This is a genomic window from Pseudomonas nicosulfuronedens (genome assembly GCF_005877905.1).
In the GTDB taxonomy this organism is placed as follows: domain Bacteria; phylum Pseudomonadota; class Gammaproteobacteria; order Pseudomonadales; family Pseudomonadaceae; genus Pseudomonas; species Pseudomonas nicosulfuronedens.
In genome coordinates this window covers 112,251-169,490 of sequence record NZ_SWDV01000013.1, presented here as the reverse complement: position 1 = coordinate 169,490, position 57,240 = coordinate 112,251, and the positions used below count along the sequence as shown (strand labels likewise).

General features: G+C 66.6%; 50 protein-coding genes (2 of these 50 running past the window's edge). 29 read left to right on the top strand and 21 right to left on the bottom strand.

The genetic code is table 11. The features are described 5' to 3' along the window. The 5 genes from FAS41_RS13640 to FAS41_RS13620 form a co-directional block, all read left to right on the top strand. Positions 1–397, top strand: the 3' portion of a protein-coding gene (locus FAS41_RS13640) for an ATP-binding cassette domain-containing protein (RefSeq protein ID WP_138523043.1). It extends 1,391 nt beyond the left edge of the window; the window shows 397 of its 1,788 coding nt (coding positions 1,392–1,788); the start codon falls outside the window, past its left edge; it ends in the stop codon at positions 395–397. Then, positions 394–1,524, top strand: a complete 1,131-nt coding sequence (locus tag FAS41_RS13635) for an ABC transporter permease (RefSeq protein ID WP_138523041.1) — start codon at positions 394–396, stop codon at positions 1,522–1,524. Before FAS41_RS13640 ends, FAS41_RS13635 begins: the two co-directional genes overlap by 4 nt. Positions 1,525–1,529: 5 nt before the next feature. Beyond that, positions 1,530–2,633 (top strand): ABC transporter permease, encoded by a 1,104-nt coding sequence (locus FAS41_RS13630; RefSeq protein WP_138523039.1) that lies wholly within the window; start codon positions 1,530–1,532, stop codon positions 2,631–2,633. A 66-nt stretch (positions 2,634–2,699) separates the two neighbouring features. Then, positions 2,700–3,008, top strand: a complete 309-nt coding sequence (locus tag FAS41_RS13625) for an MFS transporter (protein WP_138523037.1) — start codon at positions 2,700–2,702, stop codon at positions 3,006–3,008. Positions 3,009–3,029: 21 nt separating this feature from the next. Continuing rightward, positions 3,030–4,532, top strand: coding sequence for an efflux transporter outer membrane subunit (locus FAS41_RS13620; RefSeq protein ID WP_138523035.1), 1,503 nt, complete (start codon positions 3,030–3,032; stop codon positions 4,530–4,532). Here the strand turns inward: FAS41_RS13620 and FAS41_RS13615 are convergent. Further along, a complete protein-coding gene (locus FAS41_RS13615) occupies positions 4,513–5,133 on the bottom strand; it encodes an eCIS core domain-containing protein (RefSeq protein WP_138523034.1) in 621 nt (206 codons plus the stop codon). The two genes, FAS41_RS13620 and FAS41_RS13615, sit on opposite strands and share 20 nt — an antisense overlap. A gap of 273 nt (positions 5,134–5,406) precedes the next feature. Here FAS41_RS13615 and FAS41_RS13610 point away from each other — a divergent pair, with 273 nt between their 5' ends. From FAS41_RS13610 to FAS41_RS13575, 8 genes are all read left to right on the top strand, one after another. Beyond that, the gene (locus FAS41_RS13610; RefSeq protein WP_138523032.1) at positions 5,407–5,811 is read left to right on the top strand and encodes a YybH family protein; all 405 of its coding nucleotides are present in this window, start codon (positions 5,407–5,409) and stop codon (positions 5,809–5,811) included. Next, positions 5,808–6,299: a P-loop nucleotide/nucleoside kinase family protein gene (locus tag FAS41_RS13605; RefSeq protein WP_138523030.1), complete on the top strand. Its 492-nt coding sequence runs from the start codon at positions 5,808–5,810 to the stop codon at positions 6,297–6,299. Before FAS41_RS13610 ends, FAS41_RS13605 begins: the two co-directional genes overlap by 4 nt. A gap of 58 nt (positions 6,300–6,357) precedes the next feature. Further along, positions 6,358–7,296: a class I SAM-dependent methyltransferase gene (locus FAS41_RS13600; protein ID WP_138523028.1), complete on the top strand. Its 939-nt coding sequence runs from the start codon at positions 6,358–6,360 to the stop codon at positions 7,294–7,296. A 299-nt stretch (positions 7,297–7,595) separates the two neighbouring features. Further along, on the top strand, positions 7,596–9,245 hold the full coding sequence (locus FAS41_RS13595; protein ID WP_138523027.1) for a VRR-NUC domain-containing protein: 1,650 nt from the start codon (positions 7,596–7,598) through the stop codon (positions 9,243–9,245). Further along, positions 9,242–11,557, top strand: coding sequence for an ATP-dependent DNA helicase (locus FAS41_RS13590; protein WP_138523025.1), 2,316 nt, complete (start codon positions 9,242–9,244; stop codon positions 11,555–11,557). The genes FAS41_RS13595 and FAS41_RS13590 overlap by 4 nt, the downstream gene beginning before the upstream one ends. A 339-nt stretch (positions 11,558–11,896) precedes the next feature. After that, positions 11,897–12,511, top strand: a complete 615-nt coding sequence (imuA, locus tag FAS41_RS13585; protein ID WP_138523023.1) for a translesion DNA synthesis-associated protein ImuA — start codon at positions 11,897–11,899, stop codon at positions 12,509–12,511. Between the two features lie 7 nt (positions 12,512–12,518). Next, complete coding sequence (locus FAS41_RS13580; RefSeq protein WP_138523021.1) at positions 12,519–13,928, top strand: Y-family DNA polymerase; 1,410 nt, start codon at positions 12,519–12,521, stop codon at positions 13,926–13,928. Next, positions 13,925–17,014 carry an error-prone DNA polymerase gene (locus FAS41_RS13575; protein ID WP_138523019.1) on the top strand — a complete coding sequence of 1,030 codons (3,090 nt, stop codon included), beginning with the start codon at positions 13,925–13,927 and terminating at the stop codon, positions 17,012–17,014. The genes FAS41_RS13580 and FAS41_RS13575 overlap by 4 nt, the downstream gene beginning before the upstream one ends. 153 nt (positions 17,015–17,167) lie before the next feature. Here FAS41_RS13575 and FAS41_RS13570 read toward each other — a convergent pair whose 3' ends face one another. Next, positions 17,168–17,542, bottom strand: coding sequence for a hypothetical protein (locus tag FAS41_RS13570; protein WP_138523017.1), 375 nt, complete (start codon positions 17,540–17,542; stop codon positions 17,168–17,170). Positions 17,543–17,653: 111 nt separating this feature from the next. On the opposite strand from FAS41_RS13570, the gene FAS41_RS13565 reads away from it, so the two are divergent. Beyond that, positions 17,654–18,589: a LysR family transcriptional regulator gene (locus FAS41_RS13565; protein WP_138523015.1), complete on the top strand. Its 936-nt coding sequence runs from the start codon at positions 17,654–17,656 to the stop codon at positions 18,587–18,589. A 79-nt stretch (positions 18,590–18,668) separates the two neighbouring features. Continuing rightward, positions 18,669–19,913, top strand: coding sequence for a diaminopimelate decarboxylase (gene lysA, locus FAS41_RS13560; RefSeq protein ID WP_138523013.1), 1,245 nt, complete (start codon positions 18,669–18,671; stop codon positions 19,911–19,913). A gap of 172 nt (positions 19,914–20,085) precedes the next feature. On the opposite strand, the gene FAS41_RS13555 is transcribed toward lysA, so the two are convergent. After that, on the bottom strand, positions 20,086–20,535 hold the full coding sequence (locus tag FAS41_RS13555; protein ID WP_425467713.1) for an Lrp/AsnC family transcriptional regulator: 450 nt from the start codon (positions 20,533–20,535) through the stop codon (positions 20,086–20,088). A 215-nt stretch (positions 20,536–20,750) separates the two neighbouring features. Here FAS41_RS13555 and FAS41_RS13550 point away from each other — a divergent pair, with 215 nt between their 5' ends. Then, positions 20,751–22,433, top strand: a complete 1,683-nt coding sequence (locus FAS41_RS13550) for a flavin monoamine oxidase family protein (RefSeq protein WP_138523011.1) — start codon at positions 20,751–20,753, stop codon at positions 22,431–22,433. A gap of 87 nt (positions 22,434–22,520) precedes the next feature. Further along, a complete protein-coding gene (locus FAS41_RS13545; RefSeq protein WP_138523009.1) occupies positions 22,521–23,306 on the top strand; it encodes a carbon-nitrogen hydrolase family protein in 786 nt (261 codons plus the stop codon). A gap of 218 nt (positions 23,307–23,524) precedes the next feature. Here FAS41_RS13545 and FAS41_RS13535 read toward each other — a convergent pair whose 3' ends face one another. The 10 genes from FAS41_RS13535 to FAS41_RS13490 form a co-directional block, all read right to left on the bottom strand. After that, entirely contained in the window at positions 23,525–23,896 is a 372-nt protein-coding gene (locus tag FAS41_RS13535) for a cytochrome c3 family protein (RefSeq protein WP_171049484.1), read from the bottom strand. Next, the gene (locus tag FAS41_RS13530) at positions 23,893–24,597 is read right to left on the bottom strand and encodes a ferric reductase-like transmembrane domain-containing protein (protein ID WP_138523007.1); all 705 of its coding nucleotides are present in this window, start codon (positions 24,595–24,597) and stop codon (positions 23,893–23,895) included. The genes FAS41_RS13535 and FAS41_RS13530 overlap by 4 nt, the downstream gene beginning before the upstream one ends. Positions 24,598–24,825: 228 nt before the next feature. Continuing rightward, positions 24,826–25,776, bottom strand: coding sequence for a PDR/VanB family oxidoreductase (locus tag FAS41_RS13525; RefSeq protein ID WP_138523005.1), 951 nt, complete (start codon positions 25,774–25,776; stop codon positions 24,826–24,828). A gap of 351 nt (positions 25,777–26,127) precedes the next feature. Continuing rightward, a complete protein-coding gene (locus FAS41_RS13520; RefSeq protein ID WP_138523003.1) occupies positions 26,128–26,868 on the bottom strand; it encodes an SDR family NAD(P)-dependent oxidoreductase in 741 nt (246 codons plus the stop codon). A gap of 10 nt (positions 26,869–26,878) precedes the next feature. Further along, positions 26,879–27,376: an aromatic-ring-hydroxylating dioxygenase subunit beta gene (locus FAS41_RS13515; RefSeq protein ID WP_138523001.1), complete on the bottom strand. Its 498-nt coding sequence runs from the start codon at positions 27,374–27,376 to the stop codon at positions 26,879–26,881. Continuing rightward, on the bottom strand, positions 27,373–28,656 hold the full coding sequence (locus FAS41_RS13510; protein WP_138522999.1) for an aromatic ring-hydroxylating oxygenase subunit alpha: 1,284 nt from the start codon (positions 28,654–28,656) through the stop codon (positions 27,373–27,375). The genes FAS41_RS13515 and FAS41_RS13510 overlap by 4 nt, the downstream gene beginning before the upstream one ends. Before the next feature lie 10 nt (positions 28,657–28,666). Further along, a complete protein-coding gene (locus tag FAS41_RS13505; RefSeq protein WP_138522997.1) occupies positions 28,667–29,818 on the bottom strand; it encodes an amidase in 1,152 nt (383 codons plus the stop codon). After that, positions 29,815–30,315, bottom strand: coding sequence for a nuclear transport factor 2 family protein (locus tag FAS41_RS13500; RefSeq protein ID WP_425049020.1), 501 nt, complete (start codon positions 30,313–30,315; stop codon positions 29,815–29,817). The genes FAS41_RS13505 and FAS41_RS13500 overlap by 4 nt, the downstream gene beginning before the upstream one ends. A 3-nt stretch (positions 30,316–30,318) precedes the next feature. Beyond that, positions 30,319–30,690: a hypothetical protein gene (locus FAS41_RS13495; protein WP_017516776.1), complete on the bottom strand. Its 372-nt coding sequence runs from the start codon at positions 30,688–30,690 to the stop codon at positions 30,319–30,321. A gap of 31 nt (positions 30,691–30,721) precedes the next feature. Beyond that, a complete protein-coding gene (locus tag FAS41_RS13490) occupies positions 30,722–31,873 on the bottom strand; it encodes an acyl-CoA dehydrogenase family protein (protein WP_138522995.1) in 1,152 nt (383 codons plus the stop codon). Positions 31,874–32,085: 212 nt separating this feature from the next. On the opposite strand from FAS41_RS13490, the gene FAS41_RS13485 reads away from it, so the two are divergent. After that, entirely contained in the window at positions 32,086–33,567 is a 1,482-nt protein-coding gene (locus tag FAS41_RS13485) for an ATP-binding protein (protein ID WP_138523148.1), read from the top strand. A gap of 267 nt (positions 33,568–33,834) precedes the next feature. On the opposite strand, the gene fusA is transcribed toward FAS41_RS13485, so the two are convergent. Then, positions 33,835–35,943 carry an elongation factor G gene (gene fusA / locus FAS41_RS13480; RefSeq protein ID WP_138522993.1) on the bottom strand — a complete coding sequence of 703 codons (2,109 nt, stop codon included), beginning with the start codon at positions 35,941–35,943 and terminating at the stop codon, positions 33,835–33,837. Between the two features lie 257 nt (positions 35,944–36,200). On the opposite strand from fusA, the gene FAS41_RS13475 reads away from it, so the two are divergent. From FAS41_RS13475 to FAS41_RS13460, 4 genes are all read left to right on the top strand, one after another. Further along, positions 36,201–36,704, top strand: a complete 504-nt coding sequence (locus tag FAS41_RS13475) for a sigma-70 family RNA polymerase sigma factor (protein WP_138522991.1) — start codon at positions 36,201–36,203, stop codon at positions 36,702–36,704. Next, positions 36,704–37,639: a FecR domain-containing protein gene (locus FAS41_RS13470; RefSeq protein WP_138522989.1), complete on the top strand. Its 936-nt coding sequence runs from the start codon at positions 36,704–36,706 to the stop codon at positions 37,637–37,639. Before FAS41_RS13475 ends, FAS41_RS13470 begins: the two co-directional genes overlap by 1 nt. Before the next feature lie 250 nt (positions 37,640–37,889). Continuing rightward, a complete protein-coding gene (locus tag FAS41_RS13465) occupies positions 37,890–40,298 on the top strand; it encodes a TonB-dependent receptor (RefSeq protein ID WP_138522987.1) in 2,409 nt (802 codons plus the stop codon). 169 nt (positions 40,299–40,467) lie between these two features. Beyond that, on the top strand, positions 40,468–41,127 hold the full coding sequence (locus FAS41_RS13460) for a DsbA family oxidoreductase (RefSeq protein WP_138522985.1): 660 nt from the start codon (positions 40,468–40,470) through the stop codon (positions 41,125–41,127). Between the two features lie 279 nt (positions 41,128–41,406). Here FAS41_RS13460 and FAS41_RS13455 read toward each other — a convergent pair whose 3' ends face one another. Beyond that, positions 41,407–41,742: a ribonuclease E inhibitor RraB gene (locus FAS41_RS13455; protein ID WP_024762270.1), complete on the bottom strand. Its 336-nt coding sequence runs from the start codon at positions 41,740–41,742 to the stop codon at positions 41,407–41,409. A 206-nt stretch (positions 41,743–41,948) separates the two neighbouring features. Here FAS41_RS13455 and ptrC point away from each other — a divergent pair, with 206 nt between their 5' ends. Beyond that, positions 41,949–42,146 (top strand): type III secretion system co-regulatory protein PtrC, encoded by a 198-nt coding sequence (ptrC, locus tag FAS41_RS13450; protein WP_138522983.1) that lies wholly within the window; start codon positions 41,949–41,951, stop codon positions 42,144–42,146. 72 nt (positions 42,147–42,218) lie between these two features. Here the strand turns inward: ptrC and FAS41_RS13445 are convergent, their stop codons facing one another. The 3 genes from FAS41_RS13445 to FAS41_RS13435 form a co-directional block, all read right to left on the bottom strand. Beyond that, complete coding sequence (locus FAS41_RS13445) at positions 42,219–44,462, bottom strand: xanthine dehydrogenase family protein molybdopterin-binding subunit (RefSeq protein ID WP_138522980.1); 2,244 nt, start codon at positions 44,460–44,462, stop codon at positions 42,219–42,221. Between the two features lie 11 nt (positions 44,463–44,473). After that, positions 44,474–44,932, bottom strand: a complete 459-nt coding sequence (locus FAS41_RS13440; RefSeq protein WP_138522978.1) for a (2Fe-2S)-binding protein — start codon at positions 44,930–44,932, stop codon at positions 44,474–44,476. A gap of 442 nt (positions 44,933–45,374) precedes the next feature. Beyond that, positions 45,375–46,394: a zinc-dependent alcohol dehydrogenase family protein gene (locus tag FAS41_RS13435; RefSeq protein ID WP_138522976.1), complete on the bottom strand. Its 1,020-nt coding sequence runs from the start codon at positions 46,392–46,394 to the stop codon at positions 45,375–45,377. Positions 46,395–46,707: 313 nt separating this feature from the next. Between FAS41_RS13435 and FAS41_RS13430 the strand changes: the two genes are divergently transcribed. From FAS41_RS13430 to FAS41_RS13405, 6 genes are all read left to right on the top strand, one after another. Beyond that, positions 46,708–47,622 (top strand): LysR family transcriptional regulator, encoded by a 915-nt coding sequence (locus FAS41_RS13430; protein WP_017517481.1) that lies wholly within the window; start codon positions 46,708–46,710, stop codon positions 47,620–47,622. Between the two features lie 355 nt (positions 47,623–47,977). Continuing rightward, complete coding sequence (gene mexE / locus FAS41_RS13425; protein ID WP_138522974.1) at positions 47,978–49,213, top strand: multidrug efflux RND transporter periplasmic adaptor subunit MexE; 1,236 nt, start codon at positions 47,978–47,980, stop codon at positions 49,211–49,213. Positions 49,214–49,321: 108 nt separating this feature from the next. Further along, positions 49,322–52,525, top strand: a complete 3,204-nt coding sequence (locus FAS41_RS13420; protein WP_138522971.1) for an efflux RND transporter permease subunit — start codon at positions 49,322–49,324, stop codon at positions 52,523–52,525. Next, positions 52,522–53,943, top strand: a complete 1,422-nt coding sequence (locus FAS41_RS13415) for an efflux transporter outer membrane subunit (RefSeq protein ID WP_138522969.1) — start codon at positions 52,522–52,524, stop codon at positions 53,941–53,943. Before FAS41_RS13420 ends, FAS41_RS13415 begins: the two co-directional genes overlap by 4 nt. A gap of 237 nt (positions 53,944–54,180) precedes the next feature. Further along, entirely contained in the window at positions 54,181–54,375 is a 195-nt protein-coding gene (locus FAS41_RS13410; protein WP_138522967.1) for a hypothetical protein, read from the top strand. 117 nt (positions 54,376–54,492) lie between these two features. Continuing rightward, the gene (locus FAS41_RS13405; RefSeq protein ID WP_138522965.1) at positions 54,493–54,693 is read left to right on the top strand and encodes a hypothetical protein; all 201 of its coding nucleotides are present in this window, start codon (positions 54,493–54,495) and stop codon (positions 54,691–54,693) included. A gap of 297 nt (positions 54,694–54,990) precedes the next feature. On the opposite strand, the gene FAS41_RS13400 is transcribed toward FAS41_RS13405, so the two are convergent. The 3 genes in view from FAS41_RS13400 to FAS41_RS13390 are tightly spaced (at most 25 nt apart) and all read right to left on the bottom strand, a layout consistent with a single transcriptional unit that may run on beyond the window. Continuing rightward, the gene (locus FAS41_RS13400) at positions 54,991–56,199 is read right to left on the bottom strand and encodes a CynX/NimT family MFS transporter (protein ID WP_138523146.1); all 1,209 of its coding nucleotides are present in this window, start codon (positions 56,197–56,199) and stop codon (positions 54,991–54,993) included. A gap of 8 nt (positions 56,200–56,207) precedes the next feature. Next, positions 56,208–56,663, bottom strand: coding sequence for a nucleoside deaminase (locus FAS41_RS13395; RefSeq protein ID WP_138522963.1), 456 nt, complete (start codon positions 56,661–56,663; stop codon positions 56,208–56,210). Between the two features lie 25 nt (positions 56,664–56,688). Continuing rightward, on the bottom strand, positions 56,689–57,240 hold the 3' portion of the coding sequence (locus tag FAS41_RS13390; protein WP_138522961.1) for an ankyrin repeat domain-containing protein. The gene runs 84 nt beyond the window's last position; 552 of the gene's 636 nt are visible here — the last part of the coding sequence; its start codon lies off the right edge, out of view — the gene reads right to left on this strand; its stop codon occupies positions 56,689–56,691.

Genomic DNA, 57,240 nt, shown 5'->3' with positions numbered 1-57,240 from the left:
TGATCTGACCGGGCAGGAAGATTCGCCCAGCGGCCAACTGCCCGGCGGCTTCAAGCAGCGCCTGGCGATGGCGGTCGGCTTGCTCCACGAGCCGGAAATCCTCTTCCTCGACGAACCCACCAGCGGCGCCGATCCACTGGCCCGCCGTGGCTTCTGGCAGCGCATCACGGCGCTGGCGGCCTCCGGCACCACCATCATCATCACCACCCACTTCATGGAAGAAGCCGAGTACTGCGACCGCATCGTCATCCAGGACGCCGGCAAGCTGCTGGCGATGGGCACTCCGCAACAGGTACGCGAACAGGCCGGCGGCCAGGGCAGCACGCTGAACATGGAGCAGGCGTTCATTGAAATAGTCGAAAGCAACCGTCATCACGCCAAGGCAGGCGCCGCATGAGCGCTGGCGGCTTCTGGCGGCGCCTCGCGTCACTTACCCGCAAGGAAGTGCGGCAACTAGTGCGCGACCGCAGCAACCTGCTGATCGGCATCGGCCTGCCCATCGCGCTGATCCTGATCTTCGGCTACGGCCTGTCGCTGGACGTCAAGCGCGCCATCGTCGCCATCGTGCTAGACGACCCCTCCCCCGTGGCCCGCGACGTGGCCGCCGGGATCAGCCGCACCGAGTATCTGGAACCGCACCTCGTACGTTCCTACGCCGAAGGCGAGAAGCTGATGCGCGCTCGCGAGGTGGACGCGGTGGTGCAGTTCCCCTCCGACTTCACCCGCAACCTCAACGACGGCCACGCGCAGATCCAGGTGCTGGTGCAGGGCTCGGATGCCACCCGCGCCGCCAGCGTTTCCACCTACGTCAGCAGCGCCCTCGCCGGCTACGCCGAGAAGCAGGCCGACCGTGGCTCCGGCCCGGCAAGCCAGGCTGGCGCGGTCACCATCGTCCAGCGCATGTGGTTCAACGCCGCCAACACCAGCACCTGGTACCTGGTGCCGGGGCTGATCGTACTCATCATGACCCTGGTCGGCGCCTTCCTCACCGCCCTGGTGATGGCCCGCGAATGGGAGCGCGGCACCCTCGAAGCACTGTTCGTCACGCCAGTGCGGCCGGTGGAAATCCTCCTGGCGAAGATCATCCCCTGCTTCGCCATCGGCATGATCGGCCTGGCGCTGTGCCTGCTCGCCGCGCGCTTCCTGTTCGACGTGCCGATCTACGGCTCCTTCATCGTCCTGGTGATCGCCTCCATGCTCTACATGCTGGTGGCGCTGGGCATCGGCCTGCTGATCTCGGCGGTGACCAAGAACCAGTTCCTCGCCAGCCAGATTGCCCTGCTCGCCAGCTTCCTGCCGGCGATGATGCTCTCGGGCTTCATCTTCGACCTGCGCAACGTGCCCACCGCCATCCGCGTGATCGGCAACCTGCTGCCGGCGACCTACTTCATGGAACTGGTGAAATCCCTGTTCCTGGCCGGCGACTTCTGGCCGATGATCCTCAAGAACTGCGCCATCCTCGCCGCCTACGCCGTCGCCCTGCTGGGCCTGGCGCGGCTGGTGACGCGCAAGCGGCTGGACTGACTCCCATGGAATTTCTCTGGCGCATCCTCAACCTGTGGCGCAAGGAACTGCTGGTAATCCTCAAGGATCCGGCCAACCGGATCGTGCTGGTGGCACCGGTGCTGATGCAGAGCGTGCTGTTCGGCTACGCGGTGACCTTCGACCTCAACGATGCGCCCTACGCCGTGCTCGACCTCAGCCATAGCGAATCCTCCACGCGCCTGATCTCGCGCCTGGATGGCAGCGGCATCTTCCACCGCGTGGTGACGCTCACCCGCGTGGAGGAAATCCAGACGGTGATCGACGAGCAGAAGGCCCTGCTGGTGATCCACATTCCCTCGGACTTCCAGACACGGTTGGCCCAGGGCGACCCGGCGCCGATCCAGGTCATTCTCGACGGGCGCAACTCCAACACCGCCGGCTCCGCCGCCGCCGGCCTGGCCGTGGTGGTGGACGCATTCAACCGCGAGCAGGGTCTGGCCTCGGCGCCGATCAGCGTGGTCAGCCGCTCCTGGTACAACCCCAACCTGGAAACCCGCTGGCCGCTGATCCCGGCGCTGATCGCCACCCTGAGCATGATGCAGACATTGATGCTCACCGCGCTCTCGGTCGCCCGCGAACGCGAACAGGGCACCTTCGACCAGTTATTGGTGACGCCCTATACACCGCTGGAAATCATGCTCGGCAAGGCCATTCCGCCCCTGCTGATCGGCATGGTGCAGGCCACGCTGGTGCTGCTGATGGCGCTGTTCTGGTTCCGAATACCCATGGCCGGCTCGCTGCTCAACCTCTATGGCGGGCTGACAGTGTTCACCATCGCCTGCGTCGGGCTGGGCATGTCGATCAGCGCGGTGTCGCTGAACATGCAGCAGGCAATGCTCTACACCTTCGTGCTGATCATGCCGCTGACGCTGCTTTCCGGCCTCGCCACGCCGGTGCGCAACATGCCCGAGTTCCTGCAGATCGTGACCTATGCCAACCCGCTGCGCTTCGGCATCGACCTGATCCAGCGCGTCTACCTGGAAGGCGCGACGCTGGCCGACGTCGGCCTGAACCTGATCCCCATGCTGGTGGTGGCCGCCGTCACCCTGCCGCTCGCCTCGTGGCTGTTCCGCCACCGGCTTGCGTAGCGGATCACCCGACATGACGAGCGAATGCAATACCCTGACAGGGAACTTCCTTGGAAATGGACAGCCATGAGCGACACCAGCCAGTTCATCGTCTTCGCCCTCACCCAGCTCGCCCTGCCGTTTGGCCTCGGGTACCTGTATTGCCGGAAGAAGGGCATCCCCACCAACTCCTGGCGCGCCGGCGGCATTTACCTGATCGCCCTGTCGGCGGCGATGCTGTTCTTCATCGGCCTGCTCGGCCTGCCCACCCACGTGAAGAACGTCGGCATGGTGAGCAACCGCTCCATGGGCCTGGCCTGCGGCCTGATCGGCATCTTCGGCGGCCTGCTGATGGGCTATGTCGCACGACGCTTCGAGGGCACTTCGGATGACTAGCTTTGCAAGAGGGTGTCAGCCATGAACCTCACTTCCCGCTTCGTCTCACTGGCCCTGCTGGGTAGCAGCCTCGCCGGCTGTGCCGTGGGCCCCGACTACGAGGCGCCGAAAACGCAGACGCCGGTCAGTTGGCAGGCCGCCCACTCCGGCAGCGGGCAGTTGCACCCGGCCGAAGGCGCAACCCGGCTCAGCGAGGACTGGTGGAGCCTGTTCAACGACCCGGTGCTGAACAACCTGCAACGCCGGGCCGACAAGGCCAGCCCCGACCTCAACACCGCCGTGCTGCGCTTCGCCCAGAGCCGCATGCAGCGGCAGATGGTGGCCGCCCAGCGCGGCGTCGACGTCAACGCCTCGGCCGCGGTGAACCGCCAGCGCCTGAGCGAGAACGGCTCCAACGCGCTGATGATCCAGCGCATCGCCCCCACCGGCGACAGCGACCAGATCGCCAAGGTGCTGGCCGAGCCCTTCACGCTTTACCAGGCCGGTTTCGACGCCTCCTGGGAGCCCGACCTGTGGGGCCGCATCCGCCGCTCCATCGAGGCCGCCGACGCCAGCGTGGCGGCGCAGCAGGCGATGTTCGAGGAAACCCGCCTGGGCGTGTCGGCGGAGCTGGCGCGCAGCTACTTCGAACTGCGCGGCGTGCAGCAACAGATCGCCGTGGCCCGGCAGGACATCACCGCCACCGAGGAATCGATGCAGCTGATCCAGGTGCGCGCCGACGGCGGGCTGGTGGACGATTTCGACGTCGAACGCCAGCGCGGCCAGCTCGCCGAGCTGCGCTCCAGCCTGCCGCAACTGCAGGCCAGCGAGAGCGCGGCGATCAACCAGATCGGCGTACTGATCGGCGCCGAACCAGGCAGCCTGCGCGATGACTTGATGCCAGTGGAACAGGCCGAACCTCAGACGCCGGACCTGAGCCTGGGGCTGCCGTCGGAAGTGGCGCGCCGGCGGCCGGATATCCGCGCCGCCGAAGCCCAGCTGCACGCGGCGACCGCCAACATCGGCGTGGCAGTGGCCGACCTCTACCCGACGATCCGCCTGGGCGCGAACTTCGGCTACGAATCGGTCGAAGACAGCCAGTTCGGCGACTGGGGCAGCCGCACCTGGGCAGTCGGACCGAGCCTGTCGCTGCCGATCTTCGACAACGGCCGGCGGCGCTCGCAGATCAACCTGCGCAAGCTGGAACAGCAGGAAGCCGCTGTGTCCTACCAGCAGACCGTGCTCAAGGCCTGGCAGGAAGTGGACGACGCGCTGACCCACTACGGTGCCGAACGCCAACGCAACCAGCGTCTGCAGGAAAAACTGCGCAGCAGCGATATCGCCTATGGCATGGCCAAGGCGCGCTATGCCGGCGGCATGACCGACTTTCTGGTGGAACTGGACGCCCAGCGCGCCTACCTGCAATCGCGCCGCGATGTGGTAGACAGCAATACCCAACTGCGCCTGACGCTGATCGCCCTGTGCAAGGCGCTCGGCGGCGGTACGCCAGCGCCAGCCGCTGAGGTCAGTTTGTCTGGGCGGTGACTTTGCCGTCACGCAGGTCCTTGGCAACTCGCCGCTGCATCTCATAGGCCGGCGCTTCCACGGCGTTGAAGTCATCGGTGTAGCGCGTAGCGAACCCCTGCACGCCCCACTCCTGGTATTGCTTCACGTGCCATAGCTCGTGGGCCCAGAGGGCGACGTCCTTCTGGGCATCGTCCTCGCGGCGAAAGACGATCACATCCACCAGGGTAACGGCCTCGGTGTCGGGGTTCTGCATGATCGCCTGGCCGGCATTCAGGTCGTCCAGCGCGCCGATGGAATAGCGCGCCGCCATCAGCACGTCGTCGGGGTAGTAAGGCTGCAGCTGGGCGCGGATCTCCAGCGGGATCGGCTCGGTGCCGCCCTGCACCGCCTGATCGCGGGACTGCTGGAGCCATACTCCCAGTGCCTGCGCGGCCATCTTGCGGGTATCGGTGAGGACTGGCCCGAGCACAGCGCCCAGGTCCGGCAGGCACATGCAGGTGTCCAGGCAGACCTGGCGCTGCCCCGATGGGCAAGGCACAGCCAGGGCGTCGACGGACGCGGCCAACCCGGCGAGCAGCGCCAGGGCGCGCAGGAGGCGGGTTGCAAGGGGGGATGGCATGAAAGGACTCCGCTACAGCGTGGAGAGAGGCTAGGCAGTTGGACCATGGCGCGGCGCGATCATGCCATGGCGCCAACAAAAAAAGAGCGCTGGCGCGACGTATGAAACTTCTGATAGCTTCTGAACCATGAATGCCGCCAACCGCACCTTCCAGCCGATTATTACCACCATCGCTCCGATGGTGGGTTAGCGCATTCAAGCGAACAACCAAACCCGCCTCCCGGCGGGTTTTTTAATGCCCGCCGTCCGAGGCTCCCGATCGAGGAGACACTGATGGACCAGGCAACCCACCCAAACCAGCACCCCTTGCAGGCGCTCATTCAGGCCGCCGACGAAGCCATCGGTCGCGAGGACTTCGATGCGCTGATCGAGTTCTACAGCGACGACGCCCTGCTGGTGGTCAAGCCCGGCCTGCTGGCGCGCGGCAAGGCACAGATCCGCCAGGCCTTCGTCGCCATCGCCGAACACTTCGGGCACAACCTGCGGGTGCGCCAGGGACGACTGGAAATCCTCGAAACCGGCGACACCGCCCTGGTAGTGGCGCAGACCCTGCTCGACACCAGCCACGGCAAGCTGAGCCGTCGCGCCACCTACGTGTTCCGCCGCGAAGCCGACGGCGCCTGGCGCTGCACCGTGGACAATTCCTATGGCACCGACCTGCTGGAGGCGACTACATGAACCCGCAGACAGGCACGCTGCACCTTCTGTGTGGCAAGGCGGCTTCGGGCAAATCCTGCCTGGCGCGTGAGCTGGCCGAAGCACCGGGCACCGTGATGCTGGCCGAGGAACACTGGCTGGCCGAGCTATTTCCCTGGGGCATCAGCAACCCCGACGACTACCAGCTCTACGCCCGCCGCGTGCGCAAGGTCATGGGCCCCCACGTGGTCGGCCTGCTGCGCGCCGGCACCAGCGTGGTGCTGGACATCCCCGCCAACACCCTCGCCGACCGCCGCTGGCTGATCGACCTGGCGGAGCAGGCTGGCGCGGCGCACTGCCTGCACTTTCTCGACGTCGACCCGGCCACCTGCCGCAGTCGCCTGTTGGCGCGCCACGCCATCGCCCCGTTGGCAGCGCCGTTGGACCCGGCTGGCTACGAGGCGCTCAACCGCTACTTCGTCGCCCCGCGCCCGGAGGAAAGACTGCAGGTGCAGCGCCATGGCGCCTGAGCGCGTAGAATCGCCGCCCCGATTGACCCCGATCGCCTGAATCAGAAAGACCGGAAAGATGAACACCGAAGCCATCGCCACCCTGCGCGAGCAACTGCTCGCCGCGCTGAACCCCGCTCCCGTGGAAACCCGCCGCCTGTTCCACGGTCGCGGCCGGCGCTGGCCGGGGCTGGAGCAGGTAACCGCCGACTGGCTGGAAGGTGTGCTGCTGGTGTCGCTGTTCCGCGAGCCGGAAGGCGAGGAACTGGCCGCGCTCAGGACGATGCTGAGCGAACTGGCCGATAGCGAGACCTGGCGCGCCACGGGCGCCCGCAGCCTGATGCTGCAGCACCGCTACACCCTGGAAAGCACCATGGAAGTGCTCCATGGCGAAGCCTTCGACGGCTGGCAGATCAGCGAACACGGCCTGCGCTATCAACTGGACCTGGGCCGCAAGCAGAACAACGGCCTGTTCCTCGACATGCGCTATGGCCGCCAGTGGGTACAGGCCAACTCCGCAGGCCTGCGCGTACTCAACCTGTTCGCCTACACCTGCGCTTTCTCCGTGGCAGCGATGGCCGGCGGCGCGCAGAAGGTGGTCAACCTCGACATGGCCCGCGCCGCGCTCAGCCGTGGCCGCGACAACCACCGCCTGAACGGCCACGACCTGTCCAGGGTGAGCTTCCTCGACCACGACCTGTTCAAGTCCTGGGGCAAGGTGAAGAAATCCGGCCCGTACGACCTGATCATCATCGACCCGCCAAGCTTCCAGAAAGGCAGCTTCGTCCTCGACAAGGACTACGCCCGCGTCCTGCGCCGCCTGCCGGAACTGCTGGACGGTGCCGGCACCGTGCTGGCCTGCGTGAACGACCCGGCCGTCGGCGTCGACTTCCTGCTCCAGGGCATGGCCGCCGAGGCGCCGCAACTACGCTTCGTCGAGCGCCTGGAAAACCCGCCGGAATTTGCCGACATCGAGGAAGACAGCGGCCTGAAGGCGCTAGTGTTCCGCCTGGGTTGATTCGCTGAGTCGGTGCGATGCGGTAGAGCAAAGAGCGACCGTAGGATGGTGTGGAGCGAAGCGATACCCATCGATTCCGAGTACCCGCTGCATGGGTATCGCTTCGCTCCACCCATCCTACAGAGCTGATGCCGCTGCCCCTGTAGGAGCGGGCCATGCCCGCGATCGCGCCCATGGGGCGCTCCTACAGAAAACCCCGACATCTCCCGATGAAAGGCCGCCACAACCCTTGCGGCCGAGCCCCCATCACGCCATCCTTGCCACTGTATGTAAAACCAGTGCCTGGCCCACTCAAGAAAATGCCCGCGCCGCTCGACCCCAGCCTCTACTACCTGACCAACTTCCACCGCGCCCTCGACTGGATCGACGAGCGCTACGCCGACCTGCTCGACGCCGAGGAAGCCCGGTTCATCGCCGACTTCCGCGCGCTGCAGCTGCCGTCGCGGGCACTGCTGGTGCGGCTGGTGATGCGCAAGGGGCCACATTTTCGCGCGAGCAAGCTGAACTATGCGGAGATCGGCGATATTCCCAACGCCGCCGCACCGCTGCTGGAGCTGGGTTGGCTGGACGACGCTTGTCCGCTCGCACTAGACGAGCTACTGCCGCTGCTGCTCAAGGACGAACTGCTAGCGCGCTTCCGCGAGGACCTGCCACGCGGGCCGCTGAAGAAGGCCGATCTCTACGAGCACCTGCACGCCTACCACGGGCAGGTGCAGCCGTTCGCAGGCTGGTATCCGCAACTCGATAGCCTCTACACCCTGATGGCGACGCCGCTGTGCGACCGTCTGCGCCTGCTGTTCTTCGGCAACCTGCAGCAGGACTGGTCGGAGTTCGTCCTCGCCGACCTCGGCATCTTCCGTTACGAAAGCGTCCCGTTCACCACCGACTCCCGCGCCTTCCGCCGTCGCGACGATCTGGAGGCCTATATCCACCTGTGGAACGGCGCCGTCCGCTTCGAAGCCGGCGAACCCATCGCCGAGTTGGTTGCGGAGCTGGGCGATTTCGCCAGTGACAACGATTACCTACAGGCGCGCCACGGCCGCCTGCTGTACCGCATGGCCTACCAACTGGAGCGCGAAGGCGAGCTGGAGAACGCGCTGGCGCTGTACCAGCGCACCGTCACCGGGGGCTCGCGGCAGCGGCAGATTCGCGTACTGGAACGCCTGCAACGCTTCGAGGAGGCCCATGCACTGGTGCAGGCAGCACGGGCCGCGCCGGAAAGCGACGGCGAGCTGCAACTGGTCGAGCGCGCGCTGACGCGGCTGGTGCGTCAGCTCGGCTTGCCGAAGGAAAAGACCGCCAGGCCCGCGCCACCGCTGCGCATCGACCTGGAGCTGCCGCGTCCGGATGTCAACGTCGAATTCGCTGTGCAGGCCGTGCTCCACGAGGAACAAGCGCCCGTGCACTACGTGGAGAACGCGCTGGTCTGCAGCCTGTTCGGCCTGCTCTGCTGGGAAGTGATCTTCGCCCCGCTGCCCGGCGCGTTCTTCCACCCCTTCCAGGCCGGCCCCAGCGACCTCAACCGCGGCGACTTCGTCAGCCGTCGCTCGGAAAGCTTCGCCGCGCGCCTGGCGCTGCTGGACAGTGACGCGTACCGGGTGGCAATCCGCGAGACCTACGCCGCCAAGCACGGCATCCTCTCGCCCTTCGTGCACTGGGAGCTACTCGACGAAAACCTGCTGGACCAGGCCCTGCACTGCCTGCCGGCGGCACACCTGAAATTGTGGTTCGAACGCCTGCTGGCCGACCCGAAGGCCAACCGTGCCGGCATGCCCGACCTGATCCAGTTCTGGCCCGCCGAGGCGCGCTACCGGATGATCGAGGTGAAGGGCCCCGGCGACCGCCTGCAGGATAACCAGAAGCGCTGGCTGACCTTCTGCGCCGAGCACGGCATGCCGGTAGAAGTCTGCTATGTGCGCTGGCAGGGCGAGGCGGACGAAAGCGAATGAGCTACGCCATCGCCGTGCGCGCGCTGTGCGAATTCACCGCCAAGGAAGGTGACCTCGACCTGCGATTCACCCCAGCCCCCACCGCCCAGGAAGGCATGGCCGGGCACGCCACGGTGGTCTCCCGGCGTGGCCTGGGCTACATCGCGGAATTGCCGTTGCGCGGCGAGTATCCGGGGCTGGTGGTCAGTGGCCGCGCTGATGGCTATGACCCGGATGCCAACCTGCTGGAAGAGATCAAGACCCACCGCGGTGACGTCGCGCGCATCCCGCAGAATCACCGTCTGCTGCACTGGGCGCAGGTGAAGGTGTACGGCTGGCTGCTGTGCCAGACACTGGAAATCGACGCCATCGACCTGTCCGTCGTCTACTTCAACGTCATCACCCAGAAGGAAACCGAGTTCCGCGAGCGCTTCGCCGCCGACGACCTGCGCGCCTTCTTCGAGCTGCAATGCCAGCGCTTCGTGCAATGGGCCGAGCAGGAAAGTGCCCATCGCATCGAGCGCGACCGGGGCCTGGAGGCGCTGCGCTTCCCTTACGCCGACTTCCGCCAGGGCCAGCGCATGCTCGCCGAGTCGGTGTACCGCGCCGCCCGCGACGGCCAGACGCTGATGGCCCAGGCCACCACCGGCATCGGCAAGACCCTCGGCACCCTGTTCCCGCAGCTCAAGGCATTCCCCGGGCAGCAGCTCGACCGGCTGTTCTTCCTCACCGCCAAGACTCCCGGTCGCCGCCTGGCCCTGGATGCCCTGTCGACCCTGCGCCAGCAGGACGCCGCGCAGCCCCTGCGCGTACTCGAACACGTCGCGCGCGACAAGGCCTGCGAGCATCCGGACAAGTCCTGCCACGGCGACTCCTGCCCGCTGGCCAAGGGTTTCTACGACCGCCTGCCCGCCGCCCGCGAGGCCGCGCTCAAGCGCCGCTGGCTGACCCAGGAAAACCTGCGCGAGGTTGCGCTCGAACACCAGGTCTGCCCCTACTACCTGAGCCAGGAGCTGTGCCGCTGGGCCGACGTGGTGGTGGGCGACTACAACTACTACTTCGACATGACCGCCCTGCTCTACGGCCTGACGGTACTCAACGACTGGAAGGTGACGCTGCTGGTGGACGAGGCGCACAACCTCATCGAGCGCGGCCGCGGCATGTACAGCGCCGAGCTGGACCAGTCCGAGTTCAACGCCCTGCGCAAGGTCGCCCCGGCCGGGCTGAAAGGCGTGCTGGAGCGCGTCGGCCGGCACTGGAACCAGATGCACCGCGACCAGGAGGTCGATTACCAGATCTACCCGACGGTGCCGGACCTGTTCATCGCCGCACTGCAGAAAGCCGTCAGCGCCATCACCGATCACCTCACCGACCAGCCCACCGGCAACGAGGCCGAGTTGCTGCGCTTCTACCTCGACGCCATGCTGTTCTGCCGGCTGGCCGAGGCCTACGGGCCGCACTCGCTGTTCGACATCACCCGCCACGACGGCAGCGGCCAGCGCACGCTGTCCACCCTGTGCCTGCGCAACGTGGTGCCGGCGCCCTTCCTCGCCGAACGCTTCGAGGTGGCCCACAGCACCACGCTGTTCTCCGCCACGCTGAACCCGGCCAATTACTATGCGGACCTGCTTGGCCTGCCGGAAGACACCACCTGGCGCGAAGTGGAATCGCCGTTCCACGCCGAGCAACTGGAAGTCCACGCGCTGAGCAACCTCTCCACCCGCTACCAGCATCGCGAGGCCAGCCTCACGCCGATCAGCACCCTGATGGCCCGGCAGTTCCGCGCCCGCCCCGGCAACTATCTGGCCTTCTTCAGCAGCTACGCCTACCTGCAACAGGCACTGGAGCGCTTCGCCGCCGAACACCCGGACATCCCGCGCTGGGTGCAGTCGCGCAGCATGAACGAACTGGAGCGCCAGGCCTTCCTCGACCGCTTCACCCCGCACTCGCAGGGCATCGGCTTCGCCGTACTCGGCGGTGCATTTGGCGAGGGCATCGACCTGCCGGGCGACCGCCTGATCGGCGCCTTCATCGCCACGCTGGGATTGCCGCAGGTGAACGAGGTCAACGAGGAGATCAAGCAGCGCATGCAGGGGATGTTCGGCGACGGCTACGACTACACCTACCTGTTCCCCGGTCTGCAGAAGGTCGTCCAGGCCGCTGGGCGGGTGATCCGCACGCCCACGGACTCGGGGGTGATCTACCTGCTCGATGATCGCTTCAACCAGCCGGTGGTGCGGCGGTTGTTGCCCAGTTGGTGGAAGACCGAGCGGCTGAAGTTCGTGGCCGATCCACCGCGGTCGAAGGAGCCGCAGGGGTTTCTGCTGCTGTAACTCATCGCGTGGATTTTCCGTTTCACGATTGGCTTTGTGCCGTGCGGTTCGCGAGCAAGCTCGCTCCTACCTGTTGAACTCCGGCGCTCGTTGTAGGAGCGAGCTTGCTCGCGAACCTGCCCAACGCCGGCCTTGCCGGCGGATCGCGGGCATGGCCCGCTCCTACAGTGAGCAGCCACGTCCGTCAGACCGACCGCCATTGACGGCACCTTTCTACCGGATAAACTGTATATCCATACAGTTATTTCCGAGCAACCCCATGTTCATCCTCCCCATATCCCTTCCCTGGCCCTCCCGCCGGGCGCATGACCGTCGCCGCTCGCCGGCCGGGAGGCCGTGATGGGCAGCGTGGTCGCACTCGATACCCTGCTCCACCAGCGCCAGGTCTGGAAAGGCCAGCCCCAGGGCCTGCCGCCCAGCCAGCAGCCCACTGGCCATGCGGTGCTGGATGCCGCCCTGCCCACTGGCGGCTGGCCGGAAGCGGCGCTCAGCGAAATTCTCCTGGCCGCCGAGGGTACCGGCGAACTGCAACTGGTCTGGCCGACCCTTGCGCGACTCAGCGCGGCAGGCGAGCGCATCGTGCTGGTCGCCCCGCCCCATGTGCCCTACCCGGCCGCCTGGCAGGCCGCCGGCGTCGCACTGGAGCAACTCGCCATCGTTCAGGCCAGCGGCCGCGATGCGCTCTGGGCCGCCGAGCAGTGCCTGCGCTCGGGTAGTTGTGGCGTCGTGATGTGTTGGCCGCAGCAGGCCGATGACCGCGCCCTGCGCCGCCTGCAGGTGGCGGCTGAAACCGGGCAGACCCTGGCTATCGCCTACCGCTCGCAGCGCGAAGCGCTCAACCCGTCACCCGCCGCGCTGCGCCTGGCGCTGGACGCCAATCCGGCACAGCTGCGCGTACTCAAGTGCCGTGGCGGCCTGGCACCGGCGCGCCCCATCCCACTGCCCTGGCACTGAGGCCGGCATGCTCTGGGCCTGTATTCTCCTGCCACAGCTGGCGATGGACGGCGTGCTGCGCGGGCGTGCCGAACCGGACGCCGCCCTGGCGCTGCTCGCCGGGCCGACCCAGCGTCGCGTGCTGCAGGCGGTGAATCCGGCCGCGCGAGCGCTGGGCCTCAAGCCCGGCCAGTCGCTCACCGCCGCCCAGGCCCTGAGCCGCGATTTCGCCACCGCCGAGTACGACCTGCGCGACGTGCAGCGTTGGCAGGACCTGCTGGCCGCCTGGGCCTATGGCTTCAGCTCGCAAGTCAGCCAGCACTATCCACGCGCGCTGCTGCTGGAGGTGCAGTCCAGCCTGCAACTGTTCGGCCCCTGGCCGCGCTTCGAGGCACGCCTGCGCGAGGAACTGGACGGGCTGGGCTTTCGCCATCGCATCACCGCCGCGCCCAACCCAGCCGCCGCGCGCATCCTCGCCAACGGCCACGACGGCCTGGCGATCCACGACAACGAGCAGTTGCGCCAGTACCTGGGCAGGATGCCGCTGGAGCGCCTGGGCCTTGAGCGCGACGCCACCACCTCACTGGGCCGCATGGGCCTGCGCAGCCTGCAGCAACTGCTCGCCCTGCCGCGCGAGAGCCTGGCCCGGCGCTTCCCGCCACAGGTACTGCGCCAGGTCGACACCCTGCTCGGCCTGCGCCCGCTGGCCCTGGAGTACTACCGGCCGCCGGACCGCTTCGAGTCGCGCATCGAGCTGAACTTCGACGTGGAGTCCACCCAGGCCCTGCTGTTCCCGCTGCGCCGCCTGACCGGCGACCTCGCCGCCTTCCTCGCCGGGCGAGACAGCGGCGTGCAGCGCTTCGTCCTGCACCTGGAGCACCACGAAGGTGCCGACACGCCAATGCCGGTCGGCCTGCTCAGCGCCGAGCGCGAGGCGGCCATGCTCTTCGAACTGAGCCGTGGCCGGCTGGAGCAATTGCAACTGCGCGCCCCGGTACATAGCGTGCGACTTATCGCCGACGACCTGCCGCCCTTCGTGCCTCAGCACCGCGAGCTGTTCGACGACCGCCCGCAGCAATCCCAACCCTGGGAACAGTTGCGCGAACGCCTGCGCGCGCGGCTGGGCGACGACGCCGTGCACAGTCTCGGGGCACGCGCCGACCACCGGCCGGAGCGTGCCTGGCAGGATCAGTCCACCCCGCCCCGACAAGTCACCGACGTTCCGCGCCCCGGCTGGCTGCTGGCCGAGCCCCAGCCGCTGCGCGAATTCGCCCCGACCCTGCTGGCCGGCCCCGAGCGCATCGAGTCCGGCTGGTGGGACGGCGAGGACATCCGCCGCGACTACTACCAGGTACGCACCCGCAGCGGCCAGCGCGCCTGGGTGTTCCGCCCGGTGGGCGAAAAGGGGCCGCTGCTGCTGCACGGCTGGTTCGCATGAGCGCGCCGGATGAAGGCATCGGCTACGCCGAGCTGCACTGCCTGTCCAATTTCAGCTTCCAGCGCGGTGCCTCCAGTGCGGCCGAGCTGGTCGAGCGGGCGAAGAAGCTGGGCTACCGGGCGCTTGCGATCACCGACGAATGCAGCCTTGCCGGCATCGTCCGCGCCTGGCAGGCGGCGAAGGAGCAGGAGTTCATCCTCATCACCGGCAGCGAACTGAGCATCGAGCAAGGTCCGAAGCTGGTGCTGCTGGCCGAGAACCTCACGGGCTACGAGAACCTCTGTCGCCTCATCACCCACGCCCGCCGCCGCGCCGAAAAGGGCAGCTATCGCCTGGTGCGTTCGGATTTCGACGGCAATCTCGACCACCTGCTGGCGATCTGGCTGCCACAAGACGACCAGGACGACGACGGCCTCTGGCTGCGCGAGCGCTTCCCCAGGCGCCTGTGGCTGGGCGTCGAACTGCACAAGGGCCCGGACGACACCGGCAAGCTGCGTCGCCTGCAGGAACAGGCCGCGCGCCTGGGCCTCTCCGCCGTGGCCTGCGGCGACGTGCACATGCACATCCGTGGCCGCCGCGCCCTGCAGGACTGCATGACCGCCATCCGCCAGCACCTGCCGGTGCACGAGGCCGGCCAGTATCTCTACCCCAACGGCGAACGGCATCTGCGGCCGAAGGAGGCGCTGGCGGCGATCTACCCGGCCGAGTTGCTGACTGAGACCTTGAAGATTGCCGAGCGCTGCAGCTTCGATCTGGGCAAGGATGTGAAATACCAGTACCCGCGCGAGCTGGTTCCCGAAGGCCATACGCCCAGCACCTGGCTGCGGGAGAAGACCGAGGAAGGCATCCTTCTGCGCTGGAAAGACGGTGCTACCCCCGCCGTTCGCAAACGCGTCGAAGATGAACTGGCACTGATCGCCGAGCTGAAGTACGACAGCTACTTCCTCACCGTCCACGACATCGTCGCTTTTGCTCGCGGTGAGGGCATTCTCTGCCAGGGACGCGGCTCGGCGGCCAATTCGGTGGTGTGCTTCGCCCTGGGCATCACCGAACTGGACCCGTCCAAGGCCAAGCTGCTGTTCGAACGCTTCATCTCCCGCGAACGCAACGAGCCGCCGGACATCGACGTCGACTTCGAGCACGACCGCCGCGAGGAAGTCATCCAGTACGTGTTCCGTCGTTACGGCCGCAGCCGCGCCGCGCTCACCGCCGTAGCCAGCACCTACCGGGGCGCCGGCGCGGTGCGCGACGTGGCCAAGGCGCTGGGGCTGCCACCGGACCAGGTCGGCGCATTGGCCGACTGCTGCGGCGCCTGGAGCCGTGAGCCTCCGCCCCCCGAGCGCCTGGTGGAAGCCGGCTTCGACCCGGAGAGCCCGATCCTGCGCCGCGTGCTGGCGCTGACCGGCCAGCTGGTCGGCTTCCCCCGGCACCTGTCACAGCACCCCGGAGGCTTCGTCATCTCCCAGCAGCCGCTGGAAACCCTGGTACCGGTGGAAAATGCCGCGATGCCCGAGCGTACCCTGATCCAGTGGGACAAGGACGACCTCGACGCGGTGGGCCTGCTCAAGGTCGACGTGCTCGCCTTAGGGATGCTCAGCGCCCTGCGCCGCTGCTTCAACCTGATCGCCGATTATCGCGGCAAGCGCTGGACACTCGCCACGCTGCCGCAGGAGTGCAAGCAGACCTACGAAATGATCAGCCGCGCCGATACCGTCGGCGTATTCCAGATCGAATCCCGCGCGCAGATGGCCATGCTGCCGCGCCTGCGACCCGAGACCTTCTACGACCTGGTGATCGAAGTCGCCATCGTCCGCCCCGGGCCGATCCAGGGCGACATGGTCCACCCGTACCTGCGGCGGCGGAACAAGGAAGAGCCGGTCGTCTATCCCTCCGAGGAACTCAAGCCGGTGTTCGAGCGCACCCTGGGCGTGCCGCTGTTCCAGGAACAGGTGATGCAACTGGCGATCATCGCCGCCGAGTACACACCGGGCGAAGCCGACCACCTGCGCCGCTCCATGGCCGCCTGGAAACGCCACGGCGGGCTGGAGCCGCACCGCAAGAAGCTGTTCGAACGCATGACCGCCAAGGGCTATGAACAGGACTACATCGCGCGCATCTTCGAGCAGATCAAGGGCTTCGGCAGCTATGGCTTCCCCGAATCCCACGCCGCCAGCTTCGCCCTGCTCACCTACGCCAGTTGCTGGCTGAAGTGCCACGAACCGGCGGCCTTCACCTGCGCCCTGATCAACAGCTGGCCCATGGGTTTCTACAGCCCCGACCAGTTGCTGCAGGACGCTCGCCGCCACGGCCTGGAGATTCGCCCGGTGGACGTGCGCCACAGCCACTGGGACTGCACCCTGGAGCCCATCGCCGAACGCCAGCCGGCCATCCGCCTCGGCCTGCGCATGGTGCGCGGGCTGCGCGAGGACGTGGCCAATGCCATCGCCCAGGCACGCGATCAACGGCCCTTTGCGGACGTCGCCGATCTCTGCCTGCGTGCCCATCTCGACGGCCGCGCCCGCGAACAGCTGGCCGACGCCGGCGCCCTGCGCGGCCTCGCCGGCCACCGGCACAAGGCACGCTGGGCGATTGCCGGGGTCGAGCCGCAGTTGCCGCTGTTCGCCGGCCAGGTCACCGAAGAAGCACCCGTCAGCCTGCCACTGCCCAGCCGCGGCGAAGACCTGCTCACCGACTACGCGACCCTGGGCACCACCCTCGGCCCACACCCCATGACCTTGCTGCGCGGCGCCCTCAAGGCCCGGCGCTGCCGCAGCTCAAGGGAACTGGCGACGCTGGAAGCCGACCGCCCGGTGCGCGTCGCTGGCCTGGTGGTCGGCCGCCAGCGCCCCGGCACCGCCAGCGGCGTCACCTTCGTCACCCTGGAAGACGAGTTCGGCATGATCAACGTGATCGTCTGGCGCGACCTCGCCGACCAGCAGCGCAGGCCCTTCCTCAGCGCCCGCCTGATGCAGGTGGACGGCACCCTGGAAGCCAAGGACGGCGTGCGCCATGTGATCGCCGGGCGACTGACGGACTTGAGTGAGTTGCTGGAGGGGCTGGATGTGCGGAGTCGGGATTTCCATTGAGCCAACAGCGCGAAACGATTCGCGCAGGAATGCAGCTTCGTAGGATGGGTGGAGCGCAGCTTCGTAGGATGGCGTGGAGCGCAGCGATACCCATCAGCTCTCTGCACCAACCGCATGGGTATCGCTGCGCTCCACCCATCCTACCGAGAGTGCTTATCCACCCAGCAGGTAAAGGACCAGCTCACCCACCGACAACGAGAACAGGTATGGCCCGGTGAAACCGGCCCAGATGAGCAGCGCAACCGGCGTATAGAGCAGCACCAGCACCACGCGGGCGCGGCGGCTGCGGAGCATCAGCCAGAAGATCTGACCCAGCGCGAACAACGCGCCGCACAGAACGGCGGGATCGAAGATGGCGTGGAACCGGCCGTAATCGCTCAGCGCCCAGATATCGCTGCCCATGACCCGATACATCGCCAACGCCATGCCGGACGCGCCCAGCGCAATAGCCAGCAGAGCCCCTAGAAAAACCCAGCACGCCAGCCGGACCAGCCCTGGTTCAGCGGGCGCGGATTGTTCGCCTTCCATCAGCCTTGTCGCTCCTTCGCATGACGGCCCGACACTACACAACCCCGGCCGATTTGCGAAAGACCGCGCGGACGCCTTACGCTGCCGCCATTCCTCTTTCCGGCCCCGAGCATGATCACCCTCCGCCACATCGAAGTCTTCCGCGCGGTCATGACCACCGGCAGCGTCACCCGCGCGGCGGCGTTCCTGCATACCAGCCAGCCCACCGTCAGCCGCGAGCTGGCACGGCTGGAACAACTGGTCGGCTTCGAGCTGTTCCTGCGCGAGCGCGGACGGCTGGCGCCGACGGCGCGGGCGTTGATGCTGTTCGAGGAGGTGGAGCGCTCCTTCACCGGACTGGACCGCATCGTCGCCTTCGCCGGCAGCCTGGGGCAGTTCGCCGAGGGCAAGTTCTCCATCGGCTGCCTGCCGGCGCTGTCCCAGGCACTGCTGCCGGAAGCCTGCAAGCGCTTCAGCCGGGAGAATCCGGCGATCAGCCTGGAAGTGGCGGCGCTGGAGTCGCCGCACCTGGAGGAAGCCCTCAGCGCCCAGCACCACGACATCGGCCTGATCGAGAACGACGACGCCCCGCGTGGTACCGAGTTGCAGCCGCTGTTGGCGGTGGACGAAGTATGCATCCTCCCGGACGGCCATCCGCTGGTGGCCCGCGAGCGCCTGCAGGCGGCGGATTTTGCCGGCTTGCCCTTCGTCAGCCTGGCCACCAGCGACCGCTACCGGCACCTGATCGACGCGGTATTCCTCAGCGCCGGCGTACAGCGGCAAATGCAGGTGGAAACCCACAGCGCCGTCTCGGTGTGCAGCATGGTCCGCGCCGGCCTGGGCCTGGCCGTGGTCAACCCGATCACCGCGCTGATGTTCCAGGGCCAGGGCATCCAGCTGCGCCCGCTGGCCTTCTCGCTGCCGTTCCAGGTCAGCGTGGCGAAGCCGCTGTACCGCCCCGCCACGCCGCTGCGCGAGCGCTTCGTCGCGGCGCTCCAGGCAGAAGCCGGCGTACTGGTACAGCGCCTGCGCGAAGCCGGCGTCGGCTGCACCCTATATCAAAATTGAATTGACCAGATAACAAGCGGCATTATTCAGCCATGCAAAGGGCCGGTAGACTAGCGCCATCTATCTTCGGAGCCCATTCATGACTTACCTCGCCCTGCCCCGCGCCGAACAGCTCGCCCTGCAATTCGGCACCCCGCTGTGGATCTACGACGCAGCCACCATCCGCGGCCAGATCGAGCGCCTGAAGAGCTTCGATATCATCCGTTTCGCCCAGAAGGCCTGCTCCAACCTGCACATCCTGCGCCTGATGCGCGAACAGGGCGTGAAGGTCGACGCCGTCTCCCAGGGCGAACTGCTGCGCGCCCTGGCCGCCGGCTACTCGTGCCGTGAAGATGAATCCGAGATCGTCTTCACTGCCGACCTGCTGGACCGCACCACTCTGGAAACCGTGGTCGAGCACGGCATTCCGGTGAATGCCGGCTCCATCGACATGCTCCGCCAGCTGGGCGAAGTCGCCCCCGGCCACCCGGTGTGGCTGCGCATCAACCCTGGCTTCGGCCACGGCCACAGCAACAAGACCAACACCGGTGGCGAGCACTCCAAGCACGGCATCTGGCATAGCGACCTGCGCGCCGCCCTGGACGTGATCCGCGAACGCGGCCTGCGCCTGGTCGGCCTGCACATGCACATCGGTTCGGGCGTCGACTACGGCCACCTGGCCCAGGTCGGCGAAGCCATGCTCGGCCTGGTGCAGCAGGTGAAGGACGCCGGCCACGATCTGTCCGGCATCTCCGCCGGCGGCGGCCTGTCCATCCCCTACCGTGCCGGCGACCCGGAAGTGGACACCGCGCACTACTTCCAGCTGTGGGACAAGGCGCGCAAGGCCGCCGAGGCCGTGGTCGGCCACGCGCTGCACCTGGAGATCGAACCGGGCCGCTACCTGGTCGCCCAGTCCGGCTGCCTGCTCAGCGAAGTGCGCGCCACCAAGGATGCCGGCCGCAACCACTTCGTGCTGGTGGACGCTGGTTTCAACGAGCTGATGCGCCCGTCCATGTATGGCAGCTACCACGGCATCCGCGTACTGGCCGGCGACGTGGCCAGCCGCGAAGTGATCGACACCGTGGTGGCCGGCCCGCTGTGCGAGTCCGGTGACGTGTTCACCCAGGGCGATGGCGGCGTGGTCATCCCCCGTGCCCTGCCGCGCGCCCAGGTCGGCGACCTGCTGCTGATCGAAGACACCGGCGCCTACGGCGCGTCCATGTCGTCGAACTACAACAGCCGCCCGCTGATCGCCGAGGTACTGCTCGAAGGCGCCGAAGCGAAGTTGATCCGCCGCCGCCAGCGCGTGGAAGAGCTGCTGGCGCTGGAAGAAGAGCTGGGCTGATCGACAGAACAGGAAACATCGGCGCTGGGCAGTTCGCGAGCAAGGACTGGGCGTCCCCCTCGGTCCTACGAAGAGCACGCCGAGGCTGATTGCAGGAGCGAGCTTGCTCGCGAACCCACCCCACGCCGGCCCGGCCGGCGTGGTACTCGCCGCTACCGGGAAGGCACCCTTATCACCGATCGATGCGCGTCGACAGGATGATCGACGACATCGTCCGCTCCACCCCGTCCAGTGCCCCGATGCGGTCCAGCACCGCATCCAGGTCGCGGATCGATAGCGCCTCGACGATCACGATCATGTCGAAGTTGCCGCTCACCGAATGCAGCGTCTTCACCTCGGCGATCTTCTCCAGTGCCTGCACCACCTGGTGCGACAGCTTCGGCAGCGCCGTCACCAACACGTGGGCGCGCACCAGCGACTGCGCGTAGCTGTCCGACACCTTGATCGAATAGCCGCTGATGACGCCCTGCTGCTCCAGCCTTTCGATACGGCTCTGCACCGTGGAGCGCGACACGCCGAGCTTGCGCGCCAGCTCGGAAATCGACTCGCGGGCGTTGGCGCGCAGCAGGTTCAACAAGGCTGCGTCGGCGTTTTTCGTCATATTGCTCATGGTATTGGTCAATCTGCCTGAAAGCTCTCGCCAATCTTGCAGATTGTCAGGTTCATTTCAACGACGAGCTTTGCAATAGTGATTGCCAAGGCGAGCCCGGCAGCTCGCCATTTCTTTGCCCGCGCGCCATCCATCGACTGGCCTCTGCGGGCCGCGCAAAGCCTTGCCAAGCTGGTGATACAAGCCGGCGAGCCGCATAAGTCGAACAAGATTGAAGGGAGCCTTCCATGCACAAGAACCGCCACCCCCACACCCCCGGCAAGAAACCGGTAACCATCTTCGGCCCGGACTTCCCCTTCGCCTTCGACGACTGGATCGAGCACCCCGCCGGCCTGGGCAGCATCCCCGCCGAGCAGCACGGCCAGGAAGTGGCCATCGTCGGCGCTGGCATTTCCGGCCTGGTGGCAGCCTACGAGCTGATGAAGATGGGCCTCAAGCCGGTGGTCTACGAGGCATCGAAGATGGGCGGCCGGCTGCGTTCGGAAACCTTCCAGGGCGCCGACGGCATCATCGCCGAGCTGGGTGGCATGCGCTTCCCGGTGTCCAGCACCGCCTTCTATCACTATGTCGACAAGCTCGGCCTGGAAACCAGGCCCTTCCCCAACCCACTGACCCCGGCCTCGGGCAGCACCGTGGTCGACCTGGAAGGCACCAGCCACTACGCCGAGAAGATGGCCGATCTGCCGGAAATCTTCCGCGAAGTCGCCCAGGCCTGGGCCGACGCGCTGGAAAACGGCGCGCGCTTCTCCGAAATCCAGGACGCCATCCGCGAGCGCGACACGGTCAAGCTCAAGGCCCTGTGGGACGAGCTGGTGCCCAAGTGGGACGACCGCACCTTCTATGACTTCGTCGCCACCTCCAAGGCCTTCTCGCGCCTGTCCTACCGCCACCGCGAAATCTTCGGCCAGGTCGGCTTCGGCACTGGCGGCTGGGACTCGGACTTCCCCAACTCCATGCTGGAAATCTTCCGCGTGGTGATGACCAACTGCGACGACCACCAGCATCTGGTCGTGGGTGGCGTCGAGCAGGTACCGCGCGGCATCTGGAGCCACGTGCCGGAAAACTGCGCGCACTGGCCGGCCGGCACGTCCCTCGCCTCCCTGCACAACGGCGCACCGCGTCCGGGCGTGAAGAAAATCGCCCGCGCTGCCGATGGCACCTTCGCCGTCACCGACTACTGGGGCGATACCCGCCACTACGCCGCCGTCCTGGCGACCTGCCAGACCTGGCTGCTGACCACCCAGATCGAGTGCGAGGAAGCGCTGTTCTCGCAGAAGATGTGGATGGCCCTGGACCGCACCCGCTACATGCAGTCCTCGAAGACCTTCGTGATGGTCGACCGGCCGTTCTGGAAGGACAAGGACCCGCAGACCGGCCGCGACGTAATGAGCATGACCCTCACCGACCGCCTGACCCGCGGCACCTACCTGTTCGACAATGGCGACGACAAACCCGGGGTGATCTGCCTGTCCTACTCCTGGATGAGCGACGCCATGAAGATGCTCCCGCACCCGGTGGAGAAGCGCGTGCAGCTGGCCCTGGACGCCCTGAAGAAGGTCTACCCCAAGGTCGACATTGCCGGGCATATCATCGGCAACCCGATCACCGTGTCCTGGGAGGCCGACCCGCACTTCCTCGGCGCCTTCAAGGGCGCACTGCCGGGCCACTACCGCTACAACCAGCGCATGTACGCACACTTCATGCAGGAGGACATGCCCGCCGAGCAGCGCGGCATCTTCATCGCCGGTGACGACGTGTCCTGGACCCCGGCCTGGGTGGAAGGCGCGGTGCAGACCTCGCTCAACGCCGTGTGGGGCATCATGAAGCACTTCGGTGGCGCCACCCATCCGCAGAACCCCGGCCCGGGCGACCGCTTCGCCGAACTGGGCCCGATGGAACTGCCGGACTGATTCCGGGCTGACGAAGAGCGCCTCGCATGAGAGCGGGTTCAGGTGCACACTGCCTGACCCGCTCGCGTTTTTTCCAAGGAGACCATCATGTACCTCGCCCTCTACCAGTGCCCTCCCGGCCCCGAGGATGTCGCCGGCAACCTGCTGCGTCTGGAGCAGGCCGCGCAGCAGGCGGTGCAGAACGGCGCGGACCTGCTGGTCCTGCCGGAGATGTTCCTGTCCGGCTACAACATCGGCGCCAAGCGTGTCGCGGAACTGGCGGAAAGCTGCGACGGCCCGTCCGCCCTGCGCATCGCCGAGATCGCCCGCCAGCACAAGCTCTGCATCCTCTATGGCTACCCCGAGCGCGACGGTGACGCCATCTTCAACAGCGTGCAGCTGATCGACCGCCAGGGCGAGCGCCGCGCCAACTACCGCAAGACGCACCTCTACGGCGACCTCGACCGCAGCCAGTTCAGCGCCTCCGACGAGCCGCCGGCGATCTTCGAGCTGGACGGCTGGAAGGTCGGCCTGCTGATCTGCTTCGACGTGGAATTCCCCGAAGCCGTGCGCACCCTCGCCCTGGCCGGCGCAGACCTGGTGCTGGTGCCCACCGCCAACATGCGCCCCTACGAATTCGTCGCCCAGGTGCTGGTGCCGACCCGCGCCTTCGAGAACCAGGTGTTCCTCGCCTACTCCAACTATGTCGGCAGCGAGGGCGAAATCGAGTACTGCGGCCTGAGCAGCATCGTCGCCCCGGATGGCCAGGTGTTGACCAAGGCCAAGCACAGCGAGGAGCTGCTGGTGGCCGAACTGGACCCGCAGCGCATCGCCCTGGCGCGCGAGGGGTACAGCTATGTGCACCTGCGGCGACCGGTGCTGTATCGCAGCTGAAAAGAGCCCGGCATCACGCCGGGCTTTCTTCATCGGTGCTGCAACTTCTCTTGTAGGAGCGAGCTTGCTCGCGAACAGATTCGTCCGCAGCTTCGGCGTCAGGCGGGTTCGCGAGCAAGCTCGCTCCTACAGGTTAGGCATTCATCCAACCGTAGGGCGCATAACCCGGAACGGGTTATCCGCCGCAATGGCGGATAACGCCTCAGGCGTTATGCACCCTACGGTTTGGATTTCTCCGTTGAGTCGCGGTGGCACGCCTGGCAGCTGCGCACCGGTCCACTGGCGTGGAAGGCTTGCAAGCGTTCTAGATGGCAGCTCTGGCAGAGCTGATGGAAGTCCGCTTCGATGCGCACGGCCAGCGCCGGGCTCTGCTTGTGGCAGAGGATGCAGGTGCGGTTGCCGGAAACCGAAGGCGACTGGTCCTTGTAATCGTGGTGGCAGGTGATGCAGTTCACCGAAGCGTGCGGCTCATGGGGGAACGCCAGCGGCATCAGCGGGCGGCCTTGCTGCCAGTGCTCATGGGCAAACCACGCCCCCGCCGACAGCGCCACGCCAGCGGCGACGCAAAGACCGATCCAGGTTCGCTTCACAGTGGCAGCTCCACATTCGCCAACAGGCTGTAGAGCGCCGACATCCCGACGATCACGATGCTGGCCGCCAGCGCGAACCAGGTGGCCCTTTGCGCGGTATTTCGCTTACGACCGCTGATGCCGTTGCCAGGTTTTGGCAGGCGCGGCCAGACGGCCACCACCAGTATCAGCGCGACCAGCAGCACGCCCTTCCAGACACCGCCGCTGTAGTAACCCGCACCGAGCACATGCACGGCCATCAGCAACAGGGCGAGCAGGCTGCCACCGTAGTGCCAGCGACGGAACGACGCCGCACTGCTGCTCCAGCGCGGGCGGACACGGCTCAGGCTGGAAATTGCCAGCACCAGCATCAGAACCGCCGACGCCAACCCGGCCAGCATGTAGCCCGGTGCGGAGGGAAGCAGGTCTTCGATCAGCAGGGGTTCATCGACCAGCAGCACGACGATGTGTACCAGCAGCAATGCGATGGCGACAAAGCCCAGGTCGCGGTGCAGGCGCAGGAAGAACTTGCCCTCATAGAGCGGGCGAGGCTGAGGGCGGCCACCGATGATGAAGAGCAGCCCCAGCAGGCAGCCACCGAGCAACCCGGCGGCATTGGCGAAATCCCAGGCATAGCCGAGCCCCGGCATGGCGCCGAGCCCGAGCAGGACGGCGACCGGCAGCAGGCAGCCGAGCGCCAGGCGCGCGATCAGCGCAGGCATGGGATCTCCGAACGAGGGATTCGTCGTCGGAGGCTAGCAAGCGCCGACGGCGTGCGAGTGTCGCTGTCTGCCAGACGAATTGCCAGCTGTGCCACCGCGCGCCGATCTTTCCTTGTAGGACGCCGGGGTCCGTAGGATGGGTGGAGCGCAGCGATACCCATGCTGCCTGGTGCAGAAGAATGATGGGTATCGCTTCGCTCCACGCCATCCTACGCAGAGCGGTCCGGCTTACAGGTCGAGCACCAGCCGCGCGGATTTGGCTCGCGAGACGCAGGCGCAGATCTGCTTGTTGGCGGCCTTCTCCTTGTTCGACAGGCAGTTGTCGCGGTGCTCCGGCTCGCCTTCCAGCACTTCGACGATGCAGGTGCCGCAGATGCCTTCGCGGCACTCGGTGTCGATGTCGCAGCCATGGGCCTGCAGCACGTCCACCAGCGTCGAGTCCGCCGGTACGTGAAGTACCACGCCGGAACTGGCCAGTTCCACCTCGAAGGAACCGGCCGGCGCCGAGTTGGCGGCCGGGTCGGCCTGGAAGTGCTCCAGGTGGATGGCGTCTTCCGGGCGGCTGCGCGCCGCGATCTCCACTACCTTGTTCATGAACGGCGCCGGGCCACAGGTGTAGACGTGGGCCTGCTTCGGCGCGCGCTCCAGGCACTCGCCCAGCACGCGGTCGAGGTCAGCGGGTTCGACGCCGTAATGCAGCTCCACCTTGCCGGCAAACGCCTCGCTGGCCAGCAGCTCGACGAAGGCCGCGTGCTCGGCGGAACGGGCAAAGTAGTGCAGGCGATAGGGTTCGCCCTTGGCGTTCAGGCGATAGGCCATGCTCAGCAGCGGCGTGACGCCGATACCGGCGGCGAACAGCACATGCTCGCGAGCTTCCGCTGCCAGGCGGAACAGGTTACGCGGCGCGCCGATGTCCAGCTCTGCGCCTTCCTGCACGTCGTGCAGCGCACTGGAGCCGCCACGGGAAGCGCCCTCCTTCTTCACCGCCACCAGGTAAGCGGAGCGGTCGTCCGGCGGGCTGCACAACGAGTACTGGCGCGTCACCCCGGTGGGCCCGGTGACGTCGACATGGGCGCCCGGCTCGTAAGTGTCGAACGGCTGGCCATCACAACGTACGAGGCGGAAGGAGCGGATATCCTGCGCTTCCTCGACGATCCTTTCGATTCTGACCTTCATCATGGCGTTACCTGCAAGGCGTTGGGTACGGGCTCTGTGGCCCCTTTCCCGGCCTCTTTGTGACGAGCGGACGGGTGTTTCGGTTGGTTAATGGAGCGGGCCGGGGCCCACTCGGAAAGTTGGGAGTGGACGGTTGTTCCCTCTCCCCCGCCCTGGCTGCGCGCCCCGCTCCGAAGGGAGAGGGAGTGGTCCGTGCCGGCTGACGCTGAGGATTCAACCTGCACCGATCAGTCCCCTCTCCCGCTTGCGGGAGAGGGTCAGGGAGAGGGGCTCTTCAGTTCCCCCACTCAAGCTCAGGCCAAGCGTAGGGCGCATAACGCGCAGCGTTATCCGCCGTCCGCTCAGCCCAGACCCTCAGCGCATGAACAACCCACCATTGATATCCCAGCAGGCCCCCGTGACCGAACCGGCATTCTCCGCACACAGCAGCAAAACGCTGTCGGCGATGAAGGTCGGGTCGCCCAGGCGGCCGGCGGGGATGGTCTTAAGGATCTGTTCCAGGCGCTCGGGCGCGACGCTTTCGTAGACCACCGGCAAGTCCAGCGGCCCTGGCGAGATCGCATTGACGGTCACGCCCTGCGCCGAGAGCTCGCGGGCGAACACCTTGGTCAGGGTCGCCACGCCACCCTTGGCCGCGGCGTAGTGGCCGCCGGTGGCGGTGCCGCCGTTCTGCCCGGCCAGCGAGGCGATGTTGACGATGCGGCCGAAGCCGCGCGCGGCGAAATGCGAGCCGAACACCTGGCAGGCGACAAAGGTGCCGCGCAGGTTCACCGCCATGGAGGCGTCGAAGTCCTCCGGGCTGATGTCCATCAGCGCGGCCACCTTGGACATCCCGGCGTTGTTCACCAGGATGTCGGTGCCGTCCCAAAGCTCGGCAAGCACGTCGCGGGCACGTTCGAAGTCAGCCTTCTCCCGCGCATCCAGCTTCAAGCCAATGGCCGTCTGGCCTTTCGGGTCCAGCTCATCGGCCAGGCGCTGTACCGCCTCCTCATTGAGATCGGCCAGCGCCACGCGCAGGCCGGCGGCGTGCAGGCGGCGCGCGATGACTTCGCCAAGCCCGCGCGCGGCGCCAGTTACCAGGGCTACTCGTTGCATGGCGCGGCCCTCAGAGCAGGAAGCCGAGCGCGTTGAGCGCGTCTTCGGCGTTGATCAGGCGGATCACCTTGCGCTCCAGTCGCGGCTGGCCGTCGACAAAGCGGATGCGGTGGTTCAGGTCGGCAATAAAGGGCGTCGCCACACCGCGCTTGTAGGCGTAGAGCACCTGCGCCGAGTTCACCTCGACCACATCGCCCGCCGCTTCCACCAGGGAAAAGCGCGAAACCGTGCGCACGGTCTTCGCCGCATCCACCGCCGACGGCGAATGGCCGCCGGTGAGGCGTTCGATACGCAGCGCACGCATGCGCGCGTCGTCGAAGACGTAGTTCAGGCGCGAGGCGAAGTCATCGTCCTCACCGTCGATCGGCACCACGTAGACGCCGTCTTCGCTCCACAGCTGCGACCACTGCGCGTAGTCCTTGCGGTCAAGCAGCTCGGCTTCGCGCCAGACGAATTCGATGGCCTTGGCCAGCGGGCCGGAGAAACCGTTCAGGGTGTCGTTGCTCATTGGCTCATCATCCTTTTCCACATCTGGTACGCCTCGCGCATGCCGCCCTCGTCGGTGGCGTGGGAGACCTTGTCGCCGTTCTCGGCAACCACTTCGCGGTTCAGGCCACGATTGACCAGGATCGGCGCGTCGACGCCGGCATAGGAGCCACGCTGCACACGGTCCCAGGCCTCGGCGTCATCCGGGCTGCCGAAGCCGAACGGGCCCTGGAAGTGCTCGTGGATGCGCATGCGCTCGCGGTTGGCGATTTCCGGGCCGCCGTCCATGCCCAGGGCGACGTGGCGAATCTCAGTCTCGGTGACGGAGATCGGCCGCAGCACGCGGAAGAACGACATCGACATGGCCACGTTGGGGAACAGGTTGAGGTTGAAGCCGGCACCATGCAGCGAGCGAACGATGCGGCGCACCTGTTCCGGCTGCATGGTCTTCGACAGTTCCTCGGTGACGTGGGCGAAGCGCTCCTGCAGCTGCTCGGTGCCGTCGTCGTGGTCGAGGTCGACGTGCTCGGGAACCATCACCATCACGCTGTGGCCGTTGCCCAAGGCGTGGGTGACCGCCTGCTCGTCGCTCATGAACGAGAGCATCTCCTCGGTCTCTTCATCCACCGAGGACATGAACGACTTGTGCACGATGGGGAAGTGGTAGCCGTCGGTGGTGTTTTCCAGCTGGATCTTCCAGTTGCCGCGGAAGGTGAACTTGTGTTCGCCCTGGGTCTTGATCGGGTAGCCGGCGCCCTGCCTCATGAACAGGTCCATCCAGTGCTTCGCCCCGCCGAGGAAGTCTTCCAGCGGCTCGATCTCGTCGTTGTAGGTGGCGAACACCATGCCGGCGTAGCTTTCCACGCGCAGGCTGGTCAACGGCAATTCGGACTTGTCGAGGATGTCCTCGTAGCCATCCGGGTACGGCAGCGCGCGCAGCTTGCCGTCCAGCGCGTAGGACCAGCTGTGGTACGGGCAGGTGAAACCGGTGGCGTTGCCCTTGTGCTTTTCGCAGACGGTGGCGCCACGGTGGCGGCAGCGGTTTTCCAGGACGTTGATGTTGCCCTTCTTGTCGCGCACCACGATCACTGGGCGGCGGCCGACGCTAGTGGTCTTGAAGTCACCGGCGTTGCGCACTTCGCTTTCGTGGGCGACCCACACCCAGGTGCGGTAGAAGATCTTGTCCATCTCCGCTTCGAACAGCTGCGGGTCGTTGTACAGCGAAACATCGACGCGGTCGTCGCCGACCAGCTCTTCGACGCTGCGCGACCGGGCGATCAGCCGGTATTCGTGAGCGCTCATGCCCATCTCCTCATGCCGATTTCTTATGTTTTGGCGCAGGCCGCGTGGCGGCCAGGCTGTGTTCGAGTTGCGCGCCGAAGGCGCAGACGCGTTCGTCGTCGCCCTTGCGGCCGACGATCTGCAGGCCGACTTTCAGCCCGCCGCAATCCAGGTCCACCGGCACGGTCAGCGCCGGGTGTCCGCTGAGGTTGAAAGGCCGCACCAGAGGCGTCATGCCGGCCACCGACTTGCCGTTGCGCGCATCGCTGAGCAGCGGCGGCAGGTCGGGCATGGTCGGCAGCAGCAGGACTTCGAAATCCTCCAGCGCGGCGTCGATGGCGCGGGTGAAGTGCTCGCGCACCTTCTCCGCCTCGGCGCGCTCGGCGTCTGTAGTGCGGCTGGCCAGCAGCAGGCGCTGCTCGACGTCGGCGCCGATCAGGCCCTTGCCGGTCAGCGCCGCGTAGGCGGCCCAGTTTTCGTGATTGATCACCACCAGCCCGGCCTGGAAGGCCGCCTCGAACTCGCCGAGGAACAGGTGGCTACGGCGCCAGCCAGCGCGGTCGGCGGCGGCACCCAGGCAAGCCTGGATGTGCGGCGCGGACGGCACTTCAAGGAAGGCCACGCGGGCACCCTCGCCCGGCAGCTGCACGTCGCCGAAACCGGGGCAGATAACCTGCATGGCGGCGATCAGGTCGGCCATGTTGGCGGCAAACGGGCCGACGCAATCCAGGCTGCTCTGCGCCGGGTGCACGCCGTCGCGGCTGACGCGGCCGAAGGTCGGCTTCAGCCCGGCGATACCACAGCAAGCCGCCGGCACGCGCACCGAACCACCGGTGTCGGTGCCCAGCGCAATGTCCGCCAGGCCCGCCGCCACGGCGGACGCGGAACCGCTGGACGAGCCGCCGGGCACGCGGTCCGGCGCCATCGGATTGATCGGCGTACCGGTCCAGTCGTTGATGCCCGTGACGCCGAAGGCCAGTTCGTGAAGGTTGGTCTTGCCGACGATCTGCCAGCCGGCGCTCAGCACGGCGTCGACCACGAAGGCGTTGCGCTCGGCCGGCGCGGCATCGGCCAGCGCGCGGGTGCCGCAACGGGTCGGGTGGCCGGCGATGTCGATGCTGTCCTTGACCGCGACGCGTTTGTCGCCACTACCGAGAATGAATTCGCTGACGAAGGTGCTCATGCGCGGCCCTCCTCGACTTGGCCCAGCAGGCGTTGCGACAGGCGCTGGGTACGGAAGTGGCTGATCTGCCAGCGCCCGTCGATCTCGCGGAAATCGATGTCCAGGCGCGTGCCGAACAGCTCGGTGTGGCCCTCGGCATAGGTCGAGAGCTGCTGCATGATCCACTGCCCGCGCGCGGTGCGACCGTCGACGCGGATCGACTCGCTGGTGAGGAAGTGCAGGTTCAGCGTGAAGTGCGGCGACGGCGGCAGGTAGCCGAAGACGAACGCGGCGATGGCCTCGCGGCCCTGATGATGGCCGAAGGTCTGCGCGGTGGAAGTGCCAATGCCCTCCCACACCGCATCCTCGCTGAACAGTTCGGCCAGCTCGCTCATCGCCACCGGCGCGTGCGGCACGTCGCAGAGGTCCATGTAGCGGGCCATCAGCCGGCGCACCTGGCTTTCCCCTTCGAGGGTCTCCAGGCGGCGGTTCAGCTCGGCCATGCTCAGGCTGCTCATGGCTCAGGTCCGCGCGGCTTCGGGAATGGTCAGCGGACGGCCAATGCGCGCCTCGACCTTGGCGTACTTCCACAGGCTGTACTCGCCCACCGGGGTGGTGCGGAACAGGTTGCAGGCGTCGATCACGGTCTGGTGGCAATCGACGTCGGCCATGATGTAGACGGTCCAGGGCGAGGTGGTGGACGGGCCGACCATCAGGCGGTCGTCATCCAGCACGCCGAGCACGTTCATGCCCGGCAGCGCGCCGAGGTCGCTCATCATCTGCGAGAAGCCTTTCCACACGGTGATGCCTTCACCGGTGGGCAGGTCGAAGAACGGTTGGGCGATGCCGATGCAGAACAATACGCGCAAGGGTTCGGTGGTCGGACGAGTCATGTTTCTGGGTCCTTGTTCTTATGGGGTCGAATCAGATGTATCCGGGGAACGGCGGCACATCGAGCAGCACCGCGCCGGCACCGTCGTACATGCCATCGCTCAGGAAGGCGTGCTGGGTCACCACCATGGCGTCGCGCAGGTAGCGCTGCAGCGGGTGGTTGAGGTAGATCGCCGTGGTGCCGGCCAGGCTGTAGGCGCGGCGCACCACATCGGCGCCGGCACGGGATACGTGCACGGCGGCCAGGCGCAGCTGGCTGACCTGCTCGGGCGTCACGGCGTTGCCGGCGAGGATGGACTCCCAGACGCTCTCGGTGGCGTCATAGAAGAAGCCGCGCGCGGCCTGCAATTCGGCTTCGGCCTTGCCGATCTCGATGCGTACGTAGGCCCGATCACCCAGCTTGGGCGCGCCGGTCACGCCGCTGGAAGACGCCATGCGGGTGATCTCGTCCAGCGCCGCGCGGGCCAGGCCGAGGTTGACCACGGCGAGCACCTGGGCGGCGTAGGCGATGGTCGGGTAGCGGTACAGCGGCTCGTCGATGTTCGACTCGCCGCCACGGATGAAGGTCCAGTCGTCCGCGACGAAGGCGTTGTCCAGCTTCAGGTCGTGGCTGCCAGTGCCCTTGAGGCCGACCACGTTCCAGTTCTCGACGATCTCCACGTCCCTGGCACGCAGCAGCGCAGTGCGTGGCTTGCCGCCCGGACCGCCGATACCGATGCCGACGCCGAGCACATCAGCGCCCTTGCAGCCGCTGGCGAACTTCCAGGTGCCGCTGACGCGCCAGCCGCCTTCCACCTGCGTGGCCGGCTGGATCGGGAACAGGCCGCCAGCGAACACCAGGTCCGGGCCATCGGCATAGAGCTCGGCGAGAGTGTGGCGCGGCAGCGCGGTGAGGTAGGTGCTGGCACTGCCGAAGCTGGCCACCCAGCCGGCGGAGCCGTCGGCTTCGGCGATGCGTTCGACCAGGCGCAGGAACTGCGCCGGCGGCAGCGCGTCGCCGCCGAAGCAGCGCGGGGTCGCGGCGCGGTAGATGCCCACGTCGCGGAAGCGTTCGATCATGTCGCGGGGAACGTGGGAGCGGCTGTCGAACTCGTCGCGGCGTTGGCGGACTTCGTCGAGCACGCGCTGGAATTCGAGGGCACGGCCGTCCGCATCGAGCGGTTCGGCGAGGGCGGCACGCAACATGGCGTCATCTCCGGTTGTTCTTGTAGGGCCGGCCCGTTCGATGCGGGCCGGTCGTCGTTGGGGCCAGTGTATGAACCGCCGTGCACGCCCAACTATTGGGGCGTGCAGCCCCATGACTAAAGAAATCCCCTAGTCGGTGCCGAGTTACTCCGCAGTCCCTTCGCGTTACGCTGCGCGGTATAAAGACAGCACTGCCCAAAGAGTCCCGCATGATGTTCCAGCCCAAGCCCGACGACTTCCTCGCCCTGCTCCAGGCCATGCCGCTGTGCGTGATCCTCCATGACGTGCAGACCAAGGAAATCCTCTGGGCGAACAACGCCGCGCTGGCCGTGCTCGGCTTCACCCTCGAAGAGCTGGTGCCGCTCAAGGCACCGGACATGACTGCCAAGGCCCCGCAGTACCGCCGCTCGGTCGGCCTGCGCTGGCTGGAAGGCGCCGCGCGCACTGGCCAGCGCACCATCGAGTGGTGCTACCGCTCCAAGCAGGGCGTGGAAATCCTCTCCGAAGCCGTTGCCACCCGCGTGCCTCTTCAAGAGCGCGACGTGCTGATGGTGCAGTTCCGCGATATCTCCCGGGAGAAGCAGGTCGAGCGCGACCTGCAACGTTTCGAGAGCCGTCTGAAGGCCTTCATGCAGGACCTCGCCGAAGGCGTGGCGGTACTGGATGCGGACGGCAAGCTGCGTTTCCTCAGCGAATCCGCCCTGCCGCTGCTGGGCGGCAGCCAGGACGACTGGATGGCGCACAACTTCCTCGGCCGCTGCGACAGCGCCACGCGCCCGCGCCTGGAACACCACCTGGCGATGCAACCGCCCAGCCGTGAGCCGTACTCCGTCAGCTATCAGTTGCAACGCCTGGACGGCGAATGGCGCTGGCACCACGCGACCTGCCGCTACATCGAGATCGAGGACGACCTGGTCGGCCACCTGCTGCTGTTCCGCGACGTCACCGAGCAGGTCCGCGCCGCCCAGGCGCAGCGCCAGAGCGACCAGAAGCTGGAGTACCTGGCGCGCTACAACGCCATGGGCGAGATGGCCCTGGCGATTGCCCACGAACTCAGCCAGCCGCTGGCGGCGACGCGCAATTTCATCGAGGGCGCGCTGATCCGCCTGGACCGCGAACAAAAGGCCGAAGCCTCCGCCGCCTGGGGCCTGGACAGCGCCGTGCGGCAGATCGAGCACGCCTCGCTGATCATCAAGAGCGTGCGCGAATACGTGGTGAAACTGGAGCAGGCCGAACAGCGCATCGACCTCAACGAACTGCTCGGCGAGACGCTCTACTTCATCAGCCTCAAGGCCCAGCCAAGCAACGTGCGGGTGGAGCTGGAGCGCTGCGACGAGCCGCTGTGGGTGAGCTGCGAGAAGGTGCTGGTCGGCCAGGTGATCCTCAACCTCGCCTTCAACGCCATCGAGGAAATGCTCAACCTCCCCGAGGAGCGCCGCCTGCTGCGCATCCGCACCTCTCGCGACGGCGACAGCGCGCGGCTGTGCGTGCTCGACCAGGGCCCCGGCATCGATGCCGGGGCCAGGGAGCGGCTGTTCGACGGCTTCTTCACCTCGAAGGTGAGCGGCAACGGCATCGGGCTGGCGCTGTGCCAGAGCATCGTCTCGCGGCACCGCGGCGATATCTGGGCGGAGAACGTCGAGCCGTGCGGGGCGATGTTCTGCTTCGGGTTGCCGGTGGCGGATCCGTCGTAAACAAGGTGCGACGCTTTTCGTAGGATGGGTGGAGCGCAGCGATACCCATCGATGGCGACGTACCGTGCAGCATGGGTATCGCAAGCTCCACCCATCCTACCGATGGCAAGGCCGGTACCGTAGGGCGCATAACCCGGAACGGGTTATCCGCCGCGCCCCTGCGGCGGATAACGCTGGCGCGCTATGCGCCCTACGAAAAGCCGCCATGCCGGAGCCCACCAACGACAACGGCGCCCGCGGGCGCCGTTGTCGGTTCAGGAAGGAGCCTCAGCCGTGGGCCTTCTTGATGATCGCCTCGGCAATGTTCGCCGGCGCCTCGGCGTACTTGGTGAACTCCATCGAATAGCTCGCCCGCCCCTGGGACATCGAGCGCACGTCGGTGGCATAGCCGAACATCTCGCCCAGCGGGACCTCGGCGCGGATGACCTTGCCGGCCGGCGTATCTTCCATGCCCTGGATCAGCCCGCGCCGGCGGTTGAGGTCGCCCATCACGTCGCCCATGTAGTCCTCCGGCGTCACCACCTCGACCTTCATCACCGGCTCCAGCAGCACCGCGCCGCCCTTCTGCGAGAGCTGCTTGGTGGCCATGGAGGCGGCGATCTTGAACGCCATCTCGCTGGAGTCGACGTCGTGGTAGGAACCGTCGAATACCGAGGCCTTCAGGCCGATCAGCGGGTAGCCGGCGAGCACGCCGTTCTGCATCTGTTCCTCGATGCCTTTCTGGATCGCCGGGATGAATTCGCGCGGGATCACCCCGCCGACCACCTCGTTGACGAACTCCAGCCCGTCCTTGCCTTCGTCGCCCGGCTCGAAGCGAATCCAGCAGTGGCCGAACTGGCCACGGCCGCCGGACTGGCGGACGAACTTGCCTTCGATCTCGCACTTCTTGCGGATCGCCTCGCGGTAGGCCACCTGCGGCTTGCCGATGTTGGCCTCGACGTTGAACTCGCGGCGCATGCGGTCGACGATGATGTCCAGGTGCAACTCGCCCATGCCGGAGATGATGGTCTGCCCGGTTTCCTCGTCGGTCTTGACGCGGAACGAGGGGTCTTCCTGGGCCAGCTTGGACAGGGCGATGCCCATCTTCTCCTGGTCGGCCTTGGTCTTGGGCTCCACGGCCACGGAGATCACCGGGTCGGGGAAGTCCATGCGTTCGAGGATGATCGGCTTGTCGATGGAGCACAGGGTGTCGCCGGTGGTGACGTCCTTCATGCCGATCAGCGCGGCGATGTCGCCGGCGCGCACTTCCTTGATCTCCTCGCGCTGGTTGGCGTGCATCTGCACCATCCGGCCGACGCGCTCCTTCTTGATCTTCACCGAGTTGAGCACCGCATCGCCGCTGCTCAGCACGCCGGAATAGACGCGGGCGAAGGTCAGGGTACCGACGAAGGGGTCGGTGGCGATCTTGAAGGCCAGCGCGGAGAACGGTTCGCTGTCGTCGGCGTGGCGCTCCAGGTGCTTCTCTTCGTCGTCCGGGTCGGTGCCGTTGATCGCCGGGATTTCCGTGGGCGCCGGCAGGTAGTCGATCACCGCGTCGAGCACCAGCGGCACGCCCTTGTTCTTGAACGAGGAACCCAGCACCGCCGGGACGATCTCGTTGGCCAGGGTGCGCTGGCGCAGACCGGCCTTGATTTCCTCGACGGTCAGTTCCTGGCCTTCGAGGTACTTGTTCATCAGGTCGTCGTTGGCTTCGGCGGCGGCCTCGACCATGTGCGCGCGCCACTCGTCCGCCAGCGCCTGCAGCTCCGCCGGGATGGGCTCCTCGGCGTAGCTGGTGCCCTGGTCGGCATCGTTCCAGACGATGGCCTTCATCTTCACCAGGTCGATCTGCCCGGCGAAGTTTTCCTCCGAGCCGATGGCCAGCTGGATCGGCACCGGGGTATGCCCCAGGCGCTGCTTGATCTGCGCGACCACACGGAGGAAGTCGGCGCCCTGGCGGTCCATCTTGTTGACGTAGGCCAGGCGCGGCACGTGGTACTTGTTGGCCTGGCGCCACACCGTTTCGGACTGCGGCTCGACGCCATCGGCGCCGCTGAACACCACCACCGCGCCATCGAGCACGCGCAGCGAGCGCTCCACCTCGATGGTGAAGTCCACGTGACCGGGGGTGTCGATGATGTTGAAGCGGTACTTGTTGGGGTACTGCTTGGACGAGCCCTGCCAGAACGCCGTGGTAGCCGCCGAGGTGATGGTGATGCCGCGCTCCTGCTCCTGCACCATCCAGTCCATGGTCGCCGCGCCGTCGTGCACCTCGCCCATCTTGTGGTTCACACCGGTGTAGAAAAGGATGCGCTCGGTCGTCGTGGTCTTGCCGGCATCGACGTGAGCGACGATGCCGATATTGCGGTAAAGCTCGATGGGCGTGGTGCGAGCCATGGTGTGCTCCGTATCTGCTGGGTGACTGCCGGGCCTGCTGCTGCGGGTCCGTTGCCTGCGCGGGACGGCGGGAGAAGAGCGGCGTCAGAAATTTCTGAGCGCAACAGGCTCAAGGTAGCGCGTCTTCGTGGCAATTCCAGTGTCGCGCGGTCGCGGATGTCGCCGTCCGACCGACTGCGTCGCTGCGGCATTGCGTTGGGAGATGGGAAAACCCTAAAATGATAGGCATTCTCAAATGAAAATCTGACGCACGCACCGTGGCCCTCGTCGAAACCCCTTCCCCGCAGCACCTGCACACCCTCTACAACGAGCACAACGGCTGGCTCCAGCAGTGGCTGTGCGGCAAGCTGGGCAACGCCTGGGATGCCGCCGACCTGGCCCACGACACCTTCCTGCGCCTGCTCCGGCGACCGCTGGACGATCTCGGGGAGCGTCCGCGCGCCCTCCTCACCCACATCGCCAAGGGCCTGCTGGTGGACCGCTGGCGGCGCCAGGAGATCGAGCGCGCCTACCTGGAAAGCATCGCCGCGCTGCCCGAAGAGCTGGCGCCCGGCCCGGAAACCCGCGAGCTGATCCTCGAGGCACTGGAGCGCATCGATGCCGCTTTGAACGAGCTGCCGGCGCTGGCCCGCGAGGCATTCCTGCTGTCGCAACTGGACGGCCTGACCTACCCGGTGATCGCCGAGCGCCTGGGCGTGTCCCTGGCCAGCGTGAAGCGCTATATGCGTGCCGGCTTCGTCGCCTCCCTGAGCGTCGCCTGATGCGCGAGCAACCGCTGGACCCCGGCATCCTCGGCGAGGCCGCCGACTGGCTGGTGCGCCTGAACGAACACCCCGCCAGCAGTGCCGACCTGCAAGCCATCGAGCAATGGCGCGCACGCAGCGCCCAGCATGCCGAAGCCTGGCGCCGCGCCGAAGCCCTGCTTGGCCTGCGCCAGCTGCCGCCGGGCCTGGGCCGCAACAGCCTGCAACGTACGGGCCTGAGCCGCCGGCAGATGCTCAACCGCCTGGGCGTGCTGCTGGCCGTGGCGCCCGCCGCCTGGCTGGTGACGCGGCAGATGCCCTGGGCGGAGTGGAACGCTGACCTGCGCACTGCCGTAGGCGAGCGCAAGCACCTGCGCCTGCCTGATGGCAGCCAGCTGACCCTGAATACCGACAGCGCGGTGAACGTAGCCTTCAACGCGCGCGAGCGACGCCTGAGCCTGCTCGAAGGAGAAATCCTCGTCGACGCCCTGCCCGACCCGCGCCCCTTCCTCGTCGACAGCCGCCACGGCCTGCTGCGTACCTCCACCGCACGCTTCAGCCTGCGCGATCTGGGCGATGCGTGCCGGGTCGCGGTGCTGGACAAGGAGGTCAGCGTCGAACTGCCGGGGTACGCCAGCCAAGTCGTCAGCGCCGGCCAGCAGCTGGTCTTCGGCACACAGGGATTCCAGTCCCTGCAGACGGCGGACGCCAACGCCAGCGCCTGGGAGAACGGCATGCTGCTGGCCCAGGGCATGCGCCTGGACGATTTGCTGGGCGAGCTGGGCCGCTACCGCAGCGGCTTCCTGCGTTGCGATCCGCGTCTGGCCGACCTGCGCGTGACCGGGGCGATCCCGCTTGGCGACAGCGATGCCGGGCTGGCGCTGCTGGCGGACATGTTGCCGGTGAAGCTGCGGCGGCTGACGCGCTATTGGGTCACTGTGGAGCCTGCATGAGCTGATTCCGCCTCACTGCGATCGATCGCGTTGGGCACGTCCGTAGGATGGCGTGGAGCGGAGCGATACCCATCGGGCCCGCCGCCGACAGCATGGGTATCGCTCAGGCTCCACCCATCCTACAAAAACCGCCTCACTTCACTCGTTCTGCCAAAACACCGTCTGAAAAAAATTCACTCACCCCTGACACCATTTTCGCTCTCGCCCGGTGAAGAGGAAGACAACCTCTATTTGCCGACAGGAACACTCCATGCTCCTCCGCTCCCGCCTTCGCCCGCACTCCCTCGCCCTGGCCGTCGGCCTGGCCCTGACCGGTGGCGTCGTGCTGCCCACCCTGGCCGCCGAAGCCGCCAGCCAGCAGCGCCAGTACGACATCGCCCCCGGCCCGCTGGGCGAAGTGCTGGCGCGTTTCGCCGCCCAGGCCGGCATCCCGCTGGCCTTCGAGGCGCAAGCGCTGAATCAGCAGCAGAGCGGGGGACTCAAAGGCAGCTTCGCGCCCGAGCAGGGCCTGGAACACCTGCTGCAAGGCAGCGGTTATCGCCTGGTGCGCAAGAACAGCGGCTACGGCGTGGAGGCGGCGCCGGATGACAGCGGCGCCCTGGAAATGGACGCCACCACCGTCAGCGGCGCCGTGCAGCGAGGCGAACTACCGCCCGCCTATGCCGGCGGCCAGGTCGCCCGTGGCGCGCAGTTGGGCATGCTGGGCAACCAGGACATCCAGGATGTGCCCTTCAGCTTCGCCAGCTACACCGCCAAGACCATCCAGGACACCCAGGCACAGACCGTTGGCGACGTGCTGCTCAACGACGCCTCGGTGCGCCAGGGCAACGGCTACGGCAACTTCTCGCAGATCTTCGTCATCCGCGGCCTGCCGCTGAGCACCGACGACGTTTCGCTCAACGGCCTGTACGGCGTTACCCCGCGGCAGATCATCGGCACCGAATCGCTGGAGCGCGTCGAGCTGTTCAAGGGGCCCAACGCCTTCATCAACGGCGTGACGCCCAGCGGTTCCGGTATCGGTGGCGCGGTCAACCTGCAGACCAAGCGCGCCGAGGACACCCCCACCCGCAGCGTGACCCTGGGCTATGGCAGCGACAACCAGATCGGCGAGCACCTGGACCTGGGCCAGCGCTTCGGCGAGGACAACCGCTTCGGTGCGCGGGTCAACCTCGCCCAGCGCGAGGGCGAGACCGGCGTCGACGATGAGAACCAGCGCTACAAGCTGGCCACCGTCAACCTCGACTACCGTGGCGAGCGCCTGCGCCTGATGACCGACTTCGGCTACCAGAAGCAACGCATCAACCAGGGGCGCCCGGTGGTCTACGTCGGAACCGGTGTTACCAGCATCCCTCACGCACCGGACGCCGACGACAACTACGCGCAGTCCTGGAGCTATTCGCAGCTCGAAGACACCTTCGGCATGTTCCGTGCCGAGTACGACCTGAACGACAACTGGACCGCCTATCTCTCCGGCGGCGCCAAGCACACCCGCGAAAACGGCTCCTACTCGGCCCTGACCCTCAGCGACAACAACGGCGCCGCGGGCGGCGGCATGATGGACGCCACCCACGACGAGGACAACAAGAGCGCCATGGCCGGCCTCAACGGCCACTTCGCCACCGGGCCGGTCAGCCACCAGATGAACCTCAGCGTCGCCGGCATCTGGGCCGAACAACGCAGCGCCTACACCATGATCACCAAGCGCTACCCCACCGACATCTATAACCCGGTGCAGACGCCCAAGCCCGCGCCGACCCTGACCGGCGGCGACTACAGCGACCCGGGCATCGTCGGCAAGACGCTGAACAAGAGCCTGGCCGCCGCCGACACCCTGGGCTTCCTCGATGACCGTGTGCTGCTGACCGTCGGCGTGCGCCGCCAGAGCATCGGCACCGACGGCTGGAACTACGTCGGCAAACGCACCGCCAGCTACGACGAGTCCATCACCACGCCGGTCTACGGCCTGGTGGTGAAGCCCACCGAGTACCTGTCGCTTTACGCCAACCGCATCGAAGGCCTGGCCGCAGGGCCGACCGCGCCCAGCAGTGCATCGAACTTCGGCGAAGTCTTCGCGCCGAACCGCTCCAAGCAGGTGGAAGTGGGCGCCAAGCTGGACTTCGGCAGCTACGGCGGCAACCTGGCCTTCTACCGCATCGAGCAGCCGTTCAGCACCACCGACCCGGATTCGAAGCTCTTCAGCGTCGACGGCGAACAGGAAAACCGCGGCGTCGAGCTGAACGTCTTCGGCGAACCCGTCGACGGCCTGCGCCTGCTGGCCGGCGGCACCTGGATCGACACCGAGTTGAAGAACACCGCGGGCGGCAAGACCGACGGTAACCGCGCCGTGGGCGTGCCGACCTTCCAGTACAACCTGGGCGCCGACTGGGACGTTCCCGGCCTCCAGGGCGCCGCCCTCAACGGCCGCGTGCTGCGCACCGGCGGCCAGTACCTGGACGCTGCCAACGACCTGAGCATCCCGGCCTGGACCCGCTTCGACCTCGGCGCCCGCTATGCCTTCAAGGTGGACGAGCGTGACGTCACCCTGCGCGCCAACCTGGAAAACGTCGCCAACAAGTCCTACTGGGCCTCCACCATCGGCGGCTACCTGACCCAGGGCGACCCGCGCACCCTGAAGCTGTCGATGACCGTGGACTTCTGACCCTCTTCGCGACACGGACGTCGCCCCTCTCCCCTCGCCGCCAGCGCTTCAGCCCTGAAGTGCTGGCGCCCGGCAAGCATGCCGCAACACTCCCGGCCGTCTCGTGACTGGATCGGAACACCCATCCGGGTCCATGCTAGTTGCTCGCCCATTTGCCGGAGTTCGCCCCATGAGCGACGCCATCACCATCGATTTCGTCTCCGACGTGGTCTGCCCCTGGTGTGCCATCGGCCTCAACGGCCTGCTGGAAGCCATCCGCCGGGTAGACGGCGAACTGACCGTGGAGCTGCGCATCAAGCCCTTCGAGCTCAATGCCAACATGCCCGCCGAAGGGGAAGACCTGGTGGAGCACCTGCAGCGCAAGTACGGCAGCAGCGCCGAGGACATCGCCCGCAACCAGGAGCACCTGCGTTCCATGGGTGAAGAAGTCGGCGTGCACTTCGACCTGAAGAAGCGCAGCCGTATCTACAACACCTTCGATGCTCATCGCCTGCTGCACTGGGCGGCGGAATCGCACCGCGACGTGGCGCTCAAGCAGGCGCTGCTACACGCCTACTTTGGCGAAGGGCGCGACCCGAGCGACCCTGAAGTGCTGCTGGAAGTGGCCATCAGCGTTGGCCTGGACGCCGTGCGCGCGCGGGAGATTCTCGACAGCGACGCCTATGGCGACGAGGTAGTGGCCGAGGAGGATTTCTATACCAGCCATGGCATCCGCGCGGTGCCGGCGGTGATCCTCAACGGCCGACAGTTGATCTCCGGGGCGCAGAGCACCGACTACTACGAGCAGGCGCTGCGCCAGGTGGCGCGCCATGCGCCGTTGCCGGAGTGACTTGTCCGCCTTGCTGAAAAGGCATGCTTCGCGTGGGCCTCGATTTTTCCAGGGGAGATTGTCATTCAGGGTCAACCCTCTCCCCCCGCCCTCTCCCTGAAGGGAGAGGGAGCTGCCCGTGCCGGCTGACGCTGCGGCTTCATCCTGCTCCGGACGGTCCCCTCTCCCTTCAGGGAGAGGGTTAGGGAGAGGGAAACTCCGGCGCGGACTTTCAGCCGTAGGGCGCAAAACAAAGAAAAACGGCGCCCGAAGGCGCCGTTTCCATGCAGCATCGGTCGATCAGAGCGCCGACCAGCCGTCCATCTGACCACCCAGGTCAGCGGAGTGCTCGGACAGCAGCGCCGCGTAGCCGCTGATGTGCTCGTGGGAGAGCTCCATCACCGGGTAGGCCAGGACCTGCCAGGGCAGCTTGTCGTTGCCGTCGTACTCGGAGTACGCCACCTTCTGCCCGTTCTGCAGCAGCATGATGGCGAAGTCCAGGGCGGACTGCTCGTCCGGGAAGATCACCGCGAACTCCACCTCATGCTCGAGGGAGAGGTCTTCGCCGTCTTCCTGCAGGGCCCACAGGGCATCGCCGATTTCGTCTTCCGGGAAAAGCTGCTTGTCGCGGCTCATGTCACTGCTCCAATTCGATTTACAAAGTGCCCGGTGTGGGCACGCCCGCGCAGGATACCCGTCCTGCATGACAGATGCCGGAAAACTTCGCCGGCACCATCGTCTTTCGTGATGTTCACCATCACGGCGTTTCACTTCCGCCCTCGCCGGCTTAGCGCGACGATGCGTCCATCGGGCCTGCGCCCTCCCACATCGAGCCTGCGACCATGCACAGCACCGACGAGGCGTACCGCATCACCTACATCACCCTGGACGAGGTGCAATTGCACTTCGAGACCCAGGTCGCCGTCACCGACGAGGAAGGCGGACTTGCCCTGCACAGCGCCACCACACTGCCCGAAGAACGCCGGGTACTGCGCGAGCTGATCTGCGAGGCGCACGAACAGCAGGCCCTGGTCGCCTGATCTCAGGAAAGCTTAGACCCTGAACGGCAAATGCCCCGCTCATGCGGGGCATTTGCCGTTCAGGGGCGGGCCTCAGGCCTGCAACTGATTGCCGATCGGCAAGGTGCGGATGCGCTGGCCGGTCGCCGCGAACAGCGCATTGGCCAGCGCGGGCGCCAGGGGCGGCACGCCCGGCTCGCCGACGCCGGTCGGCGGTTCGGCCGACGGCACGATATGCACCTCCACCACCGGCATCTCGTTGATGCGCAGAACCTGGAAGTCGTGGAAGTTGGACTGGTCGACCTTGCCGTCGGTCAGGGTGATGGCGCTGTGCAACGCCGCCGACAGGGCGAAGCCGATGCCCCCTTCCATCTGCGCCTTGATCACGTCGGGGTTGATCGCCAGGCCGCAATCCACCGCGCAGACTACGCGGTCCACCCTGAAGCTCTTGTCCGCCTTGTAGGTCACCTCCACCACCTGGGCGACGAAGCTGCCGAACGACTCGTGCACGGCGATGCCGCGGCCGCGCTGTTCGCCGTCCTTGCCCTTTTCCAGCGGCGCCAGCCAGTTCGCCCGCTGCGCCACCAGTTCCAGCGCGCCGCGATGCCGCGGGTGTTTCTCCAGCAGCTTGCGGCGGAACTCGTACGGGTCCTGCTTGGCGGCGATGGCCGCTTCGTCGATCAGGGTCTCGGTGGAGAACGCCGTGTGGGTGTGGCCCACCGAGCGCCACCATTGGGTCGGTACCGTCACGTTCTCCGCCAGCGCCTGCTCGACACGCAGGTTGGGTACGGCGTAGGGCAGATCGGCGGCGCCCTCCACGGCGATCTTGTCGACGCCGTCCTTGACCATGAACTTCTCGAACGGCGTGCCGACGATGAAGGATTGCCCCACCAGCCGCTGCTCCCAGCCCACCAGGTTGCCCTGGGCGTCCACCGCCAGCCGCGCGCGGTGCAGGAAGGCTGGACGGTAATAGCCGCCACGGGTGTCGTCCTCGCGGGTCCAGACCATCTTGATCGGTACCTTCACGCCCTGTGCACGGGCGGCCTGGGCAATCGCTGCGGCCTCCAGCACGTAGTCCGAATGCGGATTGGCGCGGCGGCCGAAGCTGCCGCCGGCGTACAACTGGGTGATGCTCACCTGCTCGGGCTGCAGGCCCAGCAATTGCGCCACCGACATCTGGTCGCCAGTCTGCCATTGCTCGCCGTTCCAGATCTGGCAGCCATCTTCCTTGAGGAAGACCACGCAGTTCAGCGGCTCCATGGCGGCATGGGCGAGATAGGGGAACTGGTACTCGGCCTCGATCAGGTGTGCCGGTTTCTCCAGCGCCTTGGCCACATCGCCATCGTTGCGCGCCACCAGGCCCGGCTTGCTGGCCATGTCACGGTACTGGGCGAAGATTTCCTTGCTGCCCATCTTGAACGCCTTGCTCTCGTCCCATTCGATCTGCAACGCATCGCGGCCCTGGCGCGCCGCCCAGGTGTTCTTTGCCAGCACCGCAACCCCGGCGAAACGCCGTTCGCTGCCGGGGAACTGCACGACCTCCACCACGCCGGGTACGGCCTTGGCCTTGCTTGCGTCGACCTTCGCCGGCACGCCGCCGAAGCGCGGAGGGTGGGCGACCACCGCCACCAGCATGTCCGGCAGGTGCACGTCCTGGGTGAACTGCGCGGTGCCGTCGGTCTTCGAGGGGCTGTCCTTGCGCGGCAGTTGTACCTGGCCGATCAGCTTGAAGTCCTTCGGCTCCTTCAGTTTCACATCTGCCGGCACCGGCTGCTTCGCCGCTGCCTCGGCCAACTCGCCGAAGCTCGCCTTGTGTCCGGAGGGACCATGGCTGACCACGCCGTTCTGTACCTGGATCTGCTCGGCGGGCACCTTCCACTGCTCCGCCGCCGCGCCGACCAGCATGGCTCGGGCGCTGGCGCCGGCCTTGCGCATCTGTTCGAAGGAGTTGGCCATGGCATTGCTGCCGCCGGTGCCCTGCAGGTTGCCGAAGGCCAGGTTGGCGTAGCGCTTGGCGTCCGCCGGTGCGCCTTCGACCTGCACGTGGCTCCAGTCGGCGTCCAGTTCCTCGGCCACCAGGGTAGCCAGGCCGGTGTAGCTGCCCTGGCCCATTTCCACGTGCTTGGCGATCACGGTAACGGTGCCGTCCGGGGCAATACGGACGAAGGCGTTAGGTTCGAAATCAGCAGCCGCCTGGGCATCACCCAGCTTGCCCAGCAGCGGCGCGAAATAGATGCCCAGGGCCAGGCCGCCGGCGCCGCGCAGGAAGCTGCGGCGGCTGACGTTGAGGATGCTGCCGGGCTCGGCCGGCTGCGGGTCGATACGGGGTTCGAGCATGGTGTCGGTCCTCAGGCCAGGGTCTGGGCGGCGTCGTGGATGGCCGCGCGGATCCGCGCATAGGTGGCGCAACGGCAGATGTTGCCGCTCATGGCAGCATCGATGTCGGCGTCGCTGGGCTTCCTGTTCGAGGCCAGCAGCGCGGTGGCCGACATGATCTGCCCGGACTGGCAGTAGCCGCACTGCACCACGTCGAGCTTGCGCCAGGCGTCCTGCACGGCCTTGCCGGCGGCCTGCTCGGCCACTGCTTCGATGGTGGTGATCTTCTTGCCGGCCACCGCCGCCAGCGGTGTGACGCAAGAGCGGGTTGGCTGGCCGTCGATGTGGACGGTGCAGGCGCCGCACAGCGCCATGCCACAGCCGTACTTGGTGCCGGTCAACCCGGCAACGTCGCGGATGGCCCAGAGCAGGGGCATCTCGCCGGGGGCGTCGAGTTCGTGGTCCTTGCCGTTCAGGTTCACGGTAATCATCAGGGAGTTCACCTCTTCATGCGGGTGATGGAATGGAGGCGAAGCGCAGCGGCTCCGACACGCAATGGGTTCAGCCTAGGCGCAGGGGCCGGCAGGTGCCGCGACAATACGCGAGGAAAGCGCCGAGCGGTTTGCCTGGTTCTCTTCAGGCTTGCCTGATACTGCGGGGGATGCAGCGGTGTATAGATGGCTCTATTCCGTAACTTTGCGGCCGGCCGGAGCCGCTCCTGCCCTGTTCAAAAATGCCACTGCTGCTCTACGTAGGATGGCGTGGAGCGCAGCGATACCCATCGATCCCGCGCATCGACAGCATGGGTATCGCTGCGCTCCACCCATCCTACAAGCCGTCTGGCGACATGATCATCGCTCCTACAGACACACGATTCCCGCGCGCACAAAAAAGCCACTCCGAAGAGTGGCTCTTTCAGCTACGGATGACGGATCACTCCGGCATTTTCATCACCACACGGCCACCGCCCGGGCAGGTTTCCATGTAGTAGTTGGCGTCGCGGTACTGGGCGAAGTCGAACACCCGGTCGATGCTCGGCTTGAGCAACTGGTCGGCGGTCATCTGGTTGATCGCGGTCAGCGCCCGTTGCACGGCTTCGTCGTTGCGGGTCAGGCCGATTTCCGGTTGGCCGGTGAAGTCCAGCACACAGTGACGGTAGAACTGCAGGTGCTTCTTGAACGCCGCGCAGGCCGGGAAGGCTGCATCGTTGCCACCGTTGATGCCGTACAGGATCAGCTTGCCGCGCGGGGCCGCCACGTCGCCCAGCAGTTTCATCTGCGGGCCGGCGCACTGGTCGAGGACGATCTCCACGCCTTCACCCTTGGTGAAGCGCTCGACTTCCAGCACCAGGTCCTGCTCCTCGGTGTAGATGATCTTGTCCGCACCCAGGCCCTTCAGAAATTCGCGGGTTTCCTCGTGGCTGGTGGTGGCGATCACCTGGGCGCCCAACGCCTTGGCCAGCTGCACCGCCTGCGGAGCCAGGCAATGGCCGGCCTCGGTGATCAGCACGCGCTGGCCCGGTTTGATCTGCGCCAGTTCCACCAGCGCAAAGTACGAATACATCAAACCGGTGTAGTGCACCGCCGCCTCGACCGGGGTCAGGACATCCGGATAGCGGGTCAGCGAGGTGCGCGGCAGGATGACGTGGTCACCCCAGGCCGGATAGAGGTTCGGCGAGTTCGCCGGGAAACTGGCCACCGCCATGCCGGGCTCGAGGTCTTCAACGCCCTCGCCCACGGCTTCGACGATGCCGGAGAGTTCATAACCGATGCCCGCCGGCAGCTTGGCCTGATCCGGGGCGAGGTTCTGCCGCCAGAGCACGTCGCGCCAACTGACGCCCAGTGCCTGGGTACGGATCAGTACTTCACCCGGCCCCGGTTGCGGGGTCGGCATCTCCTCGATCTTCAGGACCGAGGCGTCACCGAACTGGTGGAAACGGATCATGCGGGACATCACATACCTCGCCTTAGTAGTGCTCATAGCCACGGACTCTATCCGGGCTTTAGGGGTGACGCCACCGTTCACCATTGATAATTGACATAAACGGCGATGATTCGGCACGCGTTGCAAGCCTTGTCCGGCGCGGCTGCAAGGCTCTGCGCCGGGGCTGTCCAGTGGGCCGGGGTGGCTCTGTTCATACAGAGTCAGACCACACTGCCGGGGCGAGATTCTCATTAAAAAAGTGGAAATTGATCAAGGACTTATCTGACAGACTTGACTCAGGACACGCTCGGCCTCACTTTTCCCCCATCGCCAGGGAGTCCCCATGAACCGCAACGACCTCCGCAAGGTTGACCTCAACCTGTTGATCGTTTTCGAGACGCTGATGCATGAGCGCAGCGTGACCCGCGCCGCGGAGAAGCTGTTCCTCGGCCAGCCGGCGATCAGTGCGGCCCTGGCGCGCCTGCGCGGCCTGTTCGACGATCCGCTGTTCGTACGCACCGGGCGCAGCATGGAGCCCACCGCGCGGGCGCAGGAAATCTTCGGCCACCTCTCGCCGGCGCTGGACTCCATCTCCACCGCCCTGAGCCGCGCCGCCGACTTCGACCCGGCCACCAGCAAGGCGGTGTTCCGCATCGGCCTGTCCGATGACGTGGAGTTCGGCCTGCTGCCGCCGCTGCTGCGCCGCCTGCGCTCCGAAGCGCCGGGCATCACCCTGGTGGTTCGCCGCGCCAACTATCTGTTGATGCCGCAACTGTTGTCCTCCGGGGAGATTTCCGTTGGCGTCAGCTACACCGACGAGCTGCCGGCCAACGCCAAGCGCAAGACCCTGCGCCGCAGCACCTGGAAGATCCTGCGCGCCGACTCGATTCCCGGCGCGCTGACCCTCGACGACTACTGTGCGCGCCCGCACGCGCTGGTGTCCTATGCGGGCGACCTGGACGGCTTCGTCGACCAGACCCTCGCCGAGATGGACCGCAAGCGCCAGGTGGTGCTGGCCGTGCCACAGTTCGTCGGCCTCGCCCAGTTGCTGGCCGGCACCGACATCATCGCCACCGTCCCCGAGTACGTGGCCCTGGCACTCACCGCCGCAGGCGGCCTGCGCGCCGAGGAGCCGCCCTTCCCCACCCGCCTGGCCGAGCTGTCCATGGTCTGGCGCGGCGCCCAGGACCAGGACCCGGCCGAGCGCTGGCTGCGCTCGCGGATCACCATGTTCGTCGGTGACCCGGACAGTCTCTGACGCAACTCCTTCCCGATCCTGCCTGTAGGGCGCATAACCCGGAACGGGTTATCCGCCAGCACCGACGCGGCGGATAACGCATGGGGCGTTATTCGCCCTACGTGACTGATTTCAACCTGTAGGAGCGCGCCATGCGCGCGATCGCGGGCATAGCGCGCTCCTACAGGGAAACTCCGCACGTCCGGGCAATCTCCGTGCCCATTCCTTCTATCTATTCATGCGCATAGTGCAAAGGCTTTTATCACTCCACGTGATAATCAAAATGCACTCGTTCGATTAGTTCCCAAGCGCCCCCTTGCGCAGACTCCGCTCCATCAGAAATCCCAAAACCAATTAGATCGCCGGAGTCTTTTCCATGGAGCGAAATCTGAACACCTTGCGTATTCCGTTGGCGTTGGCCGCCGTGCTGGTTCTCAGCGCCTGCGGCAAGGGCCAGGAGGCGGCACAGAACATGGCCGCCCCCAAGGTCAGCGTGGCGGACGTCATCGAACAACCGATCAACGAATGGGACGAATTCACCGGTCGCCTGGAGGCGCCGGAATCCGTCGAACTGCGTCCGCGCGTCTCCGGCTACATCGACCGCGTCGCCTTCCGTGAAGGCGCGCTGGTGAAGAAAGGCGACCTGCTGTTCCAGATCGACCCGCGGCCGTTCCAGGCCGAGGTGCATCGCCTGGAAGCCCAGCTGCAACAGGCTCGCGCCAACCAGACCCGTACCGTCAACGAAGCGTCCCGCGGTGATCGCCTGCGTGCCACCAATGCCATTTCCGCGGAACTCGCCGACGCCCGCACCGCCGCCGCCACCGAGGCGAAAGCCGTGGTCGCCGCGACCCAGGCGGAACTGGACAACGCTCGCCTGAACCTGTCGTTCACCCAGGTCACCGCGCCCATCGACGGCCGCGTCTCGCGCGCCGAAGTCACCGCCGGCAACCTGGTGAACAGCGGCGAAAGCGTGCTGACCACCCTGGTCTCCACCGACAAGGTCTACGCCTACTTCGACGCCGACGAGCGTGTCTACCTGAAGTACGTCGACCTCGCCCGCAAGGGCGGCCCGGACGCCCGTGGCACCAGCCCGGTGTACCTGGGCCTGACCGGCGAGGATGGCTTCCCCCACCAGGGCCGCCTGGACTTCCTCGACAACCAGGTCAACCCCAAGACCGGCACCATCCGTGGCCGCGCCGTGTTCGACAACGACGCCAACCAGTTCACCCCCGGCCTCTACGCCCGCATCAAGCTGGTCGGCAGCGGCACCTACCCCGCTGCGCTGATCAAGGACGAAGCGGTCGGCACCGACCTGGGCAAGAAGTTCGTGCTGGTGCTCGACAAGGACAGCAAGGTGCAGTACCGCGGCATCGAGCTGGGCCCGAAACTCGAAGGCCTGCGCATCGTCCGCAGCGGCCTGGTCAAGGGTGACCGCATCGTGGTCAACGGCCTGCAACGGGTTCGCCCGGGCGCCCAGGTCGACGCCCAGGGTGTCGAGATGGCCAGCAAGGAAACCCTCGCCAACCTCGAAAGCCAGCGCCAGGCGCTGGAGCAGATCGAGGCGCCGAAAGTCGCCGAGAAATCCGGCAAACCGGGCGCGCCTCGCGGCTGACCCAACCCGTAATTCCTGAATCGATGTACCAGGCCCTGTCCCACCAGGGCCTTGGGTGACCTTTGTCCCGGGTTTGGCGAACCGCAGCGTTCGCGACAGGAACCAGCCATGAACTTTTCGCAATTCTTCATCCAGCGGCCGATCTTCGCCGCCGTGCTTTCGCTGATCATCCTGATCGGCGGGGCCATCTCGCTGTTCCAGCTACCGATCAGCGAATACCCCGAAGTGGTGCCGCCCACCGTGGTGGTGCGCGCCAACTTCCCCGGCGCCAACCCCAAGGTGATCGGCGAGACCGTTGCCGCGCCGCTGGAACAGGCCATCACCGGCGTCGAGAACATGCTCTACATGTCCTCGCAGTCCACCGCCGACGGCAAGATGACCCTGACCATCACCTTCGCCCTGGGCACCGACCTGGACAACGCGCAGGTGCAGGTGCAGAACCGCGTGACCCGCACGCAGCCCAAGCTGCCCGAGGAAGTCACGCGGATCGGCATCACCGTCGACAAGGCTTCGCCCGACCTGACCATGGTCGTGCACCTGACCTCGCCGGATAACCGCTACGACATGCTCTACCTGTCCAACTACGCCATCCTCAACATCAAGGATGAGCTGGCGCGCCTGGACGGTGTGGGCGACGTACAGCTGTTCGGCATGGGCGACTATTCCCTGCGCGTGTGGCTCGACCCGAACAAGGTCGCTTCGCGCAACCTGACCGCCACCGACGTGGTCGCGGCGATCCGCGAGCAGAACCGCCAGGTCGCCGCCGGTTCCCTCGGCGCCCCGCCGTCGCCGAGCGATACCAGCTTCCAGCTGTCGATCAACACCCAGGGTCGCCTGGTCACCGAGGAAGAGTTCGAGAACATCATCATCCGCAGCGGCCCGGACGGCGAGATCACCCGCCTGAAGGACATCGCCCGCGTCGAACTCGGTTCCAGCCAGTACGCCCTGCGCTCGCTGCTGGACAACCAGCCGGCGGTCGCCATTCCGATCTTCCAGCGTCCCGGCTCCAACGCCATCGCCATCTCCAACCTGGTGCGCGAGAAGATGGCCGAACTGAAGAAGGACTTCCCGCAGGGCGTGGACTACTCCATCGTCTATGACCCGACCATCTTCGTTCGCGGCTCCATCGAGGCGGTGGTGCACACCCTGTTCGAAGCCCTGATCCTGGTGGTGCTGGTGGTCGTGCTGTTCCTGCAGACCTGGCGTGCCTCGATCATCCCGCTGGCCGCCGTGCCGGTATCGCTGATCGGTACCTTCGCGGTGATGCACGCCTTCGGCTTCTCGCTCAACGCGCTGTCACTGTTCGGCCTGGTGCTGGCCATCGGTATCGTGGTGGACGACGCCATCGTGGTGGTGGAGAACGTCGAGCGGAACATCGGGCTGGGCCTCACGCCCATCGAGGCGACCAAGCGCGCCATGAAGGAAGTGACCGGGCCGATCATCGCCACCGCGCTGGTGCTGTGCGCCGTGTTCATTCCCACCGCGTTCATCTCAGGCCTCACCGGGCAGTTCTACCGGCAGTTCGCCTTGACCATCGCGATATCCACGGTGATCTCGGCGTTCAACTCGCTGACCCTGTCGCCGGCGCTGTCCGCCGTGCTGCTCAAGGGGCACCACGAGCCGAAGGATCGCTTCTCGGTGATCCTCGACAAGCTGCTGGGCAGCTGGCTGTTCCGTCCGTTCAACCGCTTCTTCGACCGCGCCAGCCATGGCTACGTCGGCACCGTCACCCGCGTGCTGCGCGGCAGCTCCATCGCGCTGCTGCTCTATGCGGGGCTGATCGGCCTGACCTACCTGGGCTTCTCCAGCACCCCGACCGGCTTCGTGCCGCAACAGGACAAGCAATACCTGGTGGCCTTCGCGCAGCTGCCCGACGCCGCCACGCTGGACCGCACCGAAGCGGTGATCAAGCGCATGTCGGAAATCGCCGGCAAGCATCCGGGCATCGAGCACACCGTGTCCTTCCCCGGCCTGTCGATCAACGGCTTCACCAACAGCCCCAACAGCGGCATCGTCTTCACCCCGCTCAAGGACTTCAGCGAGCGTAAAGGCCCGGGCATGTCGGCCAACGAGATCGCCGCCGAGCTGAACAAGCAGTTCGCGGATATCCAGGACGCCTACATCGCGATCTTCCCGCCGCCGCCGGTACAGGGGCTGGGGACCATCGGCGGCTTCCGCCTGCAGATCGAGGACCGCGGCAACGCCGGTTACGAGGAGCTCTACGCACAGACCCAGAACATCCTCAACAAGGCCCGCGCGCTGCCGGAGCTCAACCCCATGTCGGTGTTCACCAGCTACCAGGTGAACGTGCCGCAGGTGGATGCTGCCATCGACCGCGAGAAGGCCAAGACCCACGGGGTTGCGATCAGCGACATCTTCGACACCCTGCAGGTCTACCTGGGTTCACTGTACGCGAACGACTTCAACCGCTTCGGCCGCACCTACCAGGTGAACGTCCAGGGCGAGCAGCAGTTCCGTCTCGAACCCGAGCAGATCGGCCAGCTGAAAGTGCGCAACAACCTGGGTGAAATGGTCCCGCTGGCCACCTTCATCAAGATCAGCGACACCTCCGGCCCCGACCGCGTGATGCACTACAACGGCTTCATCACCGCCGAGATCAACGGCGCCGCCGCACCGGGCTACAGCTCCGGCCAGGCCGAGGCCGCCATCGAGCGCCTGCTCAAGCAGGAGCTGCCCAATGGCATGACCTACGAATGGACCGAGCTGACCTACCAGCAGATCCTCGCCGGCAACTCCGCGATCTACGTGTTCCCGCTCTGCGTGCTGCTGGCCTTCCTGGTGCTGGCTGCGCTGTATGAAAGCTGGGGCCTGCCGCTGGCGGTGATCCTGATCGTGCCGATGACCCTGCTGTCGGCCATCGCCGGGGTGATCCTGTCCGGTGGCGACAACAACATCTTCACCCAGATCGGCCTGATCGTACTGGTGGGCCTGGCGTGCAAGAACGCGATCCTGATCGTCGAGTTCGCCAAGGACAAACAGGACGAAGGCATGGACCGCCTGAGCGCGGTGCTGGAAGCCTGCCGCCTGCGTCTGCGGCCGATCCTGATGACCTCCATCGCCTTCATCATGGGCGTGGTGCCCCTGGTGCTGTCGTCCGGCGCCGGCGCCGAAATGCGCCATGCCATGGGTGTCGCGGTGTTCTCCGGGATGCTCGGCGTGACCTTCTTCGGCCTGCTGCTGACCCCGGTCTTCTATGTGCTGATCCGCCGCTTCATGGAAGCCCGCGAAGCGAAGAAACAGGAGCGTGCCGCCCTGAGCCACGCGTCCCACAACGAGGCCCACCAGGCATGAGCGCCATCAACATGAGTGCCGTGAAACTGTTCGTCCCCTCCCTGCTCGCGCTGGCCCTCAGCGCGTGCATGGTCGGCCCCGACTACCAGAAGCCGGACACCGCGCCGGCCCGACTGGACAGCAATGCCCAGGCGCAGAACTACGACCGCAATCGCTTCGAAGACGCCTGGTGGAAGCAGTTCGACGACCCCGTGCTGACCCAGCTGGTCGAGCAGTCGCTCAAGGAAAACCGTGAGCTGCGCGTGGCCTATGCCCGCGTGCTGGCTTCGCGGGCCATCCGCGACGACGTGGCTAATGACCGCTTCCCCACGGTCACCAGCCGCGCCGAAGGCCAGGTCGGCAAGGGCCAGGTGCCCGGCCAGACCGAGGACCGGGTGAACCAGGAGCGCTACGACCTGGGCCTGGACATGATCTGGGAGGTCGACCTGTTCGGCCGCGTGCGCCGCCAGCTGGAATCCAGCGACGCACAGAGCGAAGCCATAGTCGCCGACCTGCAACAGCTGCAGGTCAGCCTGATCGCCGAGCTGGCCGATGCCTACGGGCAACTGCGTGGAGCGCAGCTGCGTGAAAGCATCGCCAAGAGCAACCTGGACAACCAGCGCGAGTCCCGCGACCTGACCATCCAGCTGCGCGACGCCGGCGTTGGCAGCGAGCTGGACGTGCAACGCGCCGAAGCGCGCCTGGCTTCCACCGAAGCCAGCGTGCCGCAACTGCAAGCTGAAGAGGTGCGCCAGCGCAACCGCATCGCCACCCTCCTCGGCCAGCGCCCGGACGCGCTGAGCGTGGACCTGTCGCCGAAGAAACTGCCGGCCATCGCCAAGGCGCTGCCCATCGGCGATCCGGGCGAGCTGTTGCGTCGCCGTCCTGACGTCGCCTCTGCCGAACGCCGCCTGGCCGCTGCGACCGCAGACGTCGGCGTAGCCACCGCCGACCTGTTCCCGAAGGTCAGCCTCGGCGGCTTCCTGGGCTACACCGCCGGCCGTGGCTCGCAGATCGGCTCGTCCGCCGCCAGCGCCTGGGGCGTCGCCCCGAGCATCACCTGGGCGGCCTTCGACCTGGGCAGCGTGCGGGCTCGCCTGCGCGCCTCCAAGGCCGATGCCGACGGTGCCCTGGCGACCTACGAGCAGCAGGTCCTGCTGGCCCTGGAGGAGTCGTCGAACGCCTTCAGCGACTACGGCAAGCGCCAACAGCGCCTGGTGTCGCTGGTGCGCCAGTCCGAAGCCAGCCGCAACGCCGCGCAACAGGCCGGCCTGCAATACCGCGAGGGCACCGTGGACTTCCTCAACCTGCTGGACGCCGAACGCGAGCAACTCGCCGCCGAAGACGCCCAGGCGCTGGCGGAAGTCGACGTGTATCGCGGCATCGTGGCGATCTACAAGGCCCTCGGCGGCGGCTGGCAGCCGACACCGGCGGCCTGATCGGTCCTCCCCGGTCGAGAATCTCTCGACCGTTCTGGCCCTGCGGTCTGACGCTCCGGACCGCGGGGCTTTTTTATGCCCGCGGCACACTGGCGACTCCTAGCTATTGGCACACATGTTCCGGAATCTGTCAGATACTTAGATTCTGATCAGTATTTTCTGATAGCAATCGAAAATAAGCTGAACCCAGATCGAATTCAGAATTCACTGACGTCATGAATCAGGGAAGCCCGCTCCGTGCTCAACAACGAGGTCGAGAGAAGTCCAACCCCCTCCCGCGACACCGAGCTGTGCCAACTTCTCCTCGGCGTCAGGCGCGGCGACGTCATCCACCCTCACTTGAAACGGCTGCTGGTACACCTCGGATTCACCGAACTGCACGGCCTGCAACTCGCCCTCACGGGCAAGGGCAGACTTCTGCTGGAGAGCTGAGCTTGGGCTGAGCGTCCCGGGCCGCTATGATCCGGGCCGACTTGCCAGGGATCAAAGGAGTTCGGTCCTACTCTGGCCTAGACTCTCTATATCGGACCTTTCAGACAAGGACTCACCGTGGACGCCACTGCTCATTTCATCCCGCTGGACCCCACGTCCCTCTTCATCACCCTCGGCATCATCGTCTTCGGCATGTTCATGCTGGGCATCGGCTTCACCATCCGCCATCGCCCGGTGGGTGTGTTCCTGATGTGGGTCGGCACGCTGAGCATGCTGTCGATCATCGGCTACCGCATCTATATCGCGACGTCGGTCTGACCCTCTCACTCGCCTGAAAACGATCGCGGACAAAGTCCGCTCCTACCCGACAGTCCTGTACTCGGATCAGCCCTCACCCTAACCCTCTCCCAGGGGGAGAGGGGACTGTTCGGTGCAGGATGAAATCTTGATGTCCGCCGGCACGGGCGGCTCCCTCTCCCCCTGGGAGAGGGCTGGGGTGAGGGAAAGGCGCTGGCACGGACTTACCTGAAGCAAACAGTTGCTCCTACGACAGCTCAAGGCCTGCGTGGGAGCGGACTCCGTCCGCGATTGGCATCCGACAACGCAGAATTTCGCCTATTTCCCCATTGCCCGCGCATACCCTCTGGGCGAGAAGCGCAGGGTCACGCCCAGCATCAGCACCACCGACACCGCCAGCAGGATCCAGGAAGCCTGGAAGCTGCCAGTGCTGTCGCGCAGAGCGCCGGTGACGTAGGGCACGATGCCGGTGACGATGAAGCCGATGCCCTGCACGAAGGCCGCCAGGCGCCCGGCCGCGCCGGCGTCGGCGAGGTGGTCCAGGGTCAGGGTCAGGCTCAGGGCGAAGCAGGCGCCCAGACCGTAGCCAATCAGCGCCACCCACAGACCCGGCAGGTGCAGCGGCGCCGAGATCAGCCCGATGAACCCGGTAAGCTGGATCAGCAGGCACAGGCACAGCCAGCCACGACGATCCAGCGAACGGCGGATCAACAGCGGGATGGTCAGCGCGGCGATCACCTGAAAGATCGTCATCAGGCCGATCAATTGGCCGCTGGCCTGGGCCGTCCAGCCGAGCTGGCGGTAGTACACCGGCAGCCAGGCCACCATGCTGGTGTAGCCGCCATTGATCAGGCCGAAGTACAGGGCCAGCAGCCAGGCGCGGCGGCTGCCGAAATAGTGCTGGACCTTTTGCTGCGGCGGTGTGGCCACAGGCGTCTCCCGCGGACGCGCCACGGACCACAGCAACAGGCCGACAACCGCCAGCAGCAGCCAGGCACCGAGGCCGTCCTGCCAGCGATGGAAGTGTTCCGATACCACCGGCGCCAACACCGCTGCACTACCGCCGCCAGCCATCAACGATGCCGAGTACAGGCCCATGGCCGACGGCACCTTGTGCGGGAACCAGCGCTTGATCACGCCGGGCACGAACGCCTGGATCACCGCTACGCCACAGCCCGCCAGCACCGCGCTGGCGATCAGGGCGAAACCGCTGTCCAGCAGCAGCCGCCAGAAGCACGCCGCGCCGATGGCCAGCAGGCCGAGCACCATGCCCCGGCTCTCGCCCAGGCGCGGGCCGACCCACGGCAGGCCCAGGGCGAACAGGCCCATGCACAGCACCGGCAGCACCGTCAGCATCGACAGGCCCTGGAAGCCCAGGCCGGTGGCGTCGTGGATGTCGGCCAGCAGCGGGCCGATGGAGGTGAGGATCGGCCGCAGATTGATGCCCAGCGCGACGATCACCAGCAGGCCGATCCAGCCGGCGTGGCTGCTCTGCCCCGCCGCTTCGCCCTGCGCCGGCAGGGTCATGCCGCGGCTCACGTGCGTTGCTCCTGCCAATAACCGTACAGACCTTCTTCACCACTCGGGCGCAACGCGCGCAGCGGAACCGACTGCCACTGCGGCGGCTGGGTCATCTGCTGGTACACGGCGGCAGTCGACAGCCCGAACGGCTCGCCATCGTCGTTGGAATAGGCGAAGTAGGCGCCCTCCACGCCACAAAGGTGCATGGCCGCCAGGCACATCGGGCACGGATGTCCGCTGGCGTAGATCACGCAGCCGTCCAGCCGCGACATGCCCAGCACCGCCGAGGCACGGCGGATCGCCAGCAGTTCGGCGTGGGCGGTGGGGTCGAAATCCAGGTGGATGGAGTTTGCGGCGCGGGCGATCACCCGCCCGTCCTTGACCAGCACGGCGCCGAACGGGCGGCCGCCGGCCTCGATGTTGTGGCGGGCCAGTTGCAGGGCCTCGCGCATGAAGACTTCGTGTGACATGGCAGTTTCCAGCGAATCGGTTCGATCAATGCGCGCCGGCGACTTCCAGCATCCTGGCAATGGTGGTCTGGTTGCGCTGGCGGGCGTGTTGCAGCGGCGTAACGCCGTCGTTGTCGGCCAGGTTCAGGTCCGCCCCGGCTTCAATGAGCTGTTTCACGATGGCCTGGTGACGCGGGCCGCCGTCGCTGAGCAGGATGGCTTCGAGCAGCCCGGTCCAGCCCAGCTTGTTGACATGATCGGGATCGACGCCAGCCTTGAGCAGCGTGGCCACCACCTCCACATGGCCGCGCTCGCACGCCGGAATCAGTGCCGTGCCGCCATAGCGGTTGGTACTGCGCAGGTCGGCGCCATGGGCCAGGGTCAGCTGAAGGATTTCCAGGTGCCCCGCCGCACCGGCCAGCAGGTAGGCGCTGTCGTGGATGCGGTTCTGCCGGTTGACGTCGGCGCCAGCGGCGACCAGCAGTCGCGCGACTTCCGCACGATTGCGAGCGGTGGCCAGCAGCAGCGGCGTATTGCCCTGCCCGTCGGTCACATCCACTGGCACACCGCGCTTGAGCAGCGCCGCGACCTCGGCTTC

Excerpts from the sequence above, each read along its gene's own strand:
- FAS41_RS13575 (WP_138523019.1), top strand. The coding sequence starts at position 13,925 with ATGAGCGCGCCGGATGAAGGCATCGGCTACGCCGAGCTGCACTGCCTG.
- FAS41_RS13615 (WP_138523034.1), bottom strand. The coding sequence starts at position 5,133 with ATGCCATCCCCCCTTGCAACCCGCCTCCTGCGCGCCCTGGCGCTGCTC.
- FAS41_RS13630 (WP_138523039.1), top strand. The coding sequence starts at position 1,530 with ATGGAATTTCTCTGGCGCATCCTCAACCTGTGGCGCAAGGAACTGCTG.
- imuA (WP_138523023.1), top strand. The coding sequence starts at position 11,897 with ATGGGCAGCGTGGTCGCACTCGATACCCTGCTCCACCAGCGCCAGGTC.
- FAS41_RS13610 (WP_138523032.1), top strand. The coding sequence starts at position 5,407 with ATGGACCAGGCAACCCACCCAAACCAGCACCCCTTGCAGGCGCTCATT.
- lysA (WP_138523013.1), top strand. The coding sequence starts at position 18,669 with ATGACTTACCTCGCCCTGCCCCGCGCCGAACAGCTCGCCCTGCAATTC.
- fusA (WP_138522993.1), bottom strand. The coding sequence starts at position 35,943 with ATGGCTCGCACCACGCCCATCGAGCTTTACCGCAATATCGGCATCGTC.
- FAS41_RS13395 (WP_138522963.1), bottom strand. The coding sequence starts at position 56,663 with ATGTCACACGAAGTCTTCATGCGCGAGGCCCTGCAACTGGCCCGCCAC.
- FAS41_RS13520 (WP_138523003.1), bottom strand. The coding sequence starts at position 26,868 with ATGCAACGAGTAGCCCTGGTAACTGGCGCCGCGCGCGGGCTTGGCGAA.
- FAS41_RS13605 (WP_138523030.1), top strand. The coding sequence starts at position 5,808 with ATGAACCCGCAGACAGGCACGCTGCACCTTCTGTGTGGCAAGGCGGCT.
- FAS41_RS13580 (WP_138523021.1), top strand. The coding sequence starts at position 12,519 with ATGCTCTGGGCCTGTATTCTCCTGCCACAGCTGGCGATGGACGGCGTG.
- FAS41_RS13435 (WP_138522976.1), bottom strand. The coding sequence starts at position 46,394 with ATGTCCCGCATGATCCGTTTCCACCAGTTCGGTGACGCCTCGGTCCTG.
- FAS41_RS13545 (WP_138523009.1), top strand. The coding sequence starts at position 22,521 with ATGTACCTCGCCCTCTACCAGTGCCCTCCCGGCCCCGAGGATGTCGCC.
- FAS41_RS13440 (WP_138522978.1), bottom strand. The coding sequence starts at position 44,932 with ATGATTACCGTGAACCTGAACGGCAAGGACCACGAACTCGACGCCCCC.
- FAS41_RS13430 (WP_017517481.1), top strand. The coding sequence starts at position 46,708 with ATGAACCGCAACGACCTCCGCAAGGTTGACCTCAACCTGTTGATCGTT.
- FAS41_RS13455 (WP_024762270.1), bottom strand. The coding sequence starts at position 41,742 with ATGAGCCGCGACAAGCAGCTTTTCCCGGAAGACGAAATCGGCGATGCC.
- FAS41_RS13530 (WP_138523007.1), bottom strand. The coding sequence starts at position 24,597 with ATGCCTGCGCTGATCGCGCGCCTGGCGCTCGGCTGCCTGCTGCCGGTC.
- ptrC (WP_138522983.1), top strand. The coding sequence starts at position 41,949 with ATGCACAGCACCGACGAGGCGTACCGCATCACCTACATCACCCTGGAC.
- FAS41_RS13420 (WP_138522971.1), top strand. The coding sequence starts at position 49,322 with ATGAACTTTTCGCAATTCTTCATCCAGCGGCCGATCTTCGCCGCCGTG.
- FAS41_RS13515 (WP_138523001.1), bottom strand. The coding sequence starts at position 27,376 with ATGAGCAACGACACCCTGAACGGTTTCTCCGGCCCGCTGGCCAAGGCC.
- FAS41_RS13505 (WP_138522997.1), bottom strand. The coding sequence starts at position 29,818 with ATGAGCACCTTCGTCAGCGAATTCATTCTCGGTAGTGGCGACAAACGC.
- FAS41_RS13565 (WP_138523015.1), top strand. The coding sequence starts at position 17,654 with ATGATCACCCTCCGCCACATCGAAGTCTTCCGCGCGGTCATGACCACC.
- FAS41_RS13460 (WP_138522985.1), top strand. The coding sequence starts at position 40,468 with ATGAGCGACGCCATCACCATCGATTTCGTCTCCGACGTGGTCTGCCCC.
- FAS41_RS13625 (WP_138523037.1), top strand. The coding sequence starts at position 2,700 with ATGAGCGACACCAGCCAGTTCATCGTCTTCGCCCTCACCCAGCTCGCC.
- FAS41_RS13495 (WP_017516776.1), bottom strand. The coding sequence starts at position 30,690 with ATGACTCGTCCGACCACCGAACCCTTGCGCGTATTGTTCTGCATCGGC.
- FAS41_RS13510 (WP_138522999.1), bottom strand. The coding sequence starts at position 28,656 with ATGAGCGCTCACGAATACCGGCTGATCGCCCGGTCGCGCAGCGTCGAA.
- FAS41_RS13485 (WP_138523148.1), top strand. The coding sequence starts at position 32,086 with ATGTTCCAGCCCAAGCCCGACGACTTCCTCGCCCTGCTCCAGGCCATG.
- mexE (WP_138522974.1), top strand. The coding sequence starts at position 47,978 with ATGGAGCGAAATCTGAACACCTTGCGTATTCCGTTGGCGTTGGCCGCC.
- FAS41_RS13635 (WP_138523041.1), top strand. The coding sequence starts at position 394 with ATGAGCGCTGGCGGCTTCTGGCGGCGCCTCGCGTCACTTACCCGCAAG.
- FAS41_RS13445 (WP_138522980.1), bottom strand. The coding sequence starts at position 44,462 with ATGCTCGAACCCCGTATCGACCCGCAGCCGGCCGAGCCCGGCAGCATC.
- FAS41_RS13570 (WP_138523017.1), bottom strand. The coding sequence starts at position 17,542 with ATGGAAGGCGAACAATCCGCGCCCGCTGAACCAGGGCTGGTCCGGCTG.
- FAS41_RS13415 (WP_138522969.1), top strand. The coding sequence starts at position 52,522 with ATGAGCGCCATCAACATGAGTGCCGTGAAACTGTTCGTCCCCTCCCTG.
- FAS41_RS13525 (WP_138523005.1), bottom strand. The coding sequence starts at position 25,776 with ATGATGAAGGTCAGAATCGAAAGGATCGTCGAGGAAGCGCAGGATATC.
- FAS41_RS13400 (WP_138523146.1), bottom strand. The coding sequence starts at position 56,199 with ATGACCCTGCCGGCGCAGGGCGAAGCGGCGGGGCAGAGCAGCCACGCC.
- FAS41_RS13490 (WP_138522995.1), bottom strand. The coding sequence starts at position 31,873 with ATGTTGCGTGCCGCCCTCGCCGAACCGCTCGATGCGGACGGCCGTGCC.
- FAS41_RS13590 (WP_138523025.1), top strand. The coding sequence starts at position 9,242 with ATGAGCTACGCCATCGCCGTGCGCGCGCTGTGCGAATTCACCGCCAAG.
- FAS41_RS13620 (WP_138523035.1), top strand. The coding sequence starts at position 3,030 with ATGAACCTCACTTCCCGCTTCGTCTCACTGGCCCTGCTGGGTAGCAGC.
- FAS41_RS13470 (WP_138522989.1), top strand. The coding sequence starts at position 36,704 with ATGCGCGAGCAACCGCTGGACCCCGGCATCCTCGGCGAGGCCGCCGAC.
- FAS41_RS13500 (WP_425049020.1), bottom strand. The coding sequence starts at position 30,315 with ATGAGCAGCCTGAGCATGGCCGAGCTGAACCGCCGCCTGGAGACCCTC.
- FAS41_RS13595 (WP_138523027.1), top strand. The coding sequence starts at position 7,596 with ATGCCCGCGCCGCTCGACCCCAGCCTCTACTACCTGACCAACTTCCAC.
- FAS41_RS13600 (WP_138523028.1), top strand. The coding sequence starts at position 6,358 with ATGAACACCGAAGCCATCGCCACCCTGCGCGAGCAACTGCTCGCCGCG.
- FAS41_RS13465 (WP_138522987.1), top strand. The coding sequence starts at position 37,890 with ATGCTCCTCCGCTCCCGCCTTCGCCCGCACTCCCTCGCCCTGGCCGTC.
- FAS41_RS13550 (WP_138523011.1), top strand. The coding sequence starts at position 20,751 with ATGCACAAGAACCGCCACCCCCACACCCCCGGCAAGAAACCGGTAACC.